The following is a 56,514-nucleotide window of genomic DNA, read 5'->3' as shown; positions in this document are numbered from 1 at the left end:
CGGCCCAACCGCGCAGGAGAGGATCCGCGTCGGCGGTCCGCGGGTCCGCCAGCAGGCGCCGCAGCCACTGCCGCCCGACGACATCGCGTCCGCGGAACCGCCACCAGCGGGTCAGGCAGGCCGCCAGCCGCAGCGCGGTCAACGGATCGTCGGTGGCCGCGTGGGCCAACGACGAGCTGATGTCACTGCTCATCTCGTCCAGCCGGTGCACCGCGTCGGGTAACCGTGGGCCGACCAGGTCGCTGGCGGTCCGTGCGACCAGGCGCGCGATGACCTCCGCGTGTCGACGCCGGATGCTGGTCAGCTCACCACCACCGGCCGCCTGCTCGACGGCGTAGTCACGGACCGCGTCGAGCAGCCGGAACCGGAACGACCCGGTCCCGCGTACGCTCAGCAGCCCCAGCTCGACGAAGCGGTCCAACAGCGGAACCGGGTCGATCGCGACAGTGCCGTCCCGGTCGGCCTCGTCGGCGAGCAACTCCTCGGCCAACTCCACCGACCAGCGGTTACCGAAGACCGCCAGCTGCCGCAGCGCGGCCTGCTCATCCGGCGCCAGCAGGCGGTAGCTGAACGCGACAGCTTCCCGCAGGGTGACGGCGACCGCGACCTCGGCACGGGTGTCGGGTCCGCTCGTCCGGCTGGTGAGCGCCTCCGGTGCATCCCAGCCCGGATGGGCGGACGCGTCGGCGGGGGTGGCCAGGTCGAGCACCCGGTCGCCGTACCGGTCCAGCAGTTCGGTGAGGTCGAGGAGTCGGCCCCGGGCGGCCATCAGCTCGATGGCCAACGGCAGCCCTCCCAACCGGCGAACCAGCGCGGCGAGCGCCGGCAACTCGGCGGGGGTGGGCGGCTCCCGGCGGACCTGAGCGAGCCGGGCGGTGAACAACGCGACAGCCGGCCAGGATTCGAGGCCGGAGTGCTCGGCCTCCGGTGGTGGCACGTCGAGCGGCGCGACCGGCCAGACCCGCTCGCCGGGTAACCCGACCGGGTGCCGACCGGTGACCAGCACCCGCAGTGCGGGCAGCGCGCCGATCAACCGGTGCAGGGTCGCGGCCACCGGGCCCGGGGCACGCTCCACCGCGTCCATCACCAGCAGCGCCGGCCGCCCGGCGAGCAGGGCCACGAGTTCGGACAGGCGCGCCACGCCGAGCACTGACATCGAGGCGGCGAGCACGTCCGGACCGTCCGACCCCTCGCCGACCAGCACCCCGGCAACACCGGCCGGGTGGGCGGAGGCCACCAGATGCGCCACCGACGTCGCCAGGGCCGTCTTGCCGACGCCGGCCAATCCGACGAGGCTCACCAGCCGGGGCCCTCGCTCGGCGGTCAGCATTCCGGCCAGCTCGGTGAGGTCGCGCTCCCGGCCGATCAACGCGACCGGCGGCGGGAGCGCTACCGACGGATCGGAGGACGCGGCCGCCGACGTGGCGTTGCCGCTGAGCGTGAACGTCGTCGAGGTGACCTCCGGCGGGGCCGGATCGGTCCCGGTGCCACGGGCGGCGGCCAGGAACGCCGCCCGGTCGGTGCCGGTCAGCGCCAGCGCCCCGGCGAGCAACTCGACAGTGGTGCGTTGTGGCCGGATCGACCGGCCACGCTCCAGGTCACGCACCGTCCGCACGCCCACCCCGGCCCGGGACGCCAGCTCGTCCTGGGTCAGTCCGGCGGCGCGTCGATGCCCGCGGAGCAGCTCCGGCAGAGTGGCACGTCCAGCCGGGCTCCGCGACCAGTGATGATCCGGAGTCATGGGCACGAAGAGTACGGATCGACTCCGACCGTCGGCAGTCGAACGTCGGGCTACTGACGCCCGCTCGCCGAAACCCGACAGCCGTACGGACAGTCCGCCCGGAACGACTGGCGGATCAGTTCGGCTGGACCACTCAGAGACCCAGATCCCGAGCGATGATCATGCGCTGCACCTCACTGGTGCCCTCGCCGATCTCCAGGATCTTGGAGTCCCGCCAGAACCGGGCCACCGGGTACTCGTTCATGAAGCCGTACCCGCCGTGGATCTGGGTGGCCTCCCGGGCGTTGTCCACCGCGATGGTGCTGGCGTGCAGTTTCGCGATGGCGGCCTGCCTCTTGAACGGTTCGCCGGCAAGCATCCGCGCGGCGGCGTCGTAGTAGGCCAACCGAGCGGTGTGCGCCTTCAGCTCCATGTCGGCGATCTTGAACTGGATGGCCTGATTGGCGCCGATCGGCTTGCCGAAGGCGTGCCGCTCCTTCGCGTACTTGATCGACTCGTCGACACAACCCTGCGCGAGGCCGACGGCCAGCGCGGCGATGGCGATCCGGCCCTCGTCGAGGATTCGCAGGAACTGCGCGAAGCCCCGACCCCGGGCGCCGAGCAGGTTGGCGGCCGGCACCCGGCAGTCGTCGAAGGTCAGCTCGTGGGTGTCCGAGGCGGTCCACCCCACCTTGGAGTAGCCGGGCGCGACGGAGAACCCGGGCGTGCCGGTCGGCACGATGATCGTCGACAGCTCCTTGGAGCCGTCCGGGTTCGTGCCGGTTACCGCGGTGACCGTGACCATGGCCGTGATGTCGGTCCCCGAGTTGGTGATGAACGCCTTCGACCCGTTGATCACCCACTCCTCGCCGTCCAGCACCGCCCGCGTCTGCGTGCCGGCGGCGTCCGAGCCGGTGCCCGGCTCGGTGAGACCGAAGCCGGCCAGCGCCTCGCCGCTGAGCAGGCGGGGCAGCCAGGTCGCCTTCTGCTCCTCGGTGCCGAAGCGGTAGATCGGCATCGCGCCGAGCGAGACCGCCGCCTCCAGCGTGATGGCCACGCTGGAGTCGACCCGGGCCAACTCCTCCAGGGCCAGGCAGAGCGCGAAGTAGTCGCCGCCCATGCCGCCGTGCTCCTCGTCGAAGGGCAGGCCGAACAGGCCCATCTTGCCCATCTGCCGGATCACCTCGTACGGGAAGGTGTGCTGCTCGTAGTACTCGGCGATGACCGGGGCGACCACCTCCCGGGCGAATTCCCGCACGCTCTCGCGCAGCGCCGCTTGTTCGTCGGTGAGCCGGAAGTCCATCTCATCCTCCTGTAAGGACGGTCCGCCTCGACGCTCGTGACGCCGAGGGCGGGTCGCTGTGCGGGCCTGAGTCGATGGTCAGACCGGGGTGACGCCGTGCCGACGGCGGGAGAAGTGCCGATCCTTCGTCCGCGCCGCCGCGAATCGACGGACCAGCTCGGTGCGCAGGTCGTGCGGCTCGACGATGGCGTCCACCACCAGCTCGCTGGCGAGCCGGACGACGTCGATGTCCTGCTCGTACTCGGCTCGCTTGGCGGCGACGAAGGCAGCTCGCTCGTCCTCGTCCGCGATGGCGGCGATCTTGTTGGCGTAGACCGCGTTCACGGCGGCCTCGGCGCCCATCACGGCGATCTTCGCGGTCGGCAGCGCGATGGTGGCGTCCGGCTCGAACCCGGGGCCGGCCATCGCGTAGAGACCGGCGCCGTACGCCTTGCGGACCACCACGCAGATCTTCGGCACCGTCGCCTCGGAGATCGCGGTGATCATCTTGGCGCCGTGCCGGATGATGCCCTGCTTCTCCACCGCGCTGCCGACCATGAAGCCGGGTACGTCGCTGAGGAACAGCAGCGGCACGTTGAACGCGTCGCAGAGCTGCACGAACCGGGTGGCCTTGTCGGCCGAGTCAACGAAGAGCACGCCGCCCTTGAACATCGAGTTGTTGCCGACCACGCCGACGACCTGACCGTCGAGACGGCCGAAGCCGATTGTCAACTCCTTGGCCCAGAGCGCCTGGATCTCGAAGAACGAACCCTCGTCGAGCAGGCCCTTGACGTACCGCCGCATGTCGAACGCCTGCCGCTCGCTGGCCGGCACCAGCGCGGCCAGGTCGGCCTTCGCGGGCGCGGCGACCGCCGGAGCGGTCGGAGGGGCCTGCGTCCAGTTCGCCGGCAGGTACGACAGGTAGGTCTTCACCACGTCGAGCGCGTCGGCCTCGGTCTTGCAGAGGAAGTGCCCGACGCCGGATTCGGCGGTGTGCACCTTGGCCCCGCCCATCGCCTCCAGGGTGGTCTTCTCGCCGGTGACCATCTCGACCATCCGGTCGGAGCCGAGATACATGCTCGCGTTGCCGTCGACGAGAGCCACCACGTCGCAGAACGCCGGGATGTACGCCCCGCCGGCGGCGCTCGGACCGAACAGCGCACACACCTGCGGGATCGAGCCGGAGGCGCGGACCTGGTTCCAGAAGATCTTGCCGGCGCCGCGCCGGCCGGGGAAGAGGTCGACCTGGTCGGTGATCCGGGCGCCTGCCGAGTCGACCAGGTAGACCATCGGAACGCTCGTGGAGTACGCGCGTTCGATGATTCGGATGATCTTCTCGACCGTGCGGGCGCCCCAACTGCCGGCCTTGACGGTGGAGTCGTTGGCCATCAGGCAGACCTGCCGGCCGTCGATGGTGGCGGTGCCGGTGACCACGCCGTCGGCGGGCAGCCCGTCGGCGAGGGCGTTGGCGTAGATGCCGTCCTCGACGAAGGAGCCCTCGTCGACCAGGAGCGCGACCCGCTCACGGGCGAAGAGCTTGCCCTTGGCCGCGTTGGCCGCGTGGTATTTGTCCGCACCGCCGGACCGGGCCCGCTTGCGCAGTTGCTCCAGTGCCTCACCGTCGAGCGTCACGCCGACTCCTCCGCCATACTGACCTGAACGATCGTTAGGCTAGCGCATCAGCACGACTGTCGGCGACCTACGAGCGAACCAGACAGCCGAGCCGAGAACAAGACATTGAAAAACATGAATACATATCGCTAGGCTCCTGACACCCCCTCCTCCCGGATTGGAGTCAGCGATGACCTCACGACTCAGTCGGCTCGCGGTCGCGATGCTCACGACGGCACTCGCCACCGTCGGTGTCACGGTCGCCAACCCCGCGCCCGCGTCCGCCGCCATGACCATCTGCTACAACACCAGCCAGGCGGGCAGCTACGCCGGCATCGCCAACCAGGCCGCCTCGATCTGGAACAACGCCACGGTCAACCTGACGCTCTCCGCCAACTGCGGCTCCAACCTGCGCATCTACCAGATCACCGGCGGTGGCTCGTACGCCCAGCGGACCAGCCTCGGCAACGGCCGGGTCTACATCGACACCCAGCAGGCCGCGCAGTACAGCCCACTGCGGATCATGACCCACGAGATCGGGCACATCCTCGGCCTACCGGACAACTACAACGGGAACTGCTCGCTGCTGATGTCCGGCGGCAGCGCCGGCACCAGCTGCACCAACCCGTACCCGAGCACCGCCGAGGCGAACCGGGTCAGCAACCTCTTCGCCGGCACGTTCAGCGCCACCGACCGCAGCGCGGACATCTTCCGTGACAGCTGGCCGAGCGTGCTCACCCCGGTGGGCTGACCGACCTGGCAGGCAGAAGGGGCCGGCGCGTGCGCCGGCCCCTTCGTCGCGTGCTCAGCTCGGCAGCGGCGTCAGCCGGGTACGCGGGCCGGCCCGCAGCACACCGGACGGCAGCTTCTTCCCGAGCAACTCCTCGGCCAACTCGGCCGCCTCGATCAGGGCCGCCAGGTCGATGCCCGTGTCGATGCCCATGTCGTGCAGCATGTGCACGGCCTCCTCGGTGGCCAGGTTGCCACTGGCCCCCGGCGCGTACGGGCAGCCACCGAGGCCACCGACGCTGGCGTCGAACTCGGTAACCCCCAGCTCCAGCGCGGTCAGCAGGTTGGCCAACGCCGTACCCCTGGTGTTGTGGAAGTGCAGCAGGACCGGCACGTGCGCGTTGCGTTCGCGTACCGCGGTCAGCAGCTCGCGGACCCGGCGCGGGGTGCCCATGCCTGTGGTGTCACCGAACGCCACCCGGTCCGCGCCGTCGCGGACCACCCGGTCCACGATGCCGGCAACGCGCTGCGGGTCGATGTCCCCCTCGTACGGGCAGCCGAAGCTGGTTGCCACGATCACCTCGACCCGCGCCGAGGCACCGTGCAGCAGGTCGATCAACTCGGCGATGTCGTCAAGTGACTCGTCGGTCGACCGGTTGACGTTGCGCCGGTTGTGCGTGTCGCTGGCCGAGACCACCACCTCGATCTCGGTGAATCCGGCGGCGAGGGCCCGCTGGGCGCCCCGGGTGTTCGGCACCAGCGCCGAGTACCGCACCCCGTCGGCCCTGACCGCGCGCTGCCACACCTCGTCGGCGTCTGCCATCTGCGGAATCGCCTTGGGGTGCACGAACGACACCGCCTCGATTCGGCGCACGCCGGTTGCCGAGAGGGCGTCGAGCAGCCGCACCTTGGCGTCGGTAGGGATCGGGTCCTCGTTCTGCAACCCGTCCCGTGGCCCGACCTCGCGGATCGAGACGGAATCTGGCAGGTCCGCCATAAGGGGTCACCTCACTGTGACGAAGCGGTGCTTGGGGGGTCCTCCCAGCATGCCACCCTCCTGTTGATCAAGAAGGGGTCAGCGCATGCGGGAGACGATGCCGGTGTCGTAGGCGCCGGAGAGGAACTCATCGTTGGTCAGCAGCTCGGCGAAGAAGGGGACGTTGTTCTTCGGGCCCTCGATCTGAAAGGCGGCCACCGCCTCCTTCGCGCGATCGAGCACCTCCGCACGGGTCGCGCCGCTGACGATCAGCTTGGCCAGCAGGCTGTCGTAGAACGGGGTAACCGTGTTGCCCTCGGTGTAGCCGGAGTCCACCCGGACACCCTCACCGGTCGGCTCCACCCACGTCCTGATCACACCGGGGCCGGGCAGGAAGCGCTTCGGGTCCTCCGCGTTGATCCGCATCTCGATGGCGTGGCCTCGCGGGGTCAACGCGTCCGGGTCGAAGGTCGGCGTCAGCCCGGAGGCCACCCGCAACTGCTCCTCGACCAGGTCGATGCCGTAGACGTACTCGGTCACCGGGTGTTCCACCTGCAACCGCGTGTTCATCTCCAGGAAGAAGAAGTCTTCGGAACCGGGAGCAGCGCCAGCAGCGTCCCGTTGACGCGGGACCAACAGGCACTCCACAGTGCCCGCGTTGCGATAGCCGACCGCCTCGCCGGCACGCACCGCCGCTGCCAGGAGACGGGCTCGCAGCTCCGGCGAGACCGCCGGGGACGGGGACTCCTCGACCAGCTTCTGGTTGCGCCGCTGCACCGAGCACTCCCGCTCGCCGAGCGCCACCACCCGGCCGTCGGTCAGGCCGAGGATCTGCACCTCGACGTGCCGTACCCGGGGAAAGTACCGCTCGATCAACACCGAACCGTCGCCGAACATCCGCTCGGCGAACGCGCGCACCTTGTCGTACTCGGTGCGCAGCGCGGCCTCGTCGACGGCGACGCCCATGCCCATACCGCCACCGCCGGCGGCGGCCTTGACCATCACCGGGTAGCCGATCTCGGCGGCGGCAGTGACAGCCGCGTCCAGGTCGGCGGCCGGGTCGGCGGTGCCGGGCGCGACCGGAACGCCGGCCGCCGCCATCAGGTTCCGGGCATTGATCTTGTCGCCCATCGCGGTGATCGCGTCCGCGCCGGGCCCGACCCAGACCAGGCCGCTCGCCTCGACGGTACGGGCGAACTCGGCGTTCTCCGACAGGAAGCCGTACCCGGGGTGGATGGCCTGGGCACCTGTCGACTTCGCGGCGGCGAGGATCGCCTCGGTGTTGCGGTAGCTCAGCGCCGGATTCGGTGGGCCGATGAGGACCGCCTCGTCCGCCTCAGCGACGAACGGCAGGTCAGCGTCGGCCTCCGAGTGCACAGCGATCGCGCGGATGCCGAGCCGCTTGGCGGTGCGGATGATCCGGCGTGCGATCTCGCCCCGATTGGCGACAAGCAGTGACTCGATCATGTTTCCTCCCGGCGTCCGGATGGTGGGACGATGTCAGGGAATCATGACCGGCACGCTTCTGACGAGTCGGCTCAGGCCAGCAATCGGGTCGGCTCAGGCGAGCAGCGCGGCCAGGGTCGCGCCGCGCAGCAGCTCGGCGCGGCGTCGCCGGTCCACCTCACCACCGAGGAACGGGGTCGAGTTCATCAGGCCGAACGCGGCGTGCGCGAGCACCCGCGCCTCACCGTCGGGCATGCCCGGGTGCAGCGCCGTGAGCACTGTCACCCATTCCTCGACGTAGAGCCGCTGCAGGCGGCGGATCCGCCGCCGTGGCTCCTCGGGCAGGCGGTCCAGCTCATGCAGGTGCAACGCGATCACCGCGGGGTTGGCCAGCGCGAACTCGACGTGGAAGTCGATGAGCGACTCCAGTACGCCGCGCGGGTCGTCCGAACGCCCCGCGGCGCGTTCCCGCCCACCGGCCAGCAACCCCTCGCTCACCGGTATCAGCGCGGCGGCCAGCATGGCCTCCTTGCCGGCGAAGTGGTGGTAGAGCGCCGGACCGGTGACCCCGGCGGCCGCGCCGATGTCGTCCATCGACACGCCGTGGTAGCCACGCGCCGCGAACAGACCTACCGCGATCTCCAGGATCTCGTCCTTGCGGGACCTGCGCCGGCCCGCACCCGCCGCACCCCGTGCCTGCTGCTCCACCGTCACCCGGCAAGCCTAGACCGCGAGGACGCCCCGATGGTTGCCGGTCAGTACCGTCCGCCCCCGGGCCGGGCCGCCCCTGACCTGGCCAGGGGCGGCCAGCGAGGGTCAGTCGTCCTCGTCCAGGTCGTGCTCCTCGCGCAGCGCCGCGGCCTCGGTGGGCCGATCGAGCAGGTCCAGCGCACGAGCCAGCAGCCAGGCCGTCTGGCGGACCTGCCGCGAGGAGGCCGGCAGCCCACCGAGTACGCGGCGCAGCAGCGGCTCCGCCTCGGCCGGCCGTTCCAGGCGCAGCAGCAGCTCACCGATGAGGGCCTCCACCTGGGCGGCCTCACCGAACGCCTCGATCGACCGCAACCTGTCCGGCACCCCGGTCAGCCGGCCCAACGCCTCGTCCAGCCGGTCCTCCCCGGTGAGCACCCGCGCTCCGGCCTCGGCCGCCATCGCCAGCTCGTACAGCACCGGCGGCTCGGACTGCCCGGCCAGCTTCGCCGCCAACCCGTCCACCACCTCGACGGCGCGCAGCGCCGCGTCCCGGTCGTTGGCCCAGAACCAGGCGTACGTCGCCCGCCGGCGGGCGCGCAGCTCGTCCAACGGCAGGTCGCCGAGCCGGTACGCCTCAGCCGCGGCGGCGAACCGCTCGCCCGCCGCCGCGTCCCGGTCGGCGTCGTAGAGGATCCCGCCGGCCTCCTCCAGCACCTGCGCCCGGTGCGGGAGGTTGTCCGGTCCATCCAAATTTCTGGCCAGCTGCTCCAGCAAGGCCAACGCCGGGTCGATCTCGCCAAGCCCCGCGTAGACGCCGGCCAGCAGGTGTCGGCAACGGTCGGCCTCCGCCTGGGCGCCCAGCCGATCCAGACCGAGCACGGCCTCCTCGGCGACCTCGGCGGCCTCGGCGAGCCGGCCGACCATCCGGTACGCGTTCGCCAGCTCCCACCGCAGGAACGCGTCCCCCTCGGCGCCCCGCTCCACGCACAGCGTCACCGCCTCGACGAAGTCGTCAACGGCGTCGACGGCCCGGCCGGCCGACAGCAACGCCCGGGCACGGGCGACCCGGACCGGCAGCTCCGCGTCCGCCGGTGCCGCCTCCAACGCCTCGTCGCAGGCGGCCACCGCGTCCGCCGGATCATCGACCAGCCGCGCGTACGCCAGGCAGGCACCAGTGATCACCTCGCCGACGCCCAGCTCCCGGCCGATCCGACGAGCCTCGTCGACGGCGGCGCGGGCCTCCTCGATGCGGTCCAACTGCTCCAGCAGGTGCCCCCGGTGCAGCGCGATCCGGGCCGCCAGGTGCCTGTCGCCGCCCGCGTCGGCCGGCACCCGGTCGAGCGCCGCGAGCGCGTCCGCCCAACGCTCGCGGTGCAGCAGCGCCAACGCCACCCGGTCGTGTCCGGCCGCCCGCTGTCGGGCGTCGCCGAGCCGGTCGAGGACCTCGGCCGCCTCGCGGACCAGCAGCAAACCCTCCTCGCCGGCCTCGTCGGACCGGGTCAACAGCACGCCGAGCCGCCCGGCGACCGTCTGGGCGGGCACCTCCTCGCCCGCCTCCCGGTACAGCTCCAACGCCGCCCGGTTCAGCTTGACGGCACCCTCGATGTCGTCCTCGTCGCCGCGCTCCGACGCCCGCAGCGCCAGCCGGTGTGCGGACGTGCGTGCGGGCAGCTCGGCGGAGCCGAACCGGTCGTCGAAGGCGACAAGCGCCGCCCGGAAGGTGGCCCGGTCGTGCCGGCCCCAGCCCTGCTCCGCGAGGTCCAGCAGGTCGTCCGGGCCGGCGTCGGCGGGCACTGTCACTGCGGGTCGTCCACCCTTGCGGGTCAGCACCCGATCGGCGGGCGATGCCGGTGTGCCCGGCCCGGCGATCGGCTCGTCCCCGGCCGGCCGGGTTGGGCGGGTCGGACGGCGGCGGACGCTGGCCGACAGCGGCACATGCTCCCCGCTCGCCTGCACGGCCAGCCGGCGGGCGATCCACTCCGACTGGTGGGTGGTGCCGTTACGGGCGTCGAAGCGGCCGGCCAGACCGGTCGCGGTCTCGGCCAACTCGTCCGCCAACGACGCCGCCGACACCTCGGCGGCCGGCCGGCCCTCGGCGGCCCGGCGGTACACGGTCGACGTGCCGACCTGGCGCAGCGCGGCGGCGGCCGTCGCCGCGAAATGCATGGCGGCGGCCGGCGACGGCGGTCGGTCCAGCCAGTCCAGGTGCCGCTCGACCAGCTCGACCGCCCGTGCCTCGTTGCCGGTGAGCGTGCAGAATTCGACGTGGTCGCCGACATCCCACAGGTCGGCGAGGTTGCCACGCAGCCGTCGGTACGCCTCCCGGTGCGCGTCCCGCGCCTCCGCAGCCCGCCCGGTGCGCAGGTACGGCAGGAGCAGCGCGGTGAGGATCGCCTGCGGCTGCTCGGTGCAGGTGAGCCGACCGGCGAGCACCGGCTCGGCCAGCGCCACCGCCTCGGCGTCCCGCCCGGTGTCGGCGAGGTAACCCACCTGACTCGTCGGATCACAGCCTGCGCAGTCGGAGAGCTCGTCGCGTGGGGTGGTCTGCCAGAGCCGGTACCAGTGCGCGGCGGCCTCGGCGTCGCCCACGTGGTCAGCGACCCGGAAGCGGTGCTTGTGCACGGTCTGCAGACTGTGCCCGCCGGCCCGGTAACGCCGTTCCATGTCGTCAAGCACCGCGTACGTGCGGTCCAGCGGCACCTCGGGGAACTTCAGCAGGCCGGACACCATGTACTTGAAGTGCCACAGCAACTGGTGCAGATGGCGCTGATGGTAGGGCTGCGGGTCCCGGTCGAACTCGGACAGGCACCAGGAGAAGGTCACGAAGGACTTCGCCGGCTCACCGCCGTAGATGTAGCCGGTGGTGGCCTGCATCCGGGTGACGAACGCGAGGTGCCGGTCGTCGGCGGCATCCACCCGGCGCAGCAACTGCTCCAGCGCGGCGATCTGCCCCGCCCCGTACGGCATGTCGGTGATGCCGTGCAGCACCCGCCACAGATCCTCGTCGCTCATGCTCACTCCCGTCCCGGAACGGCCCGGCCGAGCAGGCCGAGGAAGGAATCGTTGAGCAGCGCTGCATCGGCCGCGCGGATCGGATGGTGGCCGAGCAGCAGCGCCTGCCCGTACAGCGCCTCGATGGCGAGACCGACAAGCTCCGGGTCGCTCAGCATGGCCACCCGTCGTACCAGCGGGTTGCGGTGGTTGAGCACCAACTGTGGACGGTCCGGCGGGGCGGTGGCGGCGAGCGCGTCGAGCACTCCACCCCACAGCTCGTCGGCCCGGTCCCGGCTGGCCGCGAGCTGGTCGTTGAACGCCGCCGACCGGCTGACCAGGTAGAGCGCGGGCAGCGACACCGGGTCGTACGCCCGGATGACCACCTCACAGCCGGAACGCTCGACGGCCCGCTGCGCCGCCGCGAGAAACTGTCGCAGCGCCAACTCCACAGGCGGGTCGAGCGCGTCGAAGCGGGTGGTGAGATCGCTCGGCTCCAGCCGCTCGATCAGCACCGAGCGGTCCACCACCGGCAGCCGCTCGATCAGCTCGGTGTCGTACGTGTAACCGGCGTTGACCACCGCCAGGTCCTGCGCGGCGGCCACCGCGGCGAGCTGACGGAACTCGTCGAGGCTCGCCGCGTAGCGGACCACGCCGTAGCGCTCACGGAACTCGGCGAGGGTGAGCGTGCCGACGTTGGTGTCCATGGGCCACCACTTGTCAACCAGCCGGAGCATCTCGTCGTCGTGCAGCGCCAGGGCCTTCACGCCGAGGTGGTGCACCTGGAGGAACTCGGCCAGCCGGTGCGGGTCGTGCCGCGCCAGCCGGACCAGCCAGCCGCGCACCTGGTCGCCGAGCGCCTCGCGGGTGGCCGTCAGCAGGGTGTCCTCGTAGAGGGCCTCCCGGCTCGCGGTCGGGCGCAGCTCGGTCGCGTCCACCACGCAGTGCGCGAAGAACGCCCACTCCGGCAGCAGCCCGTCGGCGTTCTCGGTGAGCAGCATCCGCTTGAGGTAGACGCGGTGCCCGGCCCGGGCCGCCGGGTTCACCGGGGTCGGCAGGATGACGGCGACGCCGGTCAGCCCGGCCTCCGGCACTGCCAGCGGCAGCACGTCGAACGGGTCCACGCCGAGCGTCTCCCGGGCGTACCGGATCAGCGCCGCGCGGTCCAGCGGTGCACCCGGCGTGGTCGGCCAGGGCGGTTCCCCGGTGGTGGTGACGACGTCGCCGACGCGGACGGTGACCGGCAGCAGCGCGCCGAAGAGCCGGGCCAGGTCGGTGACGGTCGCGGTGGTGAACCACTGGTCAGCGTCGCGGCGGGGCACCAGCGTGACGGTGGTGCCCGGCTCGGCGCGGGCGGCCTCCGGCGGGGCCACCGTCACCGCGTAGCGGCCGTCGGCGTACCCGGTCCAGCGCACCGTGGGGTTGTCGCCGTTCCGGGTGAGCACCTGGATCTCGTCGGCCACCAGGAAGCAGGAGAGCAGGCCGATGCCGAACTGGCCGAGGAACTCGTGCCGGGAGAAGCCCAGCTCGTCGCGCTTCGAGCTGCGGCCGATGGTGGCCAGCAGCTCGTGCACCTGCGCCTCGGTCAGACCGATGCCCGTGTCATGCACCCGCAGTGTGCCGTCGCCGGTGCTGTCCGGAGGTTCGATGCGGACCAGCGCCGGGGCACCCGGCTCGACACTGCGTCGGGCGGTGATCGCGTCCACCGCGTTCTGGAGCAGCTCGCGGACGTAGACCCGCGGGCTGCCGTAGAGGTGATGACTGAGCAGGTCAACCACGCCACGTAGGTCGACCTGGAAAGTGTGGTCCACGCCTGATCTCCCCGGTCCCGATGCCGGCGCCCACCGTACCCATGATCACCGACAGGCGCGGTCCCCTTTCCTGCCGGCGGCTTGACCCTCGACCCGGTCGAACCGGCACGGTCGCCGGCATGACTCCCTCAGCTCTGGGCCGGGACTTCCGGCTCCTGTGGTCCGCAGCCGTCTCGTCCCGGTTCGGGGACGCGCTGCGTACCCCGGCCCTGGCCCTGTTGGCCGCGACCGTGACCCGCGATCCCCGGGTCATCGCGGCGGTCACAGTGGCCGGACAGTTGCCGCCGCTGCTCTTCGGCCTGCTCGGCGGCGTGTACGCGGACCGCTGGGACCGTCGGCGGACGATGGCAGTGGTCGACGGGGTACGCGCCGCCGTGGTGGCGGCGCTGGCCGTGGTGGTCGCGCTGAACCGGGTCAGCGTCGTGGTGCTGCTGGTGGCGGCGTTTCTGCTCGCCGCGCTGGGCACCCTCTTCGACTCCGCCTCGTTCGCGCTGCTCCCCGCGTTGGTGCCGCCGGACGCGCTGCCCCGGGCGAACGGCCGGCTCCAGGCGGGGTCCGCAGTGGCCGGTGGTTTCCTCGGGGCGCCCGCCGCCGGTGTCCTGTTCGCCGCCGCCCCGGCCCTCCCGTTCGCCCTCGACGCCCTCACCTTCGCGGCGGCAGCCCTGCTCGTGCTGGCTCTCAGCCCGCCTCCCACGGTGGGCGCGGGCAGGGCACGGCGGCGCGGCTCGGTGCGGGGCGAGATCGTCGAGGGTCTGCGCTGGCTGCGCGCGCACCGGACGCTGTGGCGGGTAACAGTGCTCACCGCCGCGAGCAACCTGGCGATCAGCGGAATCATGGCGGTGCTGGTGCTCTACGCGCTGGATGTGCTGCGGGTGCCGCCGGCCGGGTACGGGCTGTTCGCCGCCGCCGCCATCGTCGGGGGCGTGGTGGGGGCTCTCGGTGCGGGTCGGCTCGCCGCCTGGCTCGGCACGGTGCCGGCGTTGCGCGCGGTGCTGGCCGTGGAGACCGTGGCGCTCACCGGCTTCGCGCTGGCCCGACACCCGGTGCCGGGCGGGATCGCGCTTGCCGTCTTCGCCGCCGGGACGGTGGTGTGGAACAGCCTGTGGGCGTCGTACGGGCAGCGGCACGTGCCGAGCGATCTACTCGGCCGGGTCGGGTCGGCGCAGCGGATGGTCGGTCTGCTCACCGCACCGCTCGGGGCGGCGCTCGCCGGGCTGGCCGCTGCGGCGTACGGCACGGTGCCGGTGGCGGTCGCGGCGGCGGGGACGTTCGCGCTCGTCACACTCGCCGCGTGGCGGACCCTGCGGCCGGCGTCGCCAGGTGTGCTGAGCCGCGCGGCCTAACCCGGCGTTCGTTCGCGGTGCGACAGCCCGGACAGACGCAGTGCGATCCGCCGGCGGGCCGGTGGCACGGCACCGAGAAGTCGGAGCAGCACGTCCCGGGCCGGCCGTCCGGCCGGGGAGACGGCTGCCATCCTGGTCAGCCCGGCGGCGAAGCTCAGCACGTCCTCGGCCATCGGCCGCTGACGGGCGCTGTAGTCGTCGAGCAGCGTCTCCGGGCCACCGTCGAGCACGTCCGCCACTGCGGTGCCGAGCGCTACCGCATCGCAGATGCCGAGGTTCATGCCCTGCCCACCGGCCGGGCTGTGCACGTGCCCGGCGTCGCCGGCCAGCAGCACCGGCCCGGCGCGGAAGGTGTCGGCGATGCGGTGGTGCACCCGGAACCGGGAGCCCCAGAGCACCTCGGTCACCCGATCGGGTCGTCGCGCCGGGCCGCGCTCGTCGAGCAGCGCCTGGAGGTAGGCCGCATCCGGTTCGGCCGGGGCGGTCTCCACGGCGGCGACCAACCGGACCACCCCGCCGGGGAGTGGCGCCCAGACCAGCGGCCCGGAGCGGGCGAGGAAGAGCGCCGCCTCGTCGCGGGGCAGCACACTGCGCACCCGCACGTCGGCGAGCACGAAGGACTCCTCGTCGCTGCCGCCGGTGAAGCCGATGCCGGCCAACTGCCGGACCGTGCTGTGCAGGCCGTCCGCGCCGACCACGTACCGGGAGCGCAGCGTCTCCCCGTCGACCTGCGCGAGCATGCCGGCGCCGGCGCGGCTCAGCCCGGTGAGCTGGCACGGCCGTCGTACCTGGACACCGAGCTCGGCCAACTTCTCGGCGAGCACGGCCTCGGTGACCGCCTGGGAGACCAGCAGCGCGTAGGGGAAGCGGGACGGCAGCTCGTGGAACGGCACCGACAGCAGCACCCGGTCCCGGTCACGCACGGTGAACCGCGGCGTCCGCACCGCCTGGTCGATCAGCGGCGCCGCGGCACCGATCCGGTCCAGCACCTCAAGGGTGTACGCGTGCACGACGGCGGCGCGGGAGGTGGTTGGCGGCGCGGCCAACCGGTCCAGCACTGTCACCTCGACTCCGCGCCGGGCCAGCGTCAACGCGGTGGCGAGACCTGTGGGGCCGGCACCTACCACCAGGACGTCGGTGTGCGTGGGCAGCATGGCCACCTCCGGAAGACTGTTGCCAACACCCGTTGGCAAACGCATGTTGGCAACGGTAGGACCCCTCTCATTGCGTGTCAACAGTTGTTGGCATACGGTCGTTGGCATGACGCCGTCCGCTCAGTCGACCCAACCCCGCCGCTCCGACGCCACCAGGGCGGCGATTCTGCGAGCGGCCCGGGAACGGTTCGCGGCGGACGGCTACGAGCGCGCCACGATCAGGGCCATCGCCGCCGACGCGCAGATCGACCCGTCGATGGTCATGCGCTACTACGGCAGCAAGGAGGGGCTCTTCGCGGCGGCGGCCGAATTCGACCTCCGCCTGCCCGACCTGACCTCGGTGCCGTCCGCGCAACTCGGTGAGGTGCTGGTCCGGCACTTCCTCGCCCGCTGGGAAGGCGACGAGACCCTGGTGGCGCTGCTGCGGGCCGCCAGCACCAATCCCGGCGCGGCCGAACGCATGCGGGGCATCTTCGCCGAGCAGCTCACCGCCGCCGTGGCCACGTTCGGCACCGACCCGGTGCTGACCGCCCGACGGGCCGGCCTGGTGGCCAGTCAGATCCTCGGCCTTGCCTTCACCCGATACATCCTCCGCCTGCCGCCCATGGTGGACACCACGCCGGAGGAGCTGGTCGCCTGGATCGCGCCGACCCTTCAGCGCTATCTGACCGGAACGCCACCGAACTGACCCAACCTTTTCCCACCCCCCGTGCGTCTGCCAGATGACCCGTACAGCGCGACGGCCGGGAGGGGGGCGGATGGCGCCGACGAGGAACGACGGACGCGACGGTTACCTCGCCTTCGTGGAGAACCACCAGCACCGGCTGCTCCGCGCGGCCTACCTGATCTGCGGCAACCAGCACCAGGCCGAAGACCTCCTCCAGGACGCGCTGCTGAAGCTGGCGCTGCGCTGGTCCTCGGTCCGCAACGGCGACCCCTCCGCGTACGTGCGGGCCATCCTCTACCGCGACTCGGTGTCGTGGTGGCGTCGCCGACGGCGGGAATGGCTCAGCGCAACTCCGCCGGACCAGGTGGCCCACGACCGCGACGGCGCGTTGCGGCTGACAATGCACGACGCGCTGGGCCTGCTGCCACCACGGCAGCGGGCCGTGCTGGTGTTGCGCTACTACGAGGACCTGACCGAGGTCGCCACCGCCGAGGCGCTCGGGGTGACCGTCGGCACCGTGAAGAGCCAGTGTCATGCGGCGCTGCGCCGACTCCGCGAGGTCGCGCCGGACCTCGCCCGCGATGCCCGACCGAGCCGAAGCTCGGCCGATCTGCCCAGCGGTCTGGAGGTGAACCCGTGAACGAGCAGGACCTGCGCCGACTGCTGACCGTCAGCGTCGAGGACGTGCTGCCCAGCCAGCCGGCCACCGCCGGATGGGAGCGGGCTCGGCGTACCCGGCGTACCCGGCGGGCCGCCGGAGTGGTCGCCCTGGCCGTGCTGCTTGTCGGCGGTGGCACGGTGGCGGCTCTGCGACCGCCCTCCGATCCAGCCCCTCCGGTGGGCCCCACGGTGACTCCGACCGCCGACCCCACCCATGCGGGTCCGGTGCAGAAACCGCCCGCCGAGCTGACCTTCCCGCCCGACCCGTTGGCCCGGCTCGGCGACCCGGCCACCGTGCCGCTCTCCGAACGACCGGTGCAGCGGGCACTGGCGCTGTTCCAGCCACTGGACGAGGAGTATCACGCGAACGGCCCGGTCCGGGTGCTCGGCGACGACCGCGTGGTGCGCAGCCTGGACGTGGTGACGCTGGCGCCGACCCGGGACGCGAGCGGCAACGAGGCGCCCGCCCTGAAGCCGGGGGTGCTGTCGCCGGACGGCAGGTCGGCCGCGTTCGCGCAGACCAAAGAGCTGATCATGATCGACCTCACCACGGCGGCCGTCCGTCGGATACCGCTCGACGGCTACCTGGAGCAGGTGGTGTGGGCGCACGACCGGGTGCTGGTCGGAGGCGACGACCGGACGTACGCGGTGGACCGGGTCACCGGGGCTGCCAGCACGATCGACGTGTCGACCTGGGAGTTGATCGCGCCCGACCCGGCCGCCGGCCGGGAGGCCCCGTTGATCGACATGTACGGCGAGGGGACCGGCCTGAAGCTACGCAGCCGGACCGCCCGGGAGGCTGAGCTCCGCTCCGAACAGCCGGTCAACGCCTCGGCGCTGCCCTCTCCCTACCAGGTCAACGAGTTCTACGGCCGGGGCTGGCTGCACGGCGAACGGTTGGCCCGGGCCGCCTGGATCACCAGCAGCGAGATCGACGGTGCCGAGGGAGCGGCCGTGCTGGACGCGCGGACCGGCGCCGTGCTCCACGTGCTCGACCTGGGCCGGGATCGTGCCAAGGGGTGCTGCGACGTGCTGGGCTGGGACAACAAGGGCGCTGTGCTACTCCGACTGGAACCGGCCGCCCTGGCGCGTTGGCATCCGGAGACCGGCGAGATCACCGGCATCATCCGCGACCTGCGCGGGGTGATCGCACTCGCGGGCTGACCACCGTCCTCGCGCGGGCGGCATGATCGACTCGGGTTCACTGATATCGCGGCGTCCGGGCAGGGTAGGCCGACATCCGTGAACCCGAGTCGATCACACGGCGACCGCCCGGCGGCTCGGGCCGCTCAGACGGCCAGGCCGCCGGGCTGGTCTCCCTTGACGACTGGTGCCCGGACCAGGTTGCCCCACTCGGTCCACGAGCCGTCGTAGTTACGCACCTGCGGATAGCCCAGCAGGTGCCGCAGCACGAACCAGGTGTGGCTGGACCGCTCGCCGATCCGGCAGTACGCGATCACGTCGTCGTCGGGGCTCAGCCCGAGCTGGTCGGCGTAGATCGCCTTCAACTCGTCAGCCGACTTGAACGTGCCGTCCTCGTTGGCGGCCGACTTCCACGGCTTGCTGACCGCGCCCGGGATGTGCCCACCGCGCAGCGCGCCCTCCTGCGGGTAGTCCGGCATGTGCAGCGTCTCGCCGGTGTACTCACCCGGCGACCGGACGTCGACAAGTGGGCGGCCGGAGGCAATGTGCGCCATGACCTGTTCCCGGAAGGCCCGCAGCGGCGCGTCGTCACGCAGCGGCACCGGATAGTCGGCGCGGGGGCGAGCCGGCTTGTCGCGGGTCACCTCGCGTCCCTCGGCGATCCACTTCTGCCGGCCGCCGTCGAGCAGTCGGACATCGGCGTGGCCGAAGAGCGAGAACACCCACAGCGCGTACGCGGCCCACCAGTTGAAGTTGTCGCCGTAGAAGACGACAGTGTCACCCCGACCGATGCCCTTCGCGGCACACAGCTCGGCGAAGCTCTTGGCGTCCAGGTAGTCCCGGGTCACCTGATCGTTCAGCTCCAGGTGCCAGTCGACCTTGACAGCACCGGGAATGTGACCGGATTCGTAGAGCAGCACGTCCTCGTCGGACTCGACGACGACGAGACCCTCGTCGCCCAGATGCTCGGCCAGCCACTCGGTGGTGACCAGCCGCTGCGGGTCCGCGTACGACTGGAGGCGGGGATCGGGATCGTTCGGCACAGACATGATCCCCAAGGTACGCCGTTCAGGCCCGACGGTGGACGATCCGACCGGCGATCACCGTCACCAGGCAGGTACCGTCGACGCCGTGCACCGCGAGGTCGGCCCGCCCGGCCGGCCGCAGCGTCGGCGCCACGGCGTTGGGAAGCAGCAACAGGTCGCTCCGCTCGGCAGCGGCCCGCAGCGCCGGGTCGGTCAGGTGTTCCGCCAGCACCGCCGTCACCCCGGTACGCAGCAGCGCGTGCACCCGCTCGCGCGGGGTTGGCGCGGGTGGCAGCGGACCGTTGTGCAGCAGACCCGGCCCCAGCGTGCCGGGCCAGCGGCGAACCCGGGCACCGGCGTACGCCGAACTCAGCTCGGCCAGCGGCCCGACGGCCTCGACCCGGTCGCCACTGACCAGCACGGCGTGCTCGGGCACCGGATCGCCGTCCCGGTCGCGGCGCAGCAGGGCCGCGGTGTGCAGAGTGAGCACGCTCAGTCGACGAGCGGTCCGAGTTGCGGACGCTTCGCCGTCACGGTGTCGCCGGACGACCGCCCGGTCAACCGCCGCCTTACCCAGGGGGCGAGGTGCTGACCGACCCACCGCAGGTCGGCGGCACGGGCGGCCAGCCACGGCGACGGCGTCGGGTGCGGCGGGACCATCAGCCACTCCTCGTCGCAACCGACCCCGAGAGCGTTCAACACCTGCCCGGCGACCCGCCGGTGGCCGGCCGGCGAGAGGTGCAACCGGTCGGTGCTCCAGAGCATCGGGTTGAGGAAGGTGTCGTCGGCGTACAGGTCGACCATGATCGCGCCGTGCCGCTCGGCGGTCTCACCTACCGCCTGGTTGAGCAACTGCACCCGGGGAGCGACGAGGCGCTGGCCGGGCAGTCGGGCCATCACATCCGCGAACCGGAAGAGGAGCACGTCCGCGCCCCCCGAGCGCAGTTGCCGGACCACCTCGTCGAAGCGGGCGACAAGCGTGTCCGGGTCGAAGGTGCGCCGCAGCACGTCGTTGCCACCGGCCGCGAAGCTGATCAGATCAGGCTTCATCGCCACTGCGGAAGGCACCTGCTCGGCGACCACGCTGGGAAAGAGCCGGCCCCGGATGGCCAGGTTCGCGTACCGGAAGTCGGGCCCCGCGTCGGCGGCGAGCCGCGTCGCCACCAGGTCCGCCCAACCGCGGAAAGTGCCATCCGGGTACGCGTCGTCCATACCCTCGGTGAAGCTGTCCCCGACCGCGACAAAACTGCGCCAGCGCACCCGCGCCTCCCTCACGCCACTCGTTGCCTGCGGCGACCAGTCTGTCACCGCAGGAACGCCCGGCACCGCCCCGAATCCACTACGTGTCGGAGGTCATGCGCACACGACGGGCGGGACCGGCCACCCCCGTGAGTGGCCGGTCCCTCGTACCCGGTGACTGCGCACCGGGAGCTCAGCCCAGCAGACCACCCCACGGCTGGCCGGCAGGCACCGACGCGGAGGCCAGCACCCGGCCGTCGGCGGCGTACCGGACCAGGCGGTAAGCCGGCGCGTCGTCGGCCGGCGTCGCAGCGTTTACCTGAGCCACCAGGGTTCCGTCGGCGGCGAAGACGACGTCGACCGTCCCCCCGTGGCCGGTCGGCTTGCGCCAGGCCGCTTCGAGTGGTGCCAGCTCAGTGACCGCCCCGCTCGCAACGTCGACCCGGTAGGTACGGAACTGCCAGGTGCAACCGCACTCACCCGGGTTGGGCACGTGGGTGCTGAGCACCGCCGTCCGGCCGTCCGCGGAGATCCCGGCCACCCGGTCGACGACGCGGTCGGCAGGGATGCGGGGACTGATGGTGCGCCGGGTACCTCGCTCGTTCCCGATGCTCACCGTCCGCTTGGCGGCCTGAGCCCACCATCCGTTGTCCACCGTCGGGCAGTCGGCCTGGTGGTCGGCAACCACCCTACGGCCGGTCCCGTCGGCATTGATGGCGACCAACGTCCAGTCCTTCTGCCGACCCACGGCGAACAGCACACGCCCGGAGTCGAGCCAGCCCGGCGCGCAGGTCTGCTGGCCCTGGGTCGGAATGGCGTGCCGCTTCGCGCCGTCGAAACCGCTGATCACCAGCCGACGGGCGGACGGTTCCATCCAGGCCGCCCGCCGGCCGTCCGGCGAGACGGCGAGCGGGCCGTCGATGTTCTTGCTGTTCTCGGGGCGGCCCGAACGCACCAACTGCCAGCTCCCACCAGGGGTACGCCGCCAGATCCGGGCCGGGTCGTTCTGCTTTTGGCCGTTCTCCTCGGCGGTGTACCAGGTCAGCTGCGGCCACTGCGTCGAGCCGGTGGCCGGGCGGGCCGGCGCGACGGCCGGAGCCGCCGGAGCCGCATCCGGCACGGAGCCGCCGGTGCCGGCGGCCGGGGTGTCGCCGGTCGTGGGAGCGGCGATGGCGGTACCGGTCTCGGCCGGAGCCGTCGCGGTCTTCGGATCGGCGGTGCCGCAGGCTGCGGCACCGAACGTCAGGAGCAGCAGGGCGGCAGTACCGGCGAGCGCGCCGGAACGGTGGGCCGAGGCGGGGCGGGTGGTGTGGGTGAACGGGCCGAGGTTCATCGATTCCATCCTTTGTGGAGGCTTACCGTGCCTGACACCACCCAAGACGAGCCCCTGGCCGTGACGAGTTGCCGCCGCGACGCGCTACTACCGGACAGTCGGATCCGCTCGCACCGGCAACCTTTTCCGCAGTTCACCGACGGTGATCAACACCGGCCCGCCAGCGGTGCGCAGACGCAGAATGGGCGGGCCACCCGAGGGTGACCCGCCCTTTCTCGCGCTGATTGTCAGTCGACGACGGCCAGGATCTGCATGTCCTTCAGGCTCGCCGGCTCGGCGGTCTCGGAGATCTTCTTCCCGTCCTCGTCGACCAGCAGCACCGCGTACCCGCTGCCGGACTGGACCCGCACGACCATCGACCCGTCCGCCTGGAAGTAGACCTGCCGCAGCGTGCGACCGCCCAGTGGCAGGGTGACCTGTTTGCCACTGCGGGTGTCCAGCACCGCGTTGGCCCACAATTCACGAGCGATGTCGCCGGACTCCTCGCCGGGCTCCCTGCGCAGCAGAGCGATCCGGGAGCCGTCCGAGGACAGGCTGGCGATGTCATGGCTGCGCCAACCACGCATGGAGAAGCCGGGAACGACCCGCTTCTTCGTGCCATCCGTGCCGTAGAGGGTGACCCCGATGTCGACGGCCATGGCGATGGTCCGACCGTCCGCCGACCAGAGGGCGTGACAGCCGCGGAGCTGCCCCGGCCACCAGGTGACTGTCCTCTTGTCGCTGCGGGTGTCCAGCACTCCTTGCCGAACGGGCTCGCCCATTGCCTGCGCCTCGACGAACAGCAGGTGCCGCCCATCCGGTGACCAGACCGGGGAACAGTCGCTTGCCACGTCCGAGCGCATTTCCTGCCTGTCCGATCCGTCGGCGTCGGCGACGACGAGGGTGCTTTCGCCACCGTCGTCACTCTCCACCCAGGCCACTCGGCGCCCGTCCGGCGAGATGCTCGCGTTGCCCTTCGCCGCCAGCTCGGGCAGAGCCAGCAACCGCACCGGACTGTCACCCGGACGCCAGGACCGCAGATTCACCATCTCCGCGTCGGTCACGCTGGCGGGGCCGTAGAAGAGCTTGCCGAACTGCACGGACGGGGTGTTCGTGCCCGTCCCGCCGCTGGGTGGGGCGCCGGGCGTGTCGCCGGCGCTGGTGGACGGTGTCGGGGTGGGCGACGCCGACGGCGACGGGCTCGCCGTGACCGACGGGGTGTCGGCGGGTAGCGGGCTCGGGGACTGGTCCGGCCGGATGGCGAAGGCGGTGCCGGCCGCCGCCGCGATCAGCACCAGCGCGGCTGCCGACGTGGCCACCGCCCGCTGGATACCGAGCCGGCGGGACGTGCGCAGCGTACGGTCCCGCAGGTCGACCGAGGTGACCTCGTCGGCCAGGGCGGTCAAATCGAGCCGGAGGCGCTGGTCGTTCATCGGGTACTCCCTTCCAGGACGTACAGCTCGGCGAGTTCGGGCGCGACGGTGCGCAGCCTGGCCAGTGACTTGGCCGTCTGGCTCTTCACGGTGCCGATCGTGACGCCGAGCAGGTCGGCCGCCTCCGCCTCGGTGCGGTCCTCGAAGAACCGCAGCACCAGCACGGCACGTTGCTTCGGGGAGAGCTTCGCCAGCGCCGCCCGCAGGGTGAGCCGCAGACTGGTCTGGTGGGCGTGGTCCGGGGCCGAGTCGCCTCCGCGTGGCTCGGGCAGGTCGCCCGGCATCGACTCGGGTACCCGGCGCCGTCGCCACCAGGAGACCTGTAGGTGGTACATGGTCTTGCGGGTGTACGCCTCGGCGTTGCCGCTGTGGTGCAGGCGGTTCCAGGAGCGGTGGGTCCGGGCCAGGGCCGACTGGACGAGGTCCTCGGCCAGGTGCTGGTCGCCGGTGAGCAGGTAGGCCGAGCGCAGTAACGCCGGCGTGCGGGTACGGACGAACGAGTCGAACTCACTCAGCAGAGGGTCCACACGGGCCAATCCTTCAGGTCGGGGTGCGAGGGCTTGGTGTCACTGCAGACGTCGGCAACGACGCCGATGGTTGCCGGCGACGGGTGCGGTTCGGATCGAAATGGATCGCTCATCCTGCCGCACCGGCCGTAGGCTGCGCGGATGCTGCTACGCATGTCGACCCTGTTGCTGCGGACCCTGCGCGAGGATCCGGCCGACGCGGAGGTGCCGAGCCATCGGCTGCTGCTGCGCGCCGGCTACATCCGTCGTGCCGCACCGGGCGGCTACACCTGGCTGCCGCTGGGCAAGCTGGTGCTGGACCGGATCACCGAGGTGGTGCGGGCCGAGTTGGTCGCGATCGGCGACCAGGAGGTGCACTTCCCGGCGCTGCTGCCCGCCGAGCCGTACCGCACGAGTGGCCGGTGGGCCGAGTACGGCGACGACATCTTCACCCTCGCCGACCGGCGCGGTGCCGAGCACCTGTTGGCGCCCACCCATGAGGAGATGGCGGCGCTGCTGGTCAAAGACCTGTTCACCTCGTACCGGGACTTCCCGGTGACGCTGTTCCAGGTGCAGACGAAGTTCCGCGACGAGGCGCGGCCACGCGCCGGGTTGCTGCGCGGCCGGGAGTTCCTGATGAAGGACGCGTACTCCTTCGACCTGGACGAGGCGGGGCTGCGCGAGGCGTACGGGCGGCATCGCGCCGCGTACCGGCGGATCTTCGACCGGTTGGGTCTGGACTACGCGGTGGTGCGGGCGATGTCCGGCGCGATGGGCGGCTCCGCGTCGGAGGAGTTCCTGGCGGCAACGCCGGTCGGCGAGGACACGTTCGTCGGCTGCACCTCCTGCGACTACGCGGCCAACACCGAGGCGGTGGCCACCCGTGTGCCGAGCGCCGGTGACCCGGGCACGCAGCCGGCCGTCGAGGTGCACGACACGCCGGAGACCCCGACGATCGCGAGCCTGGTCGAGTTGGCCAACGCGCGCCGGTTGGGCGGTCGGGACGGCTGGACCGCCGCCGACACCCTGAAGAACGTCGTGCTGTCCGTCCGTCTGCCGGGTGCCGAACGGGCCGAGCCCCTGGTGATCGGTCTGCCGGGTGACCGCGAGGTCGACCTGAAGCGGGTCGGTGCCGCACTGCACCCCGCACAGGTGACCGTCTTCGAGGATTGGGCCGACCATCCGGAGCTGGTTCGTGGCTACATCGGGCCGCAACTGCTCGACAAGCTGGGCATCCGTTACCTGGTCGATCCCCGAGTGGTGACCGGGTCGGCCTGGCTGACCGGGGCGAACGAGCCGGGCCGACACGCGACCGACGTGGTGTGTGGACGGGACTTCACCCCCGACGGCACCATCGAGGCGGCCGACGTCCGCGCCGGCGACCCCTGCCCCGACTGCGGGGCGGGCGAGCTGACCATCCGGCGGGGCATCGAGATCGGGCACATCTTCCAGCTGGGTCGCCGCTTCACCGACGCCTTCGCCGTCGACGTGCTCGGGCCGGCGGGCAAGCCGGTCCGGCCGACCATGGGCTGCTACGGCATCGGGGTCTCCCGGGCGGTGGCGGCCGTCGCCGAACAGCACCACGACGACCGGGGGCTGGTCTGGCCGGCGGCGATCGCGCCGTGTGACGTACACCTGGTGGTTGCGGGCAAGGGCCCGCAGCTCGACGCGGCGCTGGAGCTGGGCGGGCAGCTCGCCGCCGCCGGCCTGCGGGTGCTCGTCGACGACCGCACGCACGTCTCGGCCGGGGTCAAGTTCACCGACGCCGAGCTGATCGGCATCCCCCGGGCCGTCGTGGTCGGCCGCCGCCTCACCGAGGGGTACGTCGAGCTGCGCGAGCGGGCCGGCGACGGGCGCACCGAGCTACGGCTTGACGGTCTGGTGGATCGACTCGTCCACGAGGTGCGCCAGGAACGTGCAAACCTGGTGTAGCTGCGGCGTCACGGGGTAGTGCAGTCGGATCGGGTGGAAACGTCTTCGGAGGCTCTCATGACCGGTTACCGGGTCAGTGACGTGATGACCAAGCAGGTCGTGTACCTGCCGGCCGAGACCACCCTGGACGAGGCGGCCAGGGTGATGAAGGAGGCCGACATCGGTGATGTGGTGGTCACCGACGGCGCCAGCCTCGCCGGCATGCTCACCGACCGGGACATCGTGGTGCGGGCAGTTGCAGAGAACAGCTCCCCGGCGGCCACCACCATCGGTTCGATCGTCACCCGTGAGGTCGTCATGATCGAACAGCACTGCACGGCGGGTGAGGCGGCGGCGCTCATGCGGGAGCGGGGCATCCGACGCGTGCTGGTCTGTGACAGTGACCGCAAGCTGGTCGGGATCGTCTCGCTCGGCGACCTGGCCATGCAGCTCGACCCGACAAGCGCGCTCAGCGAGATCAGCGAGCAGTCGCCCACGGCCTGACTGGGCCCCCGCACGACGGCGGTAGCCTCGACACATGGCTGACATGCCGGCCCGACTGGCCGAGATCGTCGACGAGTTCGCGGACGCGCCGCGCGACCTGGTGCTGGAGATGCTCCTGGAGTACGCGGACGTCATCCCGGTGCTGCCGGAGGGCGCCGCGGAGCACGAGGGCATGGAGCAGGTGCCGGAGTGTCAGACGGCGTTCTTCCTGCGCGCCCGGGTGACCCCGGAAGGCACCGTGGAGACGCTCTTCGACTGCCCCCCGGAGGCGCCCACCACCCGGGCGTTCGCCGGGATCCTCGCCGAGGGGCTGGCGGGCGCGAGCGCCGAACAGGTGCTGGCCGTGCCGGACGACCTCTACCAGCGGATGGGGCTGGCGCAGGCAATCAGTCCCCTGCGCATCCGCGGCGGTACGGCCATCCTGGGCCGCCTCAAGCGGCAGATCCGGGAACAACTCGACTGACCGCGAGGTTGCCACCGATCATGGAGATCGAGATCTACGCGGACGTCATCTGCCCGTGGTGCTACATCGGCAAGCGCCGCCTGGATGAGGCCCTCGCCAGCTACGAGGGCGAGGTGACGGTCCGCTACCGACCGTTCCAGCTCGACCCGTCGCCGGTGCCGCAGCCCCTTCCGCTGGTGCAGGCGCTGGCCGGCAAGTTCGGCGGCCCGGAGCGCGCCCGGCAGATGGTCGACCACGTGACCCAGGTCGCGGCGGCGGACGGGCTGCGCCTCGACTACGACCGCGCGGTGATCGCCAACACCTTCGAGGCGCACCGGCTGGTCTCCTGGGCGACCGACCAGGGTCGGGCTGCCGACATGGTGGAGGCGCTCTACCAGGCGCACTTCAACCACGGAGTCGACGTCGGATCGCGGGAGGCGCTTGCCACGGTGGCCGGCGAGATCGGCCTGGACGCGGCTGACGCGCGCCGGTTCCTCGACTCCGACGAGCGCGTCGCCGACGTCGCCGCCGACCTGGCCGCCGCCCGGGACCTCGGCATCACCAGCGTGCCCACCTTCGTGCTGGCCGGGAAGTACGCGGTCTCCGGCGCGCAGGAGGTGCAGACGTTGCTCGCCGCGCTCGCCGAGGTCGAGCAGCGCGAGGCCGCAGCCCACTCACACTGAGTCACCGACGACCGGCCCCAGGCATCGATGATCACGATGTTTCACGTGCAACAACATCGATGCCGGTGTCTGGTCAGACCGGCCTGGCCAGCCCTTCCACCACCTGCGCGCCCGGCAGAGCGCCCAACGCCGGCCCCGGCAGCGCGATCTTGCTGTGCCGTACGCCGGACCCGACGATCACGTGCGGTGTGGCGATGACCCGCGCGTCCACCAGGATCGGCCACTGGGCCGGCAGCCCGATCGGGGTGATGCCGCCGTACTCCATGCCGGTCAACTCGACAGCGTCGGCCATCGGGGCGAAGCTCGCCTTGCGGACGTCCAGCGCCCGCCGGGCCACCCCGTTCACGTCAGCCCGAGTGGTGGCCAGGATGATGCAGGCCGCGTAGCGGACCACGCCCTCACGCTTGCCCGCCACCACGACACAGTTGGCCGACACGTCCAACCCCACCTCGTACGCCGCGCAGAACGCCGCGGTGTCGGCGAGGTCGGCGTCGATCGGCGCGACCAGCACGTCGTTGACGTCCACCGGAGCGTCGGTCGGCCACTGCGCGATGGCCTCCGCAACCGGCGGGGCGAGCAGATCCAGGCGGGCGCGGGCCGGTTCAGTCTTCAGCGTTCCCATCACGGGTGCGATCCTCGCATCCGCGACGCTGAACCGCCCGGCGGCTCCCCGGCCGTCCGACGACGCCACCGGCCGCGGCCGAATCGATCCGGCGCTCAACTGCCGGCGAGGAAAGCGTTGTCGCGCATGAAGGAGCGGTCGCGGGCAGCCGCCAACTCCTCTTCGCGCTGGGCCTTGGCCCGTTGCAGCTCCAGATCCTCGAACGCGTGCCGGACACCGAGCCGGATAACGCCGTAGAGGAAGACGAAGCCGAAGACGTAGAGGATCACCGTGGTGACGACAACGAACATGGCGTCACGGTAAGACGAACGTGAACCGTTGTTGCTCTCATTTCCGGCCGGTTCCCCCGTACGTGTCAGCCAGGTGGTCGGCCCAGGTGCGCACGCCCCGGGGCAGCGCCTCGGTGACCAGGCCACCCGCACGCAACTCGCTACCGAGTCGGCCGGGAATCCGTACCGGCAGCAACGGTCGACGCGAGCCCCGGGCCGCTCGCCACGCCCGGGCGGCCTCGTCGAAGCGGAGCACCTCCGGCCCACCCAGCTCCTCGATGCCGCCCAACGGGCCGGCGACCAGTCGGGCCACCAGCCGCGCCGCCACCTCGCCGGTGTCGACGGGTTGGGCGAGCACCGCCCGGTCCCCGATCACCGGGCCCAGCCGGGCGCTGGCCGTCAGCATGTCGTCCAGGAACTGGGGGAACTGGGTGGCGCGCAGCACCGACCACGGCACCGGACCGGCCGCGATCACCTGCTCGGCGGCGAACTTGTGGCGGTAGTACGGGATCGGCACCCGGTCAACCCCGACGATCGAGATGTAGACGATGTGCCGCACACCTGCCGCACCGGCCGCCACCACCAGTCGACGCGTGCCCAACACGTCCACCTGGTAGGTCTGCCGACCCCGAGGTACGGACGCCAGGTGCAGCACGGCATCCACCCCGGCCACCGCCTCGGCCAGCCCGTCCCCGGTGGCCAGGTCGGCCACCATCCACTCCACGTCCGAGCCGTGGCGCGGCCGGCGACTGGTGGCCCGGACGCCGATCCCGTCGTCACGCAACCGGCCCAGCACCGCGCGGCCCAGATTGCCGCCCGCCCCGGTGACCAGAACCTTCATCTCGTCCTCCCCACTCGGTTGACCTGGTCTTGACGAAACGGCGCGGCACGCCGTGACGGCGCGCGGCGGCTCAGCCCGGCCGGATCAGGTCCAACACGATCAACAGCGCGAAGAACGCGATCACGATCTCGTTGACGATCCAGGCGTGCCCCTCGGCCCATTCCCGCATCCGGGTCAACACCCGCGCCGCCCTGCTTCCGAGCAGCAGCAACGCCAGCAGGGGCAGCGCGAGCAGGAGCACGGTGAGCAGCACGAACGGCACCAGGTGCCACCACGGCAGATCGTGGCGGGCCACACTCGCCCCGACGGTGGCCATGGTCAGGTCGTCGGTGGGGGTCGCCACGAAGAGCAGCGCGCCCAGCCGCAGCGCCTGCGGTGGACCGGCGTGCTCGATGCTCCCCAGCCAGCGCGGAGGCCCTGAGCGGTTCCGGCGTACCCAGATCAGCACGGCCAGGATCACCAGCAGGGCCAGCACCACCAGATCGATGGCGGGGCCGCGGTCGACCTTCCCGGCGACGGCGCTGGCGTCGGCGGCCGCTCCGCCCACCAGCCGGGTCAACAACCAGGTCACCGTCACCCCGGCGGCGACCACCAGCCCCGCGCCGGCGAGGAAGCCCAGCGACGCCGCCCGGGGCCGGTCCGACGAGGCGAGGAAGACCGCCACCACCAACTGCGTCCCGGCGACCATGACCACGGCGAGCGGCAGAATGGTCAGGAGGTTCATCGCCCGTCATCCTTCCGGCACAGCAGGTGGGACGCGGTCGAATCCACGGATCACCCCGCCGGTCGGGCACCCTCGCCCACCACGACACGGCCGGCCAGCAGCGCCCCGAGCAGCGCCAGTCCCGCGGCCACCACCAGCGTCGTCGTGTAGCTGGCCGGGCCTGGCGCACTACCCGCCGCCAACACGGCCCCGGTCAGCGCGAGCACTGTCGCCGCGAAGAGGGAGTCGCTCAGTTGCAGTGACGAGCTGTTGCGGCCCTGCTCACCCGGCCCGGACAACTCAAGGGTGAGCACCGACAGCGACGGGTAGAGCAGCCCCATCCCCAGACCCGCGACCGCCCAACCGACCACGGCGACGGTCACCGGCAACTCGGGCCGGACGGCAAGCGCCACAGTGACGGTGCCGACCGTGATGCAGCTCAACCCGGCGCGCGGCAGGCTGGCCCGCGACGCCGGCACCGGGATCCGGCCCTGCAACCAGGAGCCCGCCGACCACGCCAGCGCGCCGACAGTGAGGACCAACCCGGCCGCGGTCGGCGTGAGACCCCGTTCCCGGGAGAGCATCAGCGGGATGACCACCTCGGCGCCCACGAAGGCCGCCGACGCCAGACCACGCAGCCCAACGACGGTGGGCAACCCGCGCGCGGCCCGGAGGAACCCGGCCGGCAGCAGGCGCGGGGCACAGACCAGCAGGCCGACCACGGCGAACGCGACAAGCACCAGGGCTGTGGCACCGCGCTGCTGTCCCCCGATGTGCAGCAGTGCGGCACTCACCGCGGCCCCACACGCCCAACCGATCCGCGCCGCCGCACCCGTCGGCGGGCTCGTTGCCACACTCCGGCCCAGCGACCGCAGGCCGGGATGGATCAGCAGCACCGCCGGCACGGCCACCGCCGGCACCGCCAGGAAGACCCACCGCCAGCCCAGGTACTGCACGATCAGGCCGGCGACCGCCGGCCCGACCAGCGACGGCACGACCCACGCCGCCGCGAACGCCGCGAAGATCCGCCGGTGCAGTTCCGGCGGGTACGCGTGCCCGACGATCACGTAGAGCGCCACCGAGAGCAGCCCGGAGCCGAAGCCCTGCACGACCCGCCCGACGACCAGCGCGCTCATGACGGGGGCGGTCCCGGCGATCAGCAACCCGACCACGAACCAGGCGACGCCGTGCCACATCGGCCCACGAGGGCCCCGGGCGTCGCACCAGATGCCGGAGACCACCATGGCCAGCACACCTGTCGCGAACGGGCCTCCGAACGCGATCCCGTAAAGCGCCAGCCCGTCCAGGCTGCGCGCGACGGTCGGCATCGCCGTACCCACCGCCAACGCCTCGAACGCGAGGAGTGAGATCAACGCGACGCTGCCCACCGTCATCGCGCGCAGCCGGGGTGCGAAGAGTCCCGGTGTGGCGGGTGCGGCGGTGACGGCTGTGCTCGGCATCGACCGAGCATGCGACCTCAACCCTGATTCATGTCAACCGTCCGGTGACCCGGCTCTCGTCAGGCGTCCTGCAACGCCTCGCCGACACCGCGCACCAGTCCGGAAAAATGCTGGTCGGCCAGCAGGTGACCAGCGGTGATCACCACAGCGATCGGCCACTCGATCACCTGTAGGGCGGCGAGCACCCCGAGCCCGGCGTAGTAGACGACCTTGTCCGGGGGCGGCACCGCCACCTCACCCAGCATCGGCAGTTGAACCCGCCGGTTGTACATCTGGACGTTCTCCCGTGAACCGTTGAGATGTCGCGTCAGCGTGCTCATGCCGGCCTCCCCATGTCCGGTGATGGTGGTCGGATTCCACGGCCCACCCCGTCCATGCGCCGACGACGGCGGAAAATTCCGCCGCTCAGGGGGCATAACGGATGGCAGGTCGGGAAGCCAGGCCGCCGGACATGAGCGCGGTGGGAGGACGACATGGCCAAGGTCAGGACCAGCGGCAACAGGGAGCCGGGCCGGCGTCCGTCCAGCCGTACGCCTCGATGACGGCGGCGGGTCGCGCTGCCGGCCGCATCCTGCCGTCCTTCGGCGTGCCGCACCTGGTCGGCGAGGCGTCCCGGACGGTCAGCTCGGCCGCGACCCGGCTGGCCCGGACGGCCGGGCTGACGCGGCGTCGGGTCTGGTCCCGACCGGGCCGGCACCACATCGAGGTGCACGGTGTCTGCCAGGACGGCGGGAACCGGCTGGCCCGTCAGGTGGAGGGCGCGCTGGAGCGGATGCCCGGGGTCGCCTGGGCCCGGGTCAACGCGCCGTCCGGCCGGGTGGTGGTCGCCGTCCAGACCCCCGAGCCGACGCTGCGCGACCTGATCGCCACGATCGACCGGGTCGAGCGGACCTGCGACCACGAACCCGACCCGGAGATCCCGCCACCGCACCCACCGGAGGAAGGGCCGCGAACCCCACGCACCCTCGGTGCGCTCGCCTCGGACGCGCTGGGTCTGACCATCTCGGCGGCCACCCGGGTCCTGCCGTTCGCGCCGCTGCCCGGTGAGGTGGCCGGCCTGCTCTCCGCGGTGGACCTCCAGCCGAAGCTGCACGAGTTCATCGGCAAGCGGCTGCGCTCCGACCCGCGCGCCGACATCCTGTTTCCGCTGGCCGAGGCAGTCGTGCAGGGCTTGACCGGCCGCTGGACGGGGATCGTCCTGGACGGCGCGCAGCGGGTGGTGCAGTGGGGTGAGGCGCGGGCCCAACTCTCCGCCTGGGAGCGGGCCGAGCCGCGACTGACCGGCGACGCGGAACGCGCCACCGCCCGCTGGCCGGTGATCGACCGCCCCCGGCCGAAGCCGGACGGCCCGGTCGAGCGGTACATCAACCGCATGCTCGCCGCCGGCGCGGCCGCCGGAGCGGCGGCGGTGCCGTTCGCCGGACCGAAGAGGGCCGCCGCGCTGGGCCTGTCCGCGCTGCCCAAGGCGCCCGGCAGCGGCCGTGAGGGGTACGCGGCCCAGCTCGGCCGGATGCTGGCCCGGCGGGGAGTCATCGCGATGGACCGGAGCGTCCTGCGCGAACTGGACCGGATCGACACGCTCGTGCTCGACGCCGCGGTGCTCGGCTCGGACCGGGGCGTACTCGCCGATCTGGCGCCGGCGCCCGATGCGGACGTCGACCAGGTGGCGGAGCGGGCCTTCGCACTGTTCGACCCGGACGACCCGGCCGGTTCCCGTACGGCGGACGGCTGGCGGCTCGGACCACTGGACCGGATGCCCGCGTACGACCCGGACGGCATCCCGGACGCGGCCCGGCTGCGCGCCGCCGGCGGCCAACTCCTCGGCCTCGCCCACGGCGACCAGCTCGCCGCCCTGCTGCGGGTCGAGCCGGAACCCGCGCCCGGCGTCGACGGACTGCCCGCCGCAGCCCGACACGCCGGCCTGCGGCTCGTCGTTGCCGGCGGCGACGAGCAGCGGTACGGCTTCGCCGACTCGATACTCCCTGGCGGGGACCAGCTGGTCGAGTCGGTACGCGCGTTGCAGCGCGACGGCGCGGTGGTGATGCTGGTCTCCGCGGACCGGAAGGCGCTCGGCGCGTCCGACTGCGGTCTCGGGTTCGCCGCGCCGGAGGAGTTGCCGCCGTGGGGCGCGCACCTGCTCGTCGGTGCCGACCTGCGGGTGGTGGCGCTGGTGATCGAGGCGACCGGGGTGGCCCGGCGCACGGCCCAGCAGAACATCCGGCTGGCCATGGCCGGCACCGGTCTCGGGGCGCTCGGCGCGTTCACGGCCCCGCCACCCCAGCTGCCGCACCGGGCGCTCGTCGCGGTCAACGGCGCGGCTGGGTTGGCCTTCGCCAACGGGGTCTGGCAGGCCCGCCGGTTGCACGACCAGTCGGACACCCCGGCGCCCGTGACGACCGCGTGGCACCTCATGCCCGTCGGTACAGTGCTCGACCACCTGCGCTCCACCCCGGACGGTCTGGCCAGCGCCGAGGCGCAGCGCCGACGTCACGGCTCAGGTGCCAACGGCGGCGCCGCACCCGGAAACGGTGGGCTGCTGCGCGCCTTCGTGGACGAGTTGTCCAACCCGCTCACTCCGGTGCTGGCCGCCGGTGCGGTGCTCTCCGCGTCGTTCGGCTCACTTGTCGACGCCGCGCTGGTGGGCAGCGTGGTCGGTGGGTCCGCCCTGATCGGGGCGGTGCACGAGCGCAACACGGAGAGGTCGCTGGCGGAGCTGCTGTCGCGCTCGGCGGTGACCGCCCGGGTCCGCCGGGACGGCACCGAGCAGGTTCTCGCTGCCGAAGACCTGGTCCTCGGGGACGTCATCACCCTCGAATCGGGAGACTCGGTGCCCGCCGACTGCCGGGTGCTCGAATCGGTGGGCCTGGAGGCCGACGAGTCGTCGCTGACCGGGGAGTCGCTGCCGGTCGGCAAGTCCAACCGGCCGGTGGTCGCCGCCGCCATCGCCGACCGGCACTCGATGCTCTACGAGGGCACCACCGTCGCCGCCGGGCACGGCACCGCAGTGGTGGTGGCGACCGGCAACGACACCGAGGCCGGGCGCAGCCTGGCGTTGGTGCGGCAGGCACCCCCGACCAGTGGGGTGGAGGCTCGGCTGGGCTCGTTGACAAGCGCCGCCATCCCGTTGGCGGCCGGTTCCGCGGTGGCGGTGGCCGGCGCGGGCCTGCTTCGGGGCGTACCCCTGGCCGAAACGGCGGCGACCGCCGCGAACCTCGCCGTGGCGTCGGTGCCGGAGGGGTTGCCGTTCCTGGTCAGCGCGGCGCAGCTGGCCGCGGCCCGGCGGCTGGCCGAGCACGGCGCGTTGGTCCGCAACCCGCGCACGATCGAGGCGCTGGGCCGGGTGGACGTGCTCTGCTTCGACAAGACCGGCACCCTCACCGAGGGCCAGTTGCTGCTCGCCGGGGTCGGCGACGGCGTCGGTGACCGGTACGCCCCGGTGGATCGGCTGGACGACCGGCTCCGGTTGACGCTGGCGGCGGCGGTACGAGCGACGCCCGACGCTGCCAAACCGGAGGACCTGGCGTTGCAGACCGACCGGGCGGTCCGGCGGGGTGCCGGCGAGGCCGGGGTCGGGGAGCAGACCGGCGCCCCTGGTTGGCGGGCTGCCGGAGGGCTGCCGTTCGAGCCGTCCCGCGGCTACCACGCAAGCATCGGAGAAACCGACGGTCACCTGTTGTTGAGCGTCAAGGGTGCTCCGGAGACGGTGCTGCCGCGCTGCTCGTCCCGACGGACCGACGGTCGTCAGGAGCCGCTGGACGACGCCGGCCGCGCGGCGCTGGAGCGGATGCTCGCCGACCGGGCCGGGGCGGGTAACCGGATCCTGGCCGTGGCGGAGTGCCCGGTGGATCACCCGAAGGTGACCGACTCCGATGTCCAAGGGCTGACGTTCGTGGGTTTCCTGGCCCTCGCCGACGGCGTCCGGGAGAGCGCCGCCCCTGCGGTACGCAGGATCCGGCAGGCGGGCGTGCACACCATCATGATCACCGGCGATCATCCGGCTACCGCCGAAGCGATCGCCGCCACCATCAGCGAGCACGACGAACAGCGGGTGGTCACCGCCGCTGAGCTCGACCAGCTCGACGACGACGCGATTGCCGAGCGGTTGGCCAACACCGATGTGGTGGCCCGCTGCACCCCCGCCCACAAGGTGCGGATCATCCAGGCGTTGCAGAAGTGCGGCCGAACCGTGGCGATGACCGGCGACGGCGCCAACGACGCTCCGGCGATCCGGCTGGCCGACGTCGGCATCGCCCTCGGTCAACGGGGCACGCCTGCCGCCCGCGCCGCAGCCGACCTGGTGGTCACCGACGACCGGTTGGAGACCATCATCGCGACCCTGATCGAAGGGCGGGCGATGTGGTCGTCGGTGCGGCACGCGCTCAGCATCCTGGTCGGCGGCAACCTCGGCGAGATCGCGTTCAGTGTGCTCACCGCCGCGGCGACCGGTCGCTCCGCGCTCACCGGGCGACAACTGCTGCTGGTCAACCTGCTCACCGACCTGGCACCGGCGCTGGCCATCGCGGTCCGGCCACCCGCGTCGGACCGCGCCGACGCGTTGCTCCGGGAGGGCCCGGACGCAGCGCTCGGCGAGAGCCTCACCAGGGAGATCGGGCTGCGGGCGGCAGCCACCACGCTGGGCGCGACAGCAGGTTGGACGTTGGCCCGCTACACCGGACGCCGCCAACGCGCCGGCACCGTCGCCCTGGTCTCCCTGGTCGGCACCCAACTCGGGCAGACCGTCCTGGCCGGCGGCACGAGCCCGGCGGTGCTGGCCTCCACGGCGGCGTCACTGGGCGTGCTCGTCGTGGTGGTGCAGACGCCGGGGGTGAGCCAGTTCTTCGGCTGCACCCCGCTCGGGCCGGTCGGCTGGACCATCGGGGCCGGGTCGGCGCTGGGCGCGACCTTCGCCAACGGCGCGCTCACGAAGCTGATGGAACGTCTTCCGGAGGCCCGACCCGACACCAGCACGGCGAGTGAATCCGAGAAGTGAGCATCCGCGGGAGCGGACCCACTGTCTGTCGTCAGCCGGCCGGCGCCGTGGGAGCAGACGCTCGGCAGTTACCGCCCCGGAACTCCACACCAGGGATGTCCGCGACAATTCTTTCGATGTCCACGACGCTGGCCAGCGATCGAGCCAGATCCGCCCGCAACTCCTCGACCGCCGTGTCGAGGTCGTCCTCCTCGGTGGACCAGTCGATCTCGGCGGCACGCAGATCAGCGACCGCATGACTGGTTACGGCGGCCGCATCGGTGACCACCACGTCGACGCGGCAGTACAGGTGTAGGATGACGGCCTTCGACTGTTCGTCCATCCAGGAATCATGGCGAGCGCGGTGCCGTGTGGACAGCCGATTCCCCGGTGCTGGCGGGTCGGACGGCCCACCAGCACCGAGGCGGCGTCATGCGGCGGCGGTCAGCCCCGTGGCCCGTAGGTCAGGCGGCGCAGGACGATCTCGGCGGGGCCGGCCTGCTTGCGCTTGTCGAGCTGTCGGGCGATCAGGACGGTGACGAGCCAGACGGCCACCGCAATGAGCAGACCGGTCACCGTGGGGCTGCCGAACCGGTCGCCGAGGGCGAGTGTGAAGGGTGCCAGGAGGACGAGCCAGGCCACCGACTGGAAGAGGTATCCCGACAGGGAGCGCTGACCGAGGGCGGAGAGAGCGCCGACCACGGTGCCGGTTCGGCTGGCCCGCAGGGCGATCAGACCGAAGACGGCCACGTAGCCCGGTCCGGCGAACATGCCGCTCGCTCCGTGCAGCAGCATCATCAGGCTGGCCGCCGACTCGTCGACGTGCAGCCATCCGGCGCTGACCAGGGCTGCCGGCAGGCCTCCGGCGACAGCGACGCCGAGGCCGACGATGGCCGTCCACGTGAGCAGGGTCCGGTGCCGAGCAGGCTCTTCGAGAACCCGGTGACGAGCGGCCCACATGCCGAGCCAGGCGATCATGATGAAGGGCAGGACGGTCAGCGTGTGCACCGGCCATTCGGCGAGGCGATCCAGCATGGCCGTGACGTAGTCGGGCGCGGCGAGGGAGTCGACGTGGCCCGACGGCAGCGGTGCCGACCCGCCCGATCCTCCGAGGATGCCGGTGACCACGATGGCGCCGATGACGAACACCTCGACCGCCGACAGCGCCCAGAGCACCAGCGCGATGCGGTGGAACCTGTCGCCGCGGCGCAGCAGCACCAGGGTCATCACGATCCCGACGATCCCGTACGCGCCGAGGAAGTCGCCGTAGTACAGCAACGCGGCGTGCGCGAACCCGAAGACGACGAGCCAGAGGTTACGGCGCAGCAGCACGGAACGGACCTGCTTCGGAGTGGCTCCGGAGGCGTCCTGCCGGCGGGCGAGTTGAACGAGCCCGTAGCCGAACATCACGGCGAAGACCGGATAGCCCCGGGCATGGACGAGTTCGAAGAGCAGGAAGTTGAGGCCGCGGTCGACGCCTCCCGGCGTGGTGTCGAGGCCGGGCTCGCCGGCGAAGACGACTCCGGCGACGTTGGCCAGCGCGATGATCAGCAGCATCGCTCCCCGGGCCAGGTCCGGCGCGAGGGCACGCTCGGCGCGCAGCACCGGCCCCCTCGAAGTCCGTGGTGCGGTGTCAATGCTCATGGACGTCTCTCCCCGTGACTCAGCATTAGTTTCAGTGAGAAAGTATCACGCGTACACTAATGCTGTCTGTCATGATGTGGACGTAACTTTCCGGGGCGAACGTGGGAGCCCATGACCAGCGACGATTTCGTTCCGGCGCCGCTGCGCCGGCTGTGGGGCATGTCGGAGTCGTCGCGTCTCGGACGGCCCGCGTCCCTCGACGTCCACGTGGTCGTCGCTGCGGCGGTGGGGATCGCCGACCGCGACGGGCTCGACGGAGTGACGCTTCCCAAGGTCGCCAAGAGCCTCGGTTTCACGAGCATGTCGCTCTACCGGCACGTCGGCTCCAAGGACGAGCTGCTCACCCTCATGGCCGACGCCGCACTGGGCCCACCGCCGGACATCGCTGCCCCCGACTGGCGGGAAGGGCTGCGCAGCTGGTCCTTCGCACACCGCGAGGTGCTTCAGCGTCGACCGTGGCTGACGCGCGTGCCCGCCGCCGGACCGCCCTCCGGGCCGCACCAGATCGCCTGGATGGAGGCCGCGCTGGCCATCATGTCCGGCACCCTCCTGGACTGGGCACACAAGATCGGTGCGATGTCACTCATCAGCGGTTACGTGGTCCAGTCGGTACGGCAGTACAGCGAACTCGCTGAGGGCAGGGCCGACGGCCAGGGCCAGGCCGACGCCGAACGCGACTACGGCCGGGCTCTGGCGCGACTCGTCGACCCCGACCGCTTCCCCGAGACAGCCCGGCTCTTCTCCTCGACGCTGTTCGAGGCACCACCGTCGGACACCCCTGACGAGGCGATCGCCGACGCTGACTTCTCACTCGGGCTGGAGCTGATCCTCGACGGCATCGCCGTCCGCATCGCGCGCTCCGCCCCCTGAACCCAGCTGGGTGCTCGGCTGGCTTGAGGACGGCTACCTGCCGGTGCGGCAGAAGCTCATGGCAGCTTGTGCAGCACATCTTCATGCGGCCAGATCTCAGCGAGCACTTTGGCCAGACCGGGATCAGAACTGTGTGCGCAGTAAGGCGTCTGCTCCGGGTCACGCACCTCCAACTCGACCGGGGCAGCCTGCAGGCCCCAGACCGGGAGGGCGTTCGCCAGCCAACCCTGGAGTCGCAGGTTCTGATACTCCGGTTCCGACCACACCGCGGACGCGCGCTGGAGGTCAGCGGGGTCGAGGGCGACCCAGACCCCGAACGTGGCGCTGAAGCCACCCGTCAGCTTCACGGGAAGCAGTGCCCGCACGAAGGCGCCCACCCCGGGAACCTGCATCATCACCGAGGCGTCCGGGGTCGTATGACTCAGCCAGGCACCTCGTACCCGATGCTGCCTGCGCGTGTCGAGGACAGGATCAGGCAGCCGGAACCGCGCCTGCCGGTCCTGGACATCGGTCGGCTGCCCGCAGCAGGAACACATCTCGGCGGCCTGCCGCATCCCCTCTGCGGGTTCCGCGTCAACCGGGTCAGCGCGCTCACGGAACCGGTCAAGGAAGCTGCCCACAACGTCTCTCCCACCTCTTGTGGGCGCGCAGCCTACCAACCCGGAGGGCGCGAGATCTCCTCGTCGGGCAGTCGCCGGACCCTCCAGCCTGCCCAAATGGGGACAAGGTGGAGCGCGAACGTGTGCTGGGCGGGAGGGCACCGCGTGACGGCCTGGCTGTCCTCAAGAACGAGACCAACCGAGGAGGGTGCTGGTGGAGCCCAGGGACTCGAACCCCTAACCCCTGCCTTGCAAAGATCAAGACTGCTGTTGGCCAACGTCGGCCGGTGGCGCTGACCTGCGCGGCCTGTCGGCTGGCGTCGCTTGCAGCTCCTGCCCGTCGGCCGGCTTGGCTGTACGGATGGCTGTACAGCCAAAGCCCTGGGTCCTCGTTCTCATCGCTGACCATGGTTGCCAGAAGCCGGCCCCACCGGGCACAACTAGGTGCTTCGGTACTCAATCTCAACAGGCTGTTCGAAGAGCACGCCGAATGACCACGGAGAGATGCGGTAGTGATCGTCTGCCCGATAGCCGGTGCACTTGAAGCCCTTGGTTCGCCGGATGATCGCGGTGAGTTCGATGAGCACAACGGCCGTATCGGTTTGCAGGTGCACGACATCTCCGACGCGGAGTTGTTCGGCAGGGACGGCTCGGACCATGCGGCTGAGTCTTACCGGCTCGGCGTAGGGGTACAACCAGTTTGGAAGAGCGTGCTTAACCGACCGCGATGCCCGAAACGCCTGCGGCTGGCGGTTCACCCGAGTGCGGCTCGTGCCCCCTCGTGACCGCTGACTACTGGCCCGTGGATGGCCCATCGGACTCCGCCTGGCGCTCGGCTTGCCAGATGGCATGTCCCTTCAGCAGGTATCCGGTCCAGTAGATCGCAAAGAGAATCAGGAAGCACGTGAAGAACACTCCCGAGACGATGCTCGCGATTACGAGTGCTTCCCCTCCGTCGGCCAGTCCGTGTGCCGCGAAGCCAACGAGGCCCAAGACGAAAAAGATGGCCATGTAGATGGGCAGTGTTGAGCTGTCGGCTGGGTGAGGCACGCGTGGCAGCCAGGGGGCGCGAGGGTCGTTGCTGATCACGCCAGGAGTATCAGGGACGCGCTCGGTGAAAGCCAGCGGATCGCTCCTGCCACCGAACAGCAGCCCAGAGCCATCTCCGCCGTGAGTCCCACACTCCGTGGAGCGGGCCAGGGTCTGCTCGGCTCCGCCTGGGACTCAGGGTGGAGATGGCGACCCACGCAACCACCAACTACCGCACCGTCCGACGGGCTTCCCCCATCTCTGTCGTAGATCCCTGCCCGGAGGGCAAACAGCTCTTGCAGTCCGCCAGTGTGGCCGGCCGGCCCGGCCGATGCCGGCCGGAGGTCGCCAGCAGGCCGGGGCCGGGCCGGCGCGGCCCGCTTGCGGGCCGCCTTGACGCCGCAAGACGCGCGGCCGACCCACCCGACGTTTCGGCAACCACCTCACACCAGTCCGCAGAGCAGGAAGGGACCGGAGCATGAGCGAGAAGAAGAGCGTCCGCCCGGCTGAGGCTGCGGCCCTGCTCGGCGTCTGTCGGGACACCGTGTACGTCCTGATGCGATCGGGCCGACTGCGTTCGATCAAGGCGGGTCGTGCTCGGCTGATTCCGCTGTCCGCGCTGAATGAGTTCTTGGCGGCGGATGAGGAGTTCGCGGCATGACGGGCCGGCGTCGGCGATCTCATGGTGAGGGCTCGGTGTACGAGCAGCGGCCGGGCGTGTGGGCTGCGGTGGTCGACCTCGGTTGGATCGACGGCAAGCGGAAGCGGAAGTACGTCTACGCCAAGAGCGAGGCTGAAGCAGTCCGGAAGCGAGACGGGCTGCGGCGCCAACTTCAGCTCGGCGTCGACCTCACCGCGCAGCCTCGGACCCTCGAAGCCTGGTTGACCGAGTGGCTGCGGGACGTGAAGGCAAACGACGGCACCCGGCCGTCAACGCTGGTGCGCTACCACCTGGCCGTGAGCAAGCACCTCGTGCCGGCGCTAGGCCGGGTGAAGCTCGATCGGCTGACGCCTCGCGATGTGCAGCGGTTTCTTACCGGGCTGCGGGGCAAGCTCGCGCCGGCCAGCATCATCAAGGTGCACGCGGTGCTGCGCGTCGCCCTGGCCGACGCTGAGCGGATGGACTTGGTCCGCGCAACGTCGCCAAGGCAGCCAAGCCTCCGGCCCTCGGCAGAACCGAGCGGCGCGCTCTGACGCCCGAGGAAGCCAAGACGCTGCTGTCGGTGTTAACCGGGGACCGGTTGGAGTCGCTGTTCATTCTGGCGCTGGCGACCGGGCTGCGGCGGGCTGAGCTGCTGGGCATGCGGTGGTCGGATGTCGACCTGCCGGGGAAGGCGCTGTTCGTTCGACAGACGCTCCAGCGAACGGATCACGGGTTGGTGTTCGTGCCACCGAAGACGCACCGGTCGGCCCGTCCGCTGCCGCTGTCGGCTCTGGCCGTTCCGGCGTTGGAGGCACAGCGCGTGCGCCAGGGCAAGGAACGGCTCGCGGCCGGGGAGGTGTGGTCGGATCTGGGCCTGGTCTTCGCCAGCACCATCGGCACCGCGATGGAGCCGCGGAACGTCAACCGGCGCTTCGAGCAGCTCCGCGCGGCGGCCGGGCTGGACTGGCTGCACCTGCACGACCTGCGGCACGCCTTCGCCACGTTCATGCTCGACCAGGGCGAGGAACTGCGGACGGTGATGGAGCTGCTTGGGCACTCCACGATCCGGATGACGGCCGACACCTACGGCCACGTTCTGCCGGCGCGGGCTCGTCAGGCTGCCTCGGCCATTGACCGGATTCTCGGCCAGGAGGGGACGGCGTGACCGGCTTGGCTGTACTCGGACCGAGATCTACCGGGGAAGGTGCTGGTGGAGCCCAGGGGACTCGAACCCCTAACCCCTGCCTTGCAAAGGCAGTGCTCTGCCAGTTGAGCTAGGGCCCCGTGAGTGGCCGCGGCGACGGTAACTCGTCGCCGGGCCGGACGTCAGCGCAGGTCGGGCGCGGTGGTCGCCTCGTGCCACAGGGCACGCTCGTCGTTCGACGCCTTGATCTTGTTGAACACGACGGCGGCCACACCGACGACGCCAGCCAGAATCAGCAGCTTCTTGAACATGGGGCAACCCCTCAAGCTCGACTACCGTCGGACGACATGCGGTGGGGCTAGATGGAATCGAACCATCGACCTCAGAGTTATCAGCTCTGCGCTCTAACCGACTGAGCTATAGCCCCGCGTTGCGACGAGCAAGATTAACCCATCCGCTGCGCCGGCCCCAAATCGGGGTCCGCGCCTGCGAGCCGGGCCCGTCGCCGCCTGCAAAACCTACCGGAGTACGGGACGCCGGAGCGACCGCTTTCCGCGGTGCCCCGGCGTCCCGGTTGCTCAGTCCCGCTCGGCGAGGGTCAGCTCGATCCCGCCGACCAGGTCGGCGCAGACGTTGTAGACGAACGCGCCCAGGGTGGCCAGCGCGGTGAACAGCACCACGTTGACCAGGCCGATCAGCGCCGAGCTGAGGATCACGCCCTTGGCGGTGATCTGGAAGCCGCTGGTGCTCTGCCCACCGCCGGCGTTGACCAGGTCGCTCAGGCTCTCGTTGACGCTCTGGAACACGCCCATCGCGTCCAGCGCCAGGTAGAGCACCGAAGTGGCGACCACCACGACGATGAAGAGCACCACCGACACCGCGAACGCGAACTTCATCACGGACCACGGGTCGATCCGCTTGAGGTTCAGCCGGGCCCGGCGCGGCCCGCGGGAGGCGGCCGAGCTGACCGACGTACGCGCCGCACGCACCGCGTCACCGACGCGGGCGGCCCCGACGGCGGACGGGTTGCCGATCCCCGGTGGCAGGCCACCACCGCTGGCCGGGCGGCCGGCAGTGGCGGCAGTACGCGCCGCGTCCGGCTGCGGCGAGGTCATGCCGGGTGTGATCCGCGGCTGGGTGCCGGTGGACCCGGTTGACGCCGCCTGACCAGTCCGGAGACCGATCGGCTGGGTGGTCGCCGGACGGGCCGAGGGTGCCGCCGCCGGACCCGGAGGGCTGGCGGCGGCCGACGTCGGTGCCTCGGCGCTGGACGCCTCGGTCTTGTCGCCCGACCCGCCGTCCTCGCCCGGCTGCTCCGGCGGGGGTGTCATACCTGGAGCCCTGGTGAACTTCGGGGCAGGCGCATCGGCGGGGACCGTCGCCCGGCCCACGGCCGCGCGGCCGGTCGCTGGTGTGCCGCCCTTGGCGGCCTCCTCGTCGACCGGGTTGGCCGAGGTCCCCGTGTTCCCCGACTTCGCCTGTGTCTCCGTCATTCAACTAGTCCTGTTCGTCAGGCTCGTCGGCATTGCGAGCAATCGCCACGATAGTCACGCCGTCCGGGAGGTCCATCAGCTTGACCCCCATTGTGTTCCGGTCACGCGTACGGCGTACAGGCTTCACCGGAGTCCGAATGACACCACCATTGCTGGTGATCGCGAACAGCTCGTCGTCCGGATCGATCACCACCGCGCCAACCAGACCACCGCGCCGTTCGGTGATCTTCGCAGTCAACACGCCCTTACCTCCCCGGCCCTGCACCGGGTATTCCTCGATCGGGGTCCGCTTCGCGTATCCCCCGTTCGTGGCCACCAGAACGTCCAAACCATCCCGCACGACTTCCATGGCGAGCAGGACGTCGTCGTCGGTGAACCGCATGCCGATCACACCCGAGGTGGCCCGGCCCATCGGCCGCAACGCCTCGTCCGAGGCGTTGAACCGGATCGCCTGTGCCTTCTTCGAGACCAGCAGCAGGTCGTTCTCCGGCGCAACCAGCGCAGCACCGACCAGCTCGTCCTCATCGCGCAGGTTGATCGCGATGATGCCGCCGGAACGGTTGGAGTCGAACTCCTCGAGCCGCGTCTTCTTCACCAGGCCGTTCTTCGTGGCCAGTACCAGATAGGGGGCTACCTGGTAGTTCGGGATCTCGATGATCTGCGCTATCTGCTCGTCGGGTAGGAAGGCGAGCAGATTGGCCACGTGTTGGCCCTTGGCTACCCTACTGGCCTCCGGCAACTCGTACGCCTTGGCCCGGTAGACACGGCCCTTGTTCGTGAAGAACAAGATCCAGTCGTGGGTCGAGCAGACGAAGAAGTGGCTGACGATGTCGTCCTGCCGCAGCGTGGCGCCACTGACGCCCTTACCGCCGCGCCGCTGCGAGCGGTACAGATCGACCTTGGTCCGCTTGGCGTACCCGGTGCGGGTGATCGTGACGACCACGTCCTCGCGGGCGATGAGGTCCTCCATCGAGACCTCGCCGTCGAACGGGATGATCTGCGTCCGGCGGTCATCGCCCCACTTGGTGACGATCTCGCCCAGCTCCTCCGAGACGATCTTCCGCTGCCGCTCCGGCTTGGCGAGGATGTCCTTGAGGTCGGCGATCTCCAGCTCAAGCTTGGCCAGGTCGTCCACGATCCGCTGCCGCTCCAACGCGGCGAGCCGGCGCAGCTGCATGTCCAGGATCGCGGTCGCCTGGATCTCGTCGATCTCCAGCAACCGGATCAGGCCCTGCCGGGCGTCGTCCACTGTCGGCGAGCGCCGGATCAGGGCGATCACCTCGTCCAGCGCGTCCAGTGCCTTGCCCAGGCCGCGCAGGATGTGCGCCCGCTCCTCGGCCTTGCGCAGCCGGAACGCGGTCCGCCGGCGGATCACGTCGATCTGGTGCTCGACGTAGTAGCGGATGAACTGCGCCAGGTTGAGCGTGCGCGGCACCCCGTCGACCAGGGCCAGCATGTTGGCGCCGAAGGTCTCCTGGAGCTGGGTGTGCTTGTAGAGGTTGTTCAGCACGACCTTCGCGACCGCGTCGCGCTTGAGCACCAGCACGATCCGCATGCCGGTACGGCCGGAGGACTCGTCGCGGATGTCGGCGATGCCGGCGAGCTTGCCCTCCTTGATCAGCTCGGCGATCCGCTCGGCGAGGTTGTCCGGGTTGACCTGGTAGGGCAGCTCGCTGACGACCAGGCAGGGGCGGCCCCGCTTGTCCTCCTCGACCTCCACGACGGCGCGCATCCGGATCGAGCCGCGACCGGTGCGGTACGCGTCCTGGATCGCGGTGGTGCCGACGATCAGGCCGTGGGTCGGGAAGTCCGGGCCCTTGACGATGCCGAGCAGGGCTTCGAGGGTGGTCTCCTCGTCCTCGTCCGGGTGCTCCAGGCACCACTGCACCGCCGCGCCGATCTCCCGCAGGTTGTGCGGCGGGATCTTGGTGGCCATGCCGACCGCGATGCCCTCGGAGCCGTTCACCAGGAGGTTGGGGATCCGCGACGGCAGGATCGTCGGCTCCTTGGCCCGGCCGTCGTAGTTGTCCTGCATATCGACGGTGTCCTCGTCGATGTCCCGCAGCATCTCCATCGCCAGCGGGTCGAGCTTGCACTCGGTGTACCGCATGGCGGCGGCCGGGTCGTTACCCGGCGAGCCGAAGTTGCCGTTGCCGTCGACGAGCGGGTAGCGCAGCGACCAGGACTGCGCCATCCGGACCAGCGCGTCGTAGATCGCCGAGTCGCCGTGCGGGTGGAACTGACCCATCACGTCACCGACGACGCGGGAGCACTTCACGTAGCCGCGGTCCGGGCGGTAGCCGGAGTCGAACATCGCGTAGAGGATCTTGCGGTGGACCGGCTTGAGGCCGTCCCGGACGTCCGGCAGCGCGCGACCGACGATGACGCTCATCGCGTAGTCGAGGTAGGAGCGCTGCATCTCCACCTCGAGCCCGACCGGTTCGATCCGGTCGTGCGCGACCACCGCGGCGATGGCCTCGGCGGGGACCTCGGGCTCGTTCGGTGTGGACTCGGGAGAATCGGTCACTGTATACCCTTATCAGACTCAGAGTCGTTTTCGTGCTGTGGATAACGGCTGTGGATACCGGCCAAGCTGTGGATAACTCTGTGGACCGCCGGATCGGCCGGGCAGTGCCCGGCCGATCCGGCGCAGTCCGTCAGATATCCAGGAACCGCACGTCCTTGGCGTTGCGCTGAATGAACGACCGGCGCGCCTCGACGTCCTCACCCATCAGCACACTGAACAACTCGTCGGCAGTCGCCGCGTCGTCGAGAGTGACCTGACGCAGGGTACGCGTCGCCGGGTTCATAGTGGTTTCCCACAGCTCGGGATAGTTCATCTCGCCGAGGCCCTTGAAGCGCTGAATGTCGTCCGGCTTGGCGTTCGGCTTCTTCTGCTGGCGCAGCGCGATCAGACCGTCCCGCTCGCGGTCGGAGTACGCGTACTGGGCGTCGTCGCCCTTCTTGTTCCACTTGATCTTGTAGAGCGGCGGGGCGGCCAGGTAGACGTTGCCCATCTCGACAAGCGGACGCATGAAGCGGAACAGCAGGGTGAGCAGCAGCGTCTGGATGTGCTGGCCGTCGACGTCCGCGTCGGCCATCAGCACCACCTTGTGGTACCGCAGCTTCTCCATGTCGAAGTCGTCGTGGATGCCGGTGCCCAGCGCGGTGATCAGCGCCTGGACCTCGTTGTTCTTCAGCACCCGGTCGATCCGGGCCTTCTCCACGTTGAGGATCTTGCCGCGGATCGGCAGGATCGCCTGGGTCCGTGGGTCGCGGCCCTGCTTGGCCGAGCCGCCGGCCGAGTCACCCTCGACGATGAACACCTCGGACTCGCGGGGGTCGGTCGACTGGCAGTCGGCCAGCTTGCCCGGCATCGAGCCGGACTCCAGCAGCGACTTGCGTCGGGCCAGCTTGCGCGCCTGCTGCGCGGCGATCCGGGCCCGGGCCGCCTGGGAGGCCTTCGTAATGATCATCTTGGCCTCGGCCGGGTTGCGGTCGAACCAGTCGACCAGCCGGTCGTTGCAGACCCGCTGCACGAAGCTCTTCACCGGGGTGTTGCCCAGCTTGGTCTTGGTCTGGCCCTCGAACTGCGGATTGGCCAGCTTGACCGAGATGATCGCCGCGAGCCCTTCGCGGATGTCCTCGCCGGAGAGCTTCTCGTCGCCCTTGAGCAGCTTCTTGTCGGTGCCGTACCGGTTGACCACGCTTGTCAGCGCGGACCGGAAGCCCTCCTCGTGGGTGCCGCCCTCGTGGGTGTTGATCGTGTTGGCGAAGGTGTAGACCGACTCGCCGTACGACTCGTTCCACTGCATGGCGATCTCGAGCGACATGCCCTCCTCTTCGGCCTCGAACTCGACCACTGTCTTGTGGATCGGGCTCTTCGAGGCGTTGAGGTGCCGGACGAAGTCCGCGATGCCGCCCTCGTAGTAGAAGGTGACCTCGCGCTGCCGGCCGTCCTCCTCCTCGGCCACCCGCTCGTCGAGCAGGTGGATGCGGAGGGCACGGTTGAGGAAGGCCATCTCCTGCAAGCGCCGGTAGATGGTCTGGAAGTCGAAGTCGACGGTCTCGAAGACGTCGGGGTCGGGCCAGAAGGAGACCGCCGAGCCGGTGCGGTCGGTGGTCTCGCCCTTCTCCAACGGGCTCGGCTTGGAGTTGGTGTAGTGCTGCCGCCACACCGAGCCGGACTTGTGGATCTCGACGAACATCTTGGTGGAGAGCGCGTTCACCACGGAGACACCGACGCCGTGCAGACCGCCGGAGACCGCGTACGCCTTGCCGTCGAACTTGCCACCCGCGTGCAGGATGGTCAACGCGACCTCGACACCCGGCTTCTTGAGCTTCGGGTGGAGGTCGACCGGAAAACCACGGCCGTTGTCGGTGACCCGGACGCCGCCGTCGGCGAGCAGCACCACGTCGATGGTGTCGCAGTATCCGGCCAGCGCCTCGTCGACAGCGTTGTCGACGACCTCCCAGACGAGGTGGTGCAGACCGCGCTCGCCGGTGGACCCGATGTACATACCGGGCCGCTTGCGAACGGCCTCCAGCCCCTCGAGAACGGTGATCGACTCTGCGCCGTACTCCTGCTTGTCCTGCGCTGCCACCCTCGGCCACTTTCTCGCGTCAGCCGCGCCGGTAGGGGCGCGTCGGGCGCGGGTTCGGCGGACAGGACGCGACGTCGGCGCGCGGACCGGTGCCGGAGACCTCCGGACAGCGGGTCGAACGCGCCGGTCGCCGCGGTTGCCCGCGGATCGCGATCGGCTCGACCCGACGTGGAGAATGAATCTGGGGCCACCGGCCCCGTCCCACTCCCGCACCGGGTCTTCGTCTCGCTGTCAATCCTACTGTGCGCGGAGGACAGAACCACCACTCGGCACCCTCAGCGGGGCGGCTGAGAAGTCCATAGCCGGCAGAACCCCGCCGCCCACGACTCCCCCCACACGCCAGGCTCCCATCGCACGCGCCGCCCTCGAACGGGTTGACCCGCGGTCGGGCGGGTCGGGGGTCGCGGTCGAAGCGTCAGTGCCGTACGTTTGCGGCGCCCCGGAACCAGCCTTGATCTTTACCGGTTGGAACCGGGACGATCGACCCGATCGACCCGACACGTGCTCTTTAAGAGGTGACAGATGGGGCTGGACAACGTCGCGGTGCACTGGCCGCGGACCGGCCGCTTCTACGATCCGGTCGCTCCGGCCGAGTTCGTCGACTTCGGCGAGATCGTCGACCTGCCGCGCATCTCCGCGCCGACCGCGGCGCTGGCCGAGCTGATCGCGAAGACCGGCACCATCCGGGCGACCGCGTACACCGAGTTGGTGGATCTTCTGCTCGGCCTCGAAGGTGTGTTGTACGCCACAGACGCCGCTGCCGAGGACGAGGACCCGGTGATCGACCCGGACGGCTGCTCCTGGATCGCGAGCGGCATCGAGAGGTTCGTGGGCGCCCACCGTGCCAACGGTGAGGCCGTCACCTTCGAGTCGGTCAGCACCGTGCTGCGTTCCCTGCTCGGCGACGGTCGGTTGGCCGAGCAGCAGCTGCGCTGGCTGGAGAGCCGGCTCGACGCTCTGCGCGACGAGCGCGGTGACCCGCCGCAGTGGAACTTCACCTGCGCCGAGCTCGGCGTGCTTGCCGCGTTCTACAGGCGCTGCGCCGAGCGCGGGTTCGCCGTCTACGCCGACGCCTGAGCCTCCGCGTCGCCCGACTGGTTGGCCGGCTGGTTGGCCGGCTGGTTGGCGGCGGCGATCAACTGCGTGAGGACGGCGTGCAGGTGTTGCAGGTCCTCGACGGGCAGCCCGAGCCGCTGCACGATCGCGGCAGGGATCAGCTCCGCCTGACTCCGCAGGGCGGCGCCGCTGGCGGTGAGGGTGACGGCGAGGCTGCGCTCGTCGCTCGGGTCGCGTTCCCGGCGCAGGTAGCCGGCCGCTTCCAGCCGCTTGAGCAGGGGTGACAGCGTGCCCGGGTCGAGCTGGAGCAGGCGACTGAGGTCGCGACCGGACAACGGCGCGTGCTGCCAGAGCGCCAACATCACCAGGTACTGCGGGTGGGTCAGCCCCATCGGTTCCAGCAGCGGCCGGTAGACGGCCACCACGCTGCGCGCGGCGACCGAGAGGGCGAAACAGACCTGCTGCTCCAGGGCCAGCGGGTCAACGCCGTCCGGTCGTTCGCTCATCGGTTGCCCTCTCTCCGCACGATGACTATCGTACCGATCATTGGTACACCAACCATTGGTGCCCCAACGGTATGTTCGTGCGACTGGCGAGAATGCGACTGGCGAGAACCGGCGAGGCGACGGCGGGGAAGAGGGCGGCAGATGAGCGAGGACGGCGCGGTCACCAGGGCTCCGGGCGAGGGCGGCCGACTGATGCGTTGGGCCTTCCGGCACCTCGCCGGCCCGGCCGAGGGTGTGCAGGGCGCGGTGCAGGGCGGCTCGGCCGAGGCCCGCGAGGCGTGGAAACGCGACCTGGCCGAGCGCAAGCGCTTCACCCGGGAGCAGCGGGAACGCAGGCGGTCAGCCCGCGAGGCCGACCGGCGCGGCTGAGCGGCCGGCGCAGCCGTACGTGTCGCGTGGACCCCGGCCGCGTACCCGGCGGGGGCCCTTGCCCCAGGAGGGCGCGGCCGGGCCGTGGATGTGCAGCTTGCGCACCACGTTGTGGCCGACCTCGCTGGCGATCTGCTTGAGCAGCGAGCCGGCGAGCAGCCGCAGCTGCGTGGCCCAGGCGGTCGAGCGCGCCTCCACGGTCAGCTCGCCGTTCTCCAGCTTCACCGGACGACTGTTCTGCGCGACCTCCGCGCCGACGACCCGCTCCCAGGCGCCGAACACGGTGGCCTCGGCCGCCGGCTGCTGCCAGCCGCGCGCCTTCACCAGCCGGTTCAGCACGGCGCTGAGCGGTTGCGGGTCGCGCGGGTCGGGGCCGGGGCCGGAGTAGCCGCGCAACCGCCGCCCCGAACCGCCGGCAGCGTCGCCGCCGCCGCCGGGGCTACGTCGGGCGCGGGCCGCCGCCTGCCGTCGGGACAGCGCCGCGTCGAGCACCGCCCGGGCCAGCTCCGGCCCGCTGGCGGCCGCCGCCGGCTCACCGCCCGCCGGGCCCTCCGCCGCCTTGGGAGTACGCGCAGCCGGGCCGTCGCCTGCCGCCTGCCGATTGGTGCCTGGCTTATCCGACACGACGTACCGTCCCTTCGCCGACCTGGTAGCGGGTGCCGCGCAGGGCGGCCGGCACGTCATCGTCCACCGCGCAGGTGACCAGCAGCTGACTGGCCCCGCCGACCAGCTCCGCCAACCGCTCCCGGCGGCCGGTGTCCAACTCCGCGAAGACGTCGTCGAGCACCAGCACCGGCTCGATGCCGTCGCCGCGCAACAGGTCGTACCCTGCCAACCGCAGCGCGAGGGCGAACGACCACGACTCGCCGTGGCTGGCGTAACCCTTGGCGGGCAGTGGGCCGAGACTCAGCGCCAACTCGTCACGGTGCGGGCCGACCAGTGTGGTGCCCCGCTCGATCTCGGCGGCGCGCGACGCGGCCAGACCCGCCGTCAGCGCCTCGGCCAGCGCGGCCCGGTCGGTGGTCGGCTCGGCCAGCTCGATCGAGGGTCGGTACGCGATGCTCGCCGCACCCCGACCGGCGGCCACCGCGTCGTACGCCTTGGCGACGTGCGGGGTGAGCGCGGCCACCAGCTCCAGGCGGCCGGCGAGCAGCTCCGCGCCGTGCTGGGCCAGGTGGGTGTCCCAGACCGCCAGGGTGCCGAGGTCACCGCCCCGCGAACCACCGGTCTTGCGGGCCAGGTACGCGGTGCGCAGCAGGGCGTTGCGCTGCTTGACGACCCGCTCGTAGTCGGCCCGCACGCCCGCGTACCGGGGCTGCCGGTTGACCAGCAGGTCGTCCAGGTAGCGGCGGCGCTCGGCCGGGTCGCCCCGGACCAGCTCAAGGTCTTCCGGGGCGAAGAGCACCAGCCGCAGCGCCCCGAGCACGTCCCGGGCCCGCCGGGCCGGCGAACGGCCCAGTCGGGCCCGGTTGGCCTTGCCGGGCACGATCTCCAGCTCGACCAGGAGTTCGCGGCCGTCGTGCACCACCGCGCAGCGGATCACCGCGGAGGTGGCGCCCATCCGGACCAGCGGCGCGTCGGTGGCGACCCGGTGTGAGTCCAGGGTCGCCACGTAGCCCAGCGCCTCGACGAGGTTGGTCTTGCCGACACCGTTCGCGCCGATCAGGACGTTCGCCCCCGGCTGGAGGTCGACGGCCACCCGCTCGTACGAGCGGAAGTCGACAAGTTCCAGCCGGTGAACGTACACAGGTTGTGGATACCGCTCAGCGCTTGTGGACGGCGTGGCCACCGAACTGCTGACGCAGCGCGGAGACGGCCTTCATGGCGGGCGAGTCGTCCTGCCGCGAGGCGAACCGCGCGAACAGCGAGGCGGTGATGACATTCAGCGGCACGGCCAGCCGGACCGCCTCGTCGACAGTCCACCTGCCCTCGCCGGTGTCCTCCGTGTAGCCGCTCAGGTCGGCCAGCTCCGGGTCCTCGTCGAGCGCCCGGTCCAGGAGGTCGAGCAGCCAGGAACGGACGACGGTGCCCTCCCGCCAGGACTTGATGACACCCGGCACGTTGGTCACCAGCTCCGAGGCGGCCATCAGCTCGTAGCCCTCGGCGTAGGCGTGCATGAGGCCGTACTCGATGCCGTTGTGCACCATCTTGGAATAGTGCCCGGCGCCGACCGGGCCGGCGTGCACGAAGCCGAACTCGCCCTCCGGCTTGAGCGCGTTGAAGATCGGCATCAGGCGGTCCACGTGCTCCTGGGCACCGCCGACCATCAGCCCGTAGCCGTTCTGCCGGCCCCAGACGCCGCCGGAGACCCCGACGTCGATGTAGCCGATGCCCCGCTCGTTGAGCCGTTCCGCGCGGGGGGCGTCGTCGCTGAAGCGCGAGTTGCCGCCGTCGATGATGATGTCGCCCTCGCCGAGCACCTCGGCGAGCTCGTCGATGGTGGCGTCGGTGACACCGGCGGGCACCATGACCCAGACGGCGCGCGGCGACTCAAGCTTCTCGGCCAGGCCCGCGATGGTCGTGACGTCGCTGATCTGCGCGTTGTGGTCGAACCCGACCACCTCGTGCCCGGCGGAACGCAACCGCTCCCGCATGTTGCCGCCCATACGGCCGAGTCCTACTAGGCCGAGCTGCATGTGTTCCTACCTCCGTGGATCTGGGTGTTGCTGGGCGCGATCAGCGCGAGACGCGGATCGGCATGATGAGGTACCGGTACCCCGGAATGACCTCGCCATCCTCGCCAGCGGGAGAGATCACCGCGGGCTTGAAGGCGTCGACGAACGAGAGCACTGCCGTCTGGGCGCCCAGGTTTGCCAGACCGTCGATGAGGTACTGCGGGTTGAAGCCGATGGTCAGCGGGTCACCGGTGAAGGTGGCCTCCATCGCCTCGCTGGCCCGTGCCTCCTCGGAACCGCCGGCCTCGACCACCAGGCCGTCGGCGCTGAAGCTGAGCAGCACCGGGGTGGTCCGTTCGGCGACCAGCGCGACCCGCTTGACCACCTCGATCAGCGTGCTGACCGGCACCCGGGCCGCGGCGTTGTGCGTGGCCGGGAAGAGCGACCGCACCGGCGGGTAGTTGGCGCCGTCGAGCAGGCGGCTGGTGGTGCGTCGGGTGCCGCCGGCGAGGCCGACCATGCCCTCGCCCGCAGCGCCCTGGGCGAGGGCGAGGGTGACCTCGCCGCCCAGCGGGCCGAGGGCCTTGGCGGTGTCGTTCAGGGTGCGGGCGGGCACCAGGGCGTTGATGCTCACCTCGGGGTCGTCCGGCCGCCACTGGATCTCGCGCAGCGCCAACCGGTAACGGTCGGTGGCGAGCATCGACAGCGTGTCGCCGGACAGCTCGACGCGGACACCGGTCATCATCGGCAGCGTCTCGTCGCGACCGGCTGCGATGGCCACCTGGGACACCGCTGTGGCGAACGCGGCCGCGTCGACGGTGCCGGCGCTCTGCGGCATCTCGGGCAACGCGGGGTAGTCCTCCACCGGCATGGTGGGCAGGGTGAACCGGGCGCTGCCACAGACCAACTCGAGGTGCGCGCCGACCGCGGCGATGTCGACCGGCTTGGCCGGCAACGCCTTGGTGATCTCGGCGAGCAGGCGACCGGAGACGAGCGCGGCGCCGTCGGCGTCACCCTGCACCTCGACGGTCACCTGGCTGGAGACCTCGTAGTCGAACCCGGAGACCCGCAGGTTGCCGTCGGTGACGCGGAGCATCACCCCGGCGAGCACCGGTACGGATGGCCGGTTGGGCAGGCTCTTCGCGGTCCACGCCACAGCCTCGGCGAGCGCGTCGCGCTCCACTCGGAACTTCATCAATGCCTCCGCGTCGACGTCAGCGACAACTCTCTCATGCCGACCGCTGCCTACCGTCCCGCCCGACCGTGCGGGTACCCATCGCACCTTAGGGCGCGGGGGTATCGGCTGTGCGCCCGACCCCATGGTTCGTGTCGATGCTGACCGGCTGATCCGACAGCGTTCGGCCCGATCCACAGAAAGCCCAACGGTGATGATTGGTTTTTGTTCTCTTAGAAGAGATAACTCATCGTCTTCATCGCACCTGTGCAAACTGTGGAAAACCGGAGTCTGCGCAGCTCAGACAGGTTATCTACAGGTGATTTAGCTGTGGAGAACCGGGGGTACAACCGGCTTGTGTGTCCACAGCCCGCTCTCGGCGGCCGGTTGTCCACCGTTGTCCACCGGTTGTCCACCGGTAATCCACCGACTTTCTCCCCAAGCCTGTGGATCGCGGGGAAGATCACCATTGCCGTCGTCCCCAGAACCTTCAACAGCTCGTACACAGGTTGATCGTGATCGGTGGATAACGTGACGGTCGTCCCCAGGCGTCCACAGCCTCGTACACAGGGTTTCTCCACAGCCTGTGGGTAACTGGCGGGGGACGGACCGTAGTTATCCACCGACGGTGGATAACAAGCTGTGGACAACGAGTGGAGGACGAGGCGGTCACGGCCTCGATGCTGTGGTCTCCACCATGTCGAGAGTCCAGCCGGCGGACCAAAAAGAACGCCCGGCCGGAGATCCGGCCGGGCGTGTCCCGGGCTGTGTGCCGCCGCGACGGCGGTCGTACGCCTCAGCTGTTCTGCTTGATCCGGTTGGTCAGCTCGGCGATCTGGTTGTACAGCGAGCGGCGTTCCGCCATCTGCTGACGAATCTTGCGGTCGGCGTGCATCACGGTGGTGTGGTCGCGGCCACCGAACGCCTGCCCGATCCGGGGCAGCGACAGCTCGGTCAACTCCCGACACAGGTACATGGCCACCTGGCGGGCGTTGACAAGCACCCGGGACCTGGACTGGCCGCGCAGGTCCTCCAGGCTCACCCCGAAGTAGTCAGCGGTCGAGGCCATGATCTGGTCGGCGTTGATCTCCGGACCGGCGCCGTCGGGCATGAAGTCCCGAAGCACCTCCTCGGCCAGCGACAGCTCGACCGTCGACCGGGTCAGGCTGGCGAACGCTGTCACCCGGATCAGCGCGCCCTCCAGCTCCCGGATCGAGTTCGACACCCGGGAGGCGATGAACTCCAACACGTCCGGCGGGGCGTACATCCGCTCCTGCGCCGCCTTCTTCTGCAGGATCGCGATCCGGGTCTCCAGATCCGGTGGCTGGATGTCGGCCAGCAGCCCCCACTCGAACCGGGTTCGCATCCGGTCCTCGAGGGTGGCGAGCTGGCGCGGCGACCGGTCGGAGGTGATCACGATCTGCTTGTTGGCGTTGTGCAGGGTGTTGAAGGTGTGGAAGAACTCCTCCTGGGTGCGCTCGCGGTTCTCCAGGAACTGGATGTCGTCGATCAACAGGATGTCGACGTCGCGGTAGCGCCGCTGGAACGCGCTGGTCTTGTCGTCCCGGAGCGAGTTGATGAAGTCGTTGGTGAATTCCTCGGTCGAGACGTAACGCACCGAGCGGGCGTTGCCCAGCGTCGTGGCGTAGTGCCCGATGGCGTGCAGCAGGTGGGTCTTGCCCAGCCCGGAGTGCCCGTAGATGAACAGCGGGTTGTACGCCTTCGCCGGCGACTCCGCCACCGCCACGCTCGCCGCGTGGGCGAAGCGGTTGGACGAGCCGATGACGAACGTCTCAAACATGTACTTCGGGTTGAGCCGGTTGCCGCCGGTGTCGGCACCCGGCAACCGGCGGTCGTCGCGGCCACCGGGGCGATGGTCCACCGCGCTGCGTCCCGGGCCGCTGTCCGTGCCGCTGTCCCGGGGAAGCGAGCGGATCACGTGCTGGTCGCGCGGTGACGCCGAGTCGTCCCGGTAGCGGGGCTCGTAGGGCCGGGTGTCCGGTCCGGACGGGTCCAGGCGGGCGGCCTGCTCGTCGTAGCCGCGGCGGTCCGGGCCCGGTCGGGGCGACCGCATGGGCTCGGCGAAGGCGGCGCTGAACAACGCCTCCTGCCCGTCCCTGCTGGCGGGGATGAGACCCGAGCGGTGCCCGTCGACGGTCGGCGCGAGTGGCGGACCCGCAGGCGCGGGTGGCGCCACCGGATCGGGCGTACGCGGCGCGGCCGACTGCTCGGGGATCATCGCGTCGGCCGACGGTCGGGCAGCCTGGTCGTCGTCGTACGGCGAGACGCCCGGGCCGTCGATGTCGAGCGCCCCGGTCTCCGGGGCACTGCGGTAGACGGTGCCAGCCGGTCGGCCGGTGGCGTCCTCGGCCACCCGGACGGTGACCGCGACCTGGATCGGTCGACCGAGCCGGCGGGTGAGCGCCTCGGTGATCGCCGGGCGCAGCCGTGACTCGATCACGTCGCGGGTGAACGCGTCCGGGACGGAGAGCAGTGCGGTGTCCTCGACGATCGCTCGCAGCCGGGTCAGTCGGAGATAGGCACGCTGCTGGGCGGAGATGATCTCGTCGGCTAGCTCGTCGGTCGCCGCTAACCACACTGCGGCAAGGTCGGTTGTACCGGCCAC

Annotated in this window: 52 protein-coding genes and 2 tRNA genes (1 of these 54 only partly in view); 16 read left to right on the top strand and 38 right to left on the bottom strand. The window is 71.0% G+C overall.

Annotated elements, in window-relative coordinates; translation table 11 throughout:
- The 3 genes from ACQP0U_RS00270 to ACQP0U_RS00260 form a co-directional block, all read right to left on the bottom strand.
- On the bottom strand, positions 1-1,741 hold the 5' portion of the coding sequence (locus ACQP0U_RS00270) for an ATP-binding protein (protein WP_433314688.1). It extends 917 nt beyond the left edge of the window; 1,741 of the gene's 2,658 nt are visible here — the first part of the coding sequence; it begins with the start codon at positions 1,739-1,741; the stop codon falls past the left edge of the window.
- A gap of 133 nt (positions 1,742-1,874) precedes the next feature.
- Positions 1,875-3,023 carry an acyl-CoA dehydrogenase family protein gene (locus ACQP0U_RS00265; RefSeq protein ID WP_433314685.1) on the bottom strand — a complete coding sequence of 383 codons (1,149 nt, stop codon included), beginning with the start codon at positions 3,021-3,023 and terminating at the stop codon, positions 1,875-1,877.
- A 78-nt stretch (positions 3,024-3,101) separates the two neighbouring features.
- Complete coding sequence (locus ACQP0U_RS00260; protein WP_433314682.1) at positions 3,102-4,634, bottom strand: acyl-CoA carboxylase subunit beta; 1,533 nt, start codon at positions 4,632-4,634, stop codon at positions 3,102-3,104.
- Positions 4,635-4,803: 169 nt separating this feature from the next.
- Here ACQP0U_RS00260 and ACQP0U_RS00255 point away from each other — a divergent pair, with 169 nt between their 5' ends.
- Positions 4,804-5,364 (top strand): snapalysin family zinc-dependent metalloprotease, encoded by a 561-nt coding sequence (locus ACQP0U_RS00255; RefSeq protein WP_433314679.1) that lies wholly within the window; start codon positions 4,804-4,806, stop codon positions 5,362-5,364.
- 54 nt (positions 5,365-5,418) lie between these two features.
- Here ACQP0U_RS00255 and ACQP0U_RS00250 read toward each other — a convergent pair whose 3' ends face one another.
- From ACQP0U_RS00250 to ACQP0U_RS00230, 5 genes are all read right to left on the bottom strand, one after another.
- On the bottom strand, positions 5,419-6,339 hold the full coding sequence (locus ACQP0U_RS00250) for a hydroxymethylglutaryl-CoA lyase (protein WP_433314676.1): 921 nt from the start codon (positions 6,337-6,339) through the stop codon (positions 5,419-5,421).
- Positions 6,340-6,417: 78 nt separating this feature from the next.
- Positions 6,418-7,785 carry an acetyl-CoA carboxylase biotin carboxylase subunit gene (locus tag ACQP0U_RS00245; protein WP_433314673.1) on the bottom strand — a complete coding sequence of 456 codons (1,368 nt, stop codon included), beginning with the start codon at positions 7,783-7,785 and terminating at the stop codon, positions 6,418-6,420.
- 93 nt (positions 7,786-7,878) lie between these two features.
- The gene (locus ACQP0U_RS00240) at positions 7,879-8,478 is read right to left on the bottom strand and encodes a TetR/AcrR family transcriptional regulator (protein WP_030331931.1); all 600 of its coding nucleotides are present in this window, start codon (positions 8,476-8,478) and stop codon (positions 7,879-7,881) included.
- A gap of 102 nt (positions 8,479-8,580) precedes the next feature.
- Positions 8,581-11,466, bottom strand: coding sequence for a hypothetical protein (locus ACQP0U_RS00235; protein ID WP_433314670.1), 2,886 nt, complete (start codon positions 11,464-11,466; stop codon positions 8,581-8,583).
- 2 nt (positions 11,467-11,468) lie between these two features.
- Positions 11,469-13,256, bottom strand: a complete 1,788-nt coding sequence (locus tag ACQP0U_RS00230) for an HSP90 family protein (protein ID WP_433314667.1) — start codon at positions 13,254-13,256, stop codon at positions 11,469-11,471.
- A 119-nt stretch (positions 13,257-13,375) separates the two neighbouring features.
- On the opposite strand from ACQP0U_RS00230, the gene ACQP0U_RS00225 reads away from it, so the two are divergent.
- Positions 13,376-14,599 carry an MFS transporter gene (locus ACQP0U_RS00225; RefSeq protein WP_433314664.1) on the top strand — a complete coding sequence of 408 codons (1,224 nt, stop codon included), beginning with the start codon at positions 13,376-13,378 and terminating at the stop codon, positions 14,597-14,599.
- Here the strand turns inward: ACQP0U_RS00225 and ACQP0U_RS00220 are convergent.
- Positions 14,596-15,798: an FAD-dependent oxidoreductase gene (locus ACQP0U_RS00220; RefSeq protein WP_433314662.1), complete on the bottom strand. Its 1,203-nt coding sequence runs from the start codon at positions 15,796-15,798 to the stop codon at positions 14,596-14,598. The two genes, ACQP0U_RS00225 and ACQP0U_RS00220, sit on opposite strands and share 4 nt — an antisense overlap.
- Before the next feature lie 61 nt (positions 15,799-15,859).
- Here ACQP0U_RS00220 and ACQP0U_RS00215 point away from each other — a divergent pair, with 61 nt between their 5' ends.
- The 3 genes from ACQP0U_RS00215 to ACQP0U_RS00205 all read left to right on the top strand — a co-directional run bounded on the left by ACQP0U_RS00215 (position 15,860) and on the right by ACQP0U_RS00205 (position 18,244).
- Positions 15,860-16,441, top strand: a complete 582-nt coding sequence (locus ACQP0U_RS00215; RefSeq protein ID WP_433314659.1) for a TetR family transcriptional regulator — start codon at positions 15,860-15,862, stop codon at positions 16,439-16,441.
- Positions 16,442-16,511: 70 nt separating this feature from the next.
- Positions 16,512-17,060, top strand: coding sequence for a SigE family RNA polymerase sigma factor (locus ACQP0U_RS00210; RefSeq protein WP_433314656.1), 549 nt, complete (start codon positions 16,512-16,514; stop codon positions 17,058-17,060).
- Positions 17,057-18,244 (top strand): hypothetical protein, encoded by a 1,188-nt coding sequence (locus ACQP0U_RS00205; RefSeq protein WP_433314650.1) that lies wholly within the window; start codon positions 17,057-17,059, stop codon positions 18,242-18,244. The genes ACQP0U_RS00210 and ACQP0U_RS00205 overlap by 4 nt, the downstream gene beginning before the upstream one ends.
- A 125-nt stretch (positions 18,245-18,369) precedes the next feature.
- On the opposite strand, the gene ACQP0U_RS00200 is transcribed toward ACQP0U_RS00205, so the two are convergent.
- The 6 genes from ACQP0U_RS00200 to ACQP0U_RS00175 form a co-directional block, all read right to left on the bottom strand.
- Positions 18,370-19,272, bottom strand: a complete 903-nt coding sequence (locus ACQP0U_RS00200) for a sulfurtransferase (protein ID WP_433314647.1) — start codon at positions 19,270-19,272, stop codon at positions 18,370-18,372.
- Between the two features lie 19 nt (positions 19,273-19,291).
- A complete protein-coding gene (locus ACQP0U_RS00195; protein ID WP_433314644.1) occupies positions 19,292-19,738 on the bottom strand; it encodes an imidazolonepropionase-like domain-containing protein in 447 nt (148 codons plus the stop codon).
- Between the two features lie 2 nt (positions 19,739-19,740).
- On the bottom strand, positions 19,741-20,508 hold the full coding sequence (locus tag ACQP0U_RS00190) for an SGNH/GDSL hydrolase family protein (RefSeq protein WP_433314641.1): 768 nt from the start codon (positions 20,506-20,508) through the stop codon (positions 19,741-19,743).
- Positions 20,509-20,680: 172 nt separating this feature from the next.
- Complete coding sequence (locus tag ACQP0U_RS00185) at positions 20,681-21,820, bottom strand: hypothetical protein (protein WP_433314638.1); 1,140 nt, start codon at positions 21,818-21,820, stop codon at positions 20,681-20,683.
- 227 nt (positions 21,821-22,047) lie between these two features.
- Complete coding sequence (locus ACQP0U_RS00180) at positions 22,048-23,232, bottom strand: TolB family protein (protein WP_433314636.1); 1,185 nt, start codon at positions 23,230-23,232, stop codon at positions 22,048-22,050.
- Positions 23,229-23,759: a SigE family RNA polymerase sigma factor gene (locus ACQP0U_RS00175; RefSeq protein ID WP_112583951.1), complete on the bottom strand. Its 531-nt coding sequence runs from the start codon at positions 23,757-23,759 to the stop codon at positions 23,229-23,231. Before ACQP0U_RS00175 ends, ACQP0U_RS00180 begins: the two co-directional genes overlap by 4 nt.
- A 141-nt stretch (positions 23,760-23,900) precedes the next feature.
- Between ACQP0U_RS00175 and ACQP0U_RS00170 the strand changes: the two genes are divergently transcribed.
- Genes ACQP0U_RS00170 through ACQP0U_RS00155 form a run of 4 tightly spaced genes read left to right on the top strand, consistent with a single transcriptional unit; the run spans position 23,901 to position 27,278 of the window.
- The gene (locus ACQP0U_RS00170) at positions 23,901-25,670 is read left to right on the top strand and encodes a proline--tRNA ligase (RefSeq protein ID WP_433314633.1); all 1,770 of its coding nucleotides are present in this window, start codon (positions 23,901-23,903) and stop codon (positions 25,668-25,670) included.
- A 57-nt stretch (positions 25,671-25,727) separates the two neighbouring features.
- Entirely contained in the window at positions 25,728-26,153 is a 426-nt protein-coding gene (locus ACQP0U_RS00165; protein WP_433314631.1) for a CBS domain-containing protein, read from the top strand.
- Between the two features lie 34 nt (positions 26,154-26,187).
- Positions 26,188-26,616, top strand: a complete 429-nt coding sequence (locus ACQP0U_RS00160) for a SufE family protein (RefSeq protein WP_433314629.1) — start codon at positions 26,188-26,190, stop codon at positions 26,614-26,616.
- Positions 26,617-26,636: 20 nt separating this feature from the next.
- A complete protein-coding gene (locus ACQP0U_RS00155) occupies positions 26,637-27,278 on the top strand; it encodes a DsbA family oxidoreductase (protein WP_433314627.1) in 642 nt (213 codons plus the stop codon).
- 73 nt (positions 27,279-27,351) lie between these two features.
- Here ACQP0U_RS00155 and ACQP0U_RS00150 read toward each other — a convergent pair whose 3' ends face one another.
- The 6 genes from ACQP0U_RS00150 to ACQP0U_RS00125 all read right to left on the bottom strand — a co-directional run bounded on the left by ACQP0U_RS00150 (position 27,352) and on the right by ACQP0U_RS00125 (position 31,493).
- A complete protein-coding gene (locus tag ACQP0U_RS00150; RefSeq protein WP_433321348.1) occupies positions 27,352-27,900 on the bottom strand; it encodes a YbaK/EbsC family protein in 549 nt (182 codons plus the stop codon).
- A 95-nt stretch (positions 27,901-27,995) separates the two neighbouring features.
- On the bottom strand, positions 27,996-28,190 hold the full coding sequence (locus ACQP0U_RS00145) for a hypothetical protein (protein WP_124776780.1): 195 nt from the start codon (positions 28,188-28,190) through the stop codon (positions 27,996-27,998).
- 37 nt (positions 28,191-28,227) lie between these two features.
- The gene (locus tag ACQP0U_RS00140; protein WP_433314625.1) at positions 28,228-29,010 is read right to left on the bottom strand and encodes an SDR family oxidoreductase; all 783 of its coding nucleotides are present in this window, start codon (positions 29,008-29,010) and stop codon (positions 28,228-28,230) included.
- Between the two features lie 70 nt (positions 29,011-29,080).
- Positions 29,081-29,734, bottom strand: coding sequence for a GAP family protein (locus ACQP0U_RS00135; protein ID WP_433314624.1), 654 nt, complete (start codon positions 29,732-29,734; stop codon positions 29,081-29,083).
- Between the two features lie 50 nt (positions 29,735-29,784).
- A complete protein-coding gene (locus tag ACQP0U_RS00130) occupies positions 29,785-31,173 on the bottom strand; it encodes an MFS transporter (protein ID WP_433314622.1) in 1,389 nt (462 codons plus the stop codon).
- Between the two features lie 59 nt (positions 31,174-31,232).
- Positions 31,233-31,493 carry a hypothetical protein gene (locus tag ACQP0U_RS00125; RefSeq protein ID WP_433314620.1) on the bottom strand — a complete coding sequence of 87 codons (261 nt, stop codon included), beginning with the start codon at positions 31,491-31,493 and terminating at the stop codon, positions 31,233-31,235.
- Positions 31,494-31,711: 218 nt separating this feature from the next.
- Here ACQP0U_RS00125 and ACQP0U_RS00120 point away from each other — a divergent pair, with 218 nt between their 5' ends.
- On the top strand, positions 31,712-36,163 hold the full coding sequence (locus ACQP0U_RS00120; RefSeq protein WP_433314618.1) for an HAD-IC family P-type ATPase: 4,452 nt from the start codon (positions 31,712-31,714) through the stop codon (positions 36,161-36,163).
- 31 nt (positions 36,164-36,194) lie between these two features.
- On the opposite strand, the gene ACQP0U_RS00115 is transcribed toward ACQP0U_RS00120, so the two are convergent.
- Complete coding sequence (locus tag ACQP0U_RS00115) at positions 36,195-36,485, bottom strand: hypothetical protein (protein ID WP_433314617.1); 291 nt, start codon at positions 36,483-36,485, stop codon at positions 36,195-36,197.
- A gap of 101 nt (positions 36,486-36,586) precedes the next feature.
- Positions 36,587-37,786: a DUF418 domain-containing protein gene (locus tag ACQP0U_RS00110; RefSeq protein WP_433314615.1), complete on the bottom strand. Its 1,200-nt coding sequence runs from the start codon at positions 37,784-37,786 to the stop codon at positions 36,587-36,589.
- 111 nt (positions 37,787-37,897) lie between these two features.
- Here ACQP0U_RS00110 and ACQP0U_RS00105 point away from each other — a divergent pair, with 111 nt between their 5' ends.
- Entirely contained in the window at positions 37,898-38,656 is a 759-nt protein-coding gene (locus ACQP0U_RS00105; RefSeq protein WP_433314613.1) for a TetR/AcrR family transcriptional regulator, read from the top strand.
- Between the two features lie 56 nt (positions 38,657-38,712).
- Here the strand turns inward: ACQP0U_RS00105 and ACQP0U_RS00100 are convergent, their stop codons facing one another.
- The 3 genes from ACQP0U_RS00100 to ACQP0U_RS00090 all read right to left on the bottom strand — a co-directional run bounded on the left by ACQP0U_RS00100 (position 38,713) and on the right by ACQP0U_RS00090 (position 40,344).
- Positions 38,713-39,276 carry a DUF2199 domain-containing protein gene (locus tag ACQP0U_RS00100; RefSeq protein ID WP_433314611.1) on the bottom strand — a complete coding sequence of 188 codons (564 nt, stop codon included), beginning with the start codon at positions 39,274-39,276 and terminating at the stop codon, positions 38,713-38,715.
- Between the two features lie 419 nt (positions 39,277-39,695).
- Positions 39,696-39,914, bottom strand: coding sequence for a hypothetical protein (locus ACQP0U_RS00095; RefSeq protein WP_433314609.1), 219 nt, complete (start codon positions 39,912-39,914; stop codon positions 39,696-39,698).
- 133 nt (positions 39,915-40,047) lie between these two features.
- Positions 40,048-40,344 (bottom strand): hypothetical protein, encoded by a 297-nt coding sequence (locus ACQP0U_RS00090; RefSeq protein WP_433314607.1) that lies wholly within the window; start codon positions 40,342-40,344, stop codon positions 40,048-40,050.
- Positions 40,345-40,762: 418 nt separating this feature from the next.
- Between ACQP0U_RS00090 and ACQP0U_RS00085 the strand changes: the two genes are divergently transcribed.
- Genes ACQP0U_RS00085 through ACQP0U_RS00075 form a run of 3 tightly spaced genes read left to right on the top strand, consistent with a single transcriptional unit; the run spans position 40,763 to position 42,092 of the window.
- The gene (locus ACQP0U_RS00085) at positions 40,763-40,945 is read left to right on the top strand and encodes a helix-turn-helix domain-containing protein (protein ID WP_433314605.1); all 183 of its coding nucleotides are present in this window, start codon (positions 40,763-40,765) and stop codon (positions 40,943-40,945) included.
- A 35-nt stretch (positions 40,946-40,980) separates the two neighbouring features.
- Entirely contained in the window at positions 40,981-41,478 is a 498-nt protein-coding gene (locus tag ACQP0U_RS00080) for a hypothetical protein (protein WP_433314603.1), read from the top strand.
- Positions 41,479-41,507: 29 nt separating this feature from the next.
- Positions 41,508-42,092 (top strand): tyrosine-type recombinase/integrase, encoded by a 585-nt coding sequence (locus tag ACQP0U_RS00075; protein ID WP_433314601.1) that lies wholly within the window; start codon positions 41,508-41,510, stop codon positions 42,090-42,092.
- Between the two features lie 43 nt (positions 42,093-42,135).
- Here ACQP0U_RS00075 and ACQP0U_RS00070 read toward each other — a convergent pair.
- The 6 genes from ACQP0U_RS00070 to gyrB all read right to left on the bottom strand — a co-directional run bounded on the left by ACQP0U_RS00070 (position 42,136) and on the right by gyrB (position 48,168).
- A tRNA-Ala gene (locus tag ACQP0U_RS00070) sits at positions 42,136-42,211 on the bottom strand.
- Positions 42,212-42,253: 42 nt separating this feature from the next.
- Complete coding sequence (locus ACQP0U_RS00065) at positions 42,254-42,382, bottom strand: DLW-39 family protein (protein WP_209444550.1); 129 nt, start codon at positions 42,380-42,382, stop codon at positions 42,254-42,256.
- Between the two features lie 42 nt (positions 42,383-42,424).
- Positions 42,425-42,498 (bottom strand) — tRNA-Ile (locus ACQP0U_RS00060).
- A 151-nt stretch (positions 42,499-42,649) separates the two neighbouring features.
- Entirely contained in the window at positions 42,650-43,564 is a 915-nt protein-coding gene (locus ACQP0U_RS00055) for a DUF3566 domain-containing protein (RefSeq protein WP_433314599.1), read from the bottom strand.
- A 4-nt stretch (positions 43,565-43,568) separates the two neighbouring features.
- Positions 43,569-46,091 (bottom strand): DNA gyrase subunit A, encoded by a 2,523-nt coding sequence (gyrA, locus tag ACQP0U_RS00050; RefSeq protein WP_433314597.1) that lies wholly within the window; start codon positions 46,089-46,091, stop codon positions 43,569-43,571.
- A gap of 130 nt (positions 46,092-46,221) precedes the next feature.
- On the bottom strand, positions 46,222-48,168 hold the full coding sequence (gyrB, locus tag ACQP0U_RS00045) for a DNA topoisomerase (ATP-hydrolyzing) subunit B (RefSeq protein ID WP_184180056.1): 1,947 nt from the start codon (positions 48,166-48,168) through the stop codon (positions 46,222-46,224).
- Between the two features lie 522 nt (positions 48,169-48,690).
- On the opposite strand from gyrB, the gene ACQP0U_RS00040 reads away from it, so the two are divergent.
- Positions 48,691-49,245: a hypothetical protein gene (locus ACQP0U_RS00040; RefSeq protein ID WP_433314595.1), complete on the top strand. Its 555-nt coding sequence runs from the start codon at positions 48,691-48,693 to the stop codon at positions 49,243-49,245.
- Here the strand turns inward: ACQP0U_RS00040 and ACQP0U_RS00035 are convergent.
- Positions 49,230-49,730 (bottom strand): MarR family winged helix-turn-helix transcriptional regulator, encoded by a 501-nt coding sequence (locus ACQP0U_RS00035; protein ID WP_433314593.1) that lies wholly within the window; start codon positions 49,728-49,730, stop codon positions 49,230-49,232. The two genes, ACQP0U_RS00040 and ACQP0U_RS00035, sit on opposite strands and share 16 nt — an antisense overlap.
- A gap of 141 nt (positions 49,731-49,871) precedes the next feature.
- Between ACQP0U_RS00035 and ACQP0U_RS00030 the strand changes: the two genes are divergently transcribed.
- Positions 49,872-50,099, top strand: a complete 228-nt coding sequence (locus ACQP0U_RS00030) for a hypothetical protein (RefSeq protein ID WP_433314591.1) — start codon at positions 49,872-49,874, stop codon at positions 50,097-50,099.
- Here ACQP0U_RS00030 and ACQP0U_RS00025 read toward each other — a convergent pair.
- The 5 genes from ACQP0U_RS00025 to dnaA form a co-directional block, all read right to left on the bottom strand.
- Positions 50,070-50,723 (bottom strand): DUF721 domain-containing protein, encoded by a 654-nt coding sequence (locus ACQP0U_RS00025; protein ID WP_433314589.1) that lies wholly within the window; start codon positions 50,721-50,723, stop codon positions 50,070-50,072. The genes ACQP0U_RS00030 and ACQP0U_RS00025 overlap by 30 nt on opposite strands.
- Positions 50,713-51,846, bottom strand: a complete 1,134-nt coding sequence (gene recF / locus ACQP0U_RS00020) for a DNA replication/repair protein RecF (protein ID WP_433314587.1) — start codon at positions 51,844-51,846, stop codon at positions 50,713-50,715. The genes ACQP0U_RS00025 and recF overlap by 11 nt, the downstream gene beginning before the upstream one ends.
- Before the next feature lie 16 nt (positions 51,847-51,862).
- A complete protein-coding gene (gnd, locus tag ACQP0U_RS00015; RefSeq protein WP_433314585.1) occupies positions 51,863-52,735 on the bottom strand; it encodes a phosphogluconate dehydrogenase (NAD(+)-dependent, decarboxylating) in 873 nt (290 codons plus the stop codon).
- A 40-nt stretch (positions 52,736-52,775) separates the two neighbouring features.
- On the bottom strand, positions 52,776-53,909 hold the full coding sequence (gene dnaN / locus ACQP0U_RS00010; RefSeq protein ID WP_196920367.1) for a DNA polymerase III subunit beta: 1,134 nt from the start codon (positions 53,907-53,909) through the stop codon (positions 52,776-52,778).
- A gap of 775 nt (positions 53,910-54,684) precedes the next feature.
- Positions 54,685-56,514 (bottom strand): chromosomal replication initiator protein DnaA, encoded by a 1,830-nt coding sequence (gene dnaA, locus ACQP0U_RS00005; protein ID WP_433314583.1) that lies wholly within the window; start codon positions 56,512-56,514, stop codon positions 54,685-54,687.

It is taken from the genome of Micromonospora sp. CA-269861 (assembly GCF_050948505.1).
Taxonomy (GTDB): domain Bacteria; phylum Actinomycetota; class Actinomycetes; order Mycobacteriales; family Micromonosporaceae; genus Micromonospora.
The sequence above is the reverse complement of the archived record's forward strand: the minus strand, read 5'-3'. Positions and strand labels throughout refer to the sequence as shown.

Bases quoted from the DNA above. Each gene is read 5' to 3' on its own strand.
- ACQP0U_RS00265 (WP_433314685.1), bottom strand. From the start codon at position 3,023: ATGGACTTCCGGCTCACCGACGAACAAGCGGCGCTGCGCGAGAGCGTG.
- ACQP0U_RS00085 (WP_433314605.1), top strand. From the start codon at position 40,763: ATGAGCGAGAAGAAGAGCGTCCGCCCGGCTGAGGCTGCGGCCCTGCTC.
- ACQP0U_RS00200 (WP_433314647.1), bottom strand. From the start codon at position 19,272: ATGTCTGTGCCGAACGATCCCGATCCCCGCCTCCAGTCGTACGCGGAC.
- ACQP0U_RS00035 (WP_433314593.1), bottom strand. From the start codon at position 49,730: ATGAGCGAACGACCGGACGGCGTTGACCCGCTGGCCCTGGAGCAGCAG.
- ACQP0U_RS00055 (WP_433314599.1), bottom strand. From the start codon at position 43,564: ATGACGGAGACACAGGCGAAGTCGGGGAACACGGGGACCTCGGCCAAC.
- ACQP0U_RS00040 (WP_433314595.1), top strand. From the start codon at position 48,691: ATGGGGCTGGACAACGTCGCGGTGCACTGGCCGCGGACCGGCCGCTTC.
- ACQP0U_RS00215 (WP_433314659.1), top strand. From the start codon at position 15,860: ATGACGCCGTCCGCTCAGTCGACCCAACCCCGCCGCTCCGACGCCACC.
- ACQP0U_RS00165 (WP_433314631.1), top strand. From the start codon at position 25,728: ATGACCGGTTACCGGGTCAGTGACGTGATGACCAAGCAGGTCGTGTAC.
- ACQP0U_RS00180 (WP_433314636.1), bottom strand. From the start codon at position 23,232: ATGAACGACCAGCGCCTCCGGCTCGATTTGACCGCCCTGGCCGACGAG.
- ACQP0U_RS00095 (WP_433314609.1), bottom strand. From the start codon at position 39,914: ATGGTCCGAGCCGTCCCTGCCGAACAACTCCGCGTCGGAGATGTCGTG.
- ACQP0U_RS00135 (WP_433314624.1), bottom strand. From the start codon at position 29,734: ATGAACCTCCTGACCATTCTGCCGCTCGCCGTGGTCATGGTCGCCGGG.
- ACQP0U_RS00250 (WP_433314676.1), bottom strand. From the start codon at position 6,339: ATGGCGGACCTGCCAGATTCCGTCTCGATCCGCGAGGTCGGGCCACGG.
- gnd (WP_433314585.1), bottom strand. From the start codon at position 52,735: ATGCAGCTCGGCCTAGTAGGACTCGGCCGTATGGGCGGCAACATGCGG.
- ACQP0U_RS00115 (WP_433314617.1), bottom strand. From the start codon at position 36,485: ATGGACGAACAGTCGAAGGCCGTCATCCTACACCTGTACTGCCGCGTC.
- ACQP0U_RS00105 (WP_433314613.1), top strand. From the start codon at position 37,898: ATGACCAGCGACGATTTCGTTCCGGCGCCGCTGCGCCGGCTGTGGGGC.
- ACQP0U_RS00225 (WP_433314664.1), top strand. From the start codon at position 13,376: ATGACTCCCTCAGCTCTGGGCCGGGACTTCCGGCTCCTGTGGTCCGCA.
- ACQP0U_RS00130 (WP_433314622.1), bottom strand. From the start codon at position 31,173: ATGCCGAGCACAGCCGTCACCGCCGCACCCGCCACACCGGGACTCTTC.
- ACQP0U_RS00210 (WP_433314656.1), top strand. From the start codon at position 16,512: ATGGCGCCGACGAGGAACGACGGACGCGACGGTTACCTCGCCTTCGTG.
- ACQP0U_RS00185 (WP_433314638.1), bottom strand. From the start codon at position 21,820: ATGAACCTCGGCCCGTTCACCCACACCACCCGCCCCGCCTCGGCCCAC.
- ACQP0U_RS00235 (WP_433314670.1), bottom strand. From the start codon at position 11,466: ATGAGCGACGAGGATCTGTGGCGGGTGCTGCACGGCATCACCGACATG.
- dnaN (WP_196920367.1), bottom strand. From the start codon at position 53,909: ATGAAGTTCCGAGTGGAGCGCGACGCGCTCGCCGAGGCTGTGGCGTGG.
- ACQP0U_RS00065 (WP_209444550.1), bottom strand. From the start codon at position 42,382: ATGTTCAAGAAGCTGCTGATTCTGGCTGGCGTCGTCGGTGTGGCCGCC.
- ACQP0U_RS00145 (WP_124776780.1), bottom strand. From the start codon at position 28,190: ATGTTCGTTGTCGTCACCACGGTGATCCTCTACGTCTTCGGCTTCGTC.
- ACQP0U_RS00110 (WP_433314615.1), bottom strand. From the start codon at position 37,786: ATGAGCATTGACACCGCACCACGGACTTCGAGGGGGCCGGTGCTGCGC.
- ACQP0U_RS00160 (WP_433314629.1), top strand. From the start codon at position 26,188: ATGGCTGACATGCCGGCCCGACTGGCCGAGATCGTCGACGAGTTCGCG.
- ACQP0U_RS00030 (WP_433314591.1), top strand. From the start codon at position 49,872: ATGAGCGAGGACGGCGCGGTCACCAGGGCTCCGGGCGAGGGCGGCCGA.
- ACQP0U_RS00220 (WP_433314662.1), bottom strand. From the start codon at position 15,798: ATGCGTTTGCCAACGGGTGTTGGCAACAGTCTTCCGGAGGTGGCCATG.
- ACQP0U_RS00255 (WP_433314679.1), top strand. From the start codon at position 4,804: ATGACCTCACGACTCAGTCGGCTCGCGGTCGCGATGCTCACGACGGCA.
- ACQP0U_RS00170 (WP_433314633.1), top strand. From the start codon at position 23,901: ATGCTGCTACGCATGTCGACCCTGTTGCTGCGGACCCTGCGCGAGGAT.
- ACQP0U_RS00245 (WP_433314673.1), bottom strand. From the start codon at position 7,785: ATGATCGAGTCACTGCTTGTCGCCAATCGGGGCGAGATCGCACGCCGG.
- ACQP0U_RS00120 (WP_433314618.1), top strand. From the start codon at position 31,712: ATGACGGCGGCGGGTCGCGCTGCCGGCCGCATCCTGCCGTCCTTCGGC.
- ACQP0U_RS00125 (WP_433314620.1), bottom strand. From the start codon at position 31,493: ATGAGCACGCTGACGCGACATCTCAACGGTTCACGGGAGAACGTCCAG.
- ACQP0U_RS00150 (WP_433321348.1), bottom strand. From the start codon at position 27,900: ATGGGAACGCTGAAGACTGAACCGGCCCGCGCCCGCCTGGATCTGCTC.
- ACQP0U_RS00140 (WP_433314625.1), bottom strand. From the start codon at position 29,010: ATGAAGGTTCTGGTCACCGGGGCGGGCGGCAATCTGGGCCGCGCGGTG.
- ACQP0U_RS00155 (WP_433314627.1), top strand. From the start codon at position 26,637: ATGGAGATCGAGATCTACGCGGACGTCATCTGCCCGTGGTGCTACATC.